The 57,671-nt window shown below is 71.9% G+C and carries 41 protein-coding genes and 1 riboswitch (1 of these 42 only partly in view); of the genes, 21 read left to right on the top strand and 20 right to left on the bottom strand.

All coding sequences use genetic code 11. From position 1 onward, the window contains the following. The 6 genes from AB0I21_RS22155 to AB0I21_RS22180 form a co-directional block, all read left to right on the top strand. On the top strand, positions 1–25 hold the end of the coding sequence (locus tag AB0I21_RS22155) for a hypothetical protein (RefSeq protein ID WP_360563706.1). It extends 794 nt beyond the left edge of the window; 25 of the gene's 819 nt are visible here — the last part of the coding sequence; its start codon lies off the left edge, out of view; the stop codon is at positions 23–25. A gap of 28 nt (positions 26–53) precedes the next feature. Continuing rightward, the gene (locus tag AB0I21_RS22160) at positions 54–1,532 is read left to right on the top strand and encodes a TerD family protein (RefSeq protein ID WP_360563708.1); all 1,479 of its coding nucleotides are present in this window, start codon (positions 54–56) and stop codon (positions 1,530–1,532) included. Between the two features lie 50 nt (positions 1,533–1,582). Further along, complete coding sequence (locus AB0I21_RS22165; protein WP_360563709.1) at positions 1,583–3,301, top strand: TerD family protein; 1,719 nt, start codon at positions 1,583–1,585, stop codon at positions 3,299–3,301. A 92-nt stretch (positions 3,302–3,393) separates the two neighbouring features. After that, positions 3,394–4,926, top strand: coding sequence for a TerD family protein (locus tag AB0I21_RS22170; protein ID WP_360563711.1), 1,533 nt, complete (start codon positions 3,394–3,396; stop codon positions 4,924–4,926). A gap of 62 nt (positions 4,927–4,988) precedes the next feature. Then, the gene (locus AB0I21_RS22175; protein ID WP_344504530.1) at positions 4,989–5,615 is read left to right on the top strand and encodes an AIM24 family protein; all 627 of its coding nucleotides are present in this window, start codon (positions 4,989–4,991) and stop codon (positions 5,613–5,615) included. A 10-nt stretch (positions 5,616–5,625) separates the two neighbouring features. Next, positions 5,626–6,405 carry an AIM24 family protein gene (locus AB0I21_RS22180; RefSeq protein WP_360563713.1) on the top strand — a complete coding sequence of 260 codons (780 nt, stop codon included), beginning with the start codon at positions 5,626–5,628 and terminating at the stop codon, positions 6,403–6,405. A gap of 672 nt (positions 6,406–7,077) precedes the next feature. Here the strand turns inward: AB0I21_RS22180 and AB0I21_RS22185 are convergent. After that, positions 7,078–8,106, bottom strand: a complete 1,029-nt coding sequence (locus tag AB0I21_RS22185; protein WP_360563714.1) for a LacI family DNA-binding transcriptional regulator — start codon at positions 8,104–8,106, stop codon at positions 7,078–7,080. A 196-nt stretch (positions 8,107–8,302) separates the two neighbouring features. Here AB0I21_RS22185 and AB0I21_RS22190 point away from each other — a divergent pair, with 196 nt between their 5' ends. The 3 genes from AB0I21_RS22190 (at position 8,303) to AB0I21_RS22200 (ending at position 11,344) form a co-directional block, all read left to right on the top strand. Further along, positions 8,303–9,367: a substrate-binding domain-containing protein gene (locus tag AB0I21_RS22190; protein ID WP_360563716.1), complete on the top strand. Its 1,065-nt coding sequence runs from the start codon at positions 8,303–8,305 to the stop codon at positions 9,365–9,367. Positions 9,368–9,521: 154 nt separating this feature from the next. Continuing rightward, on the top strand, positions 9,522–10,544 hold the full coding sequence (locus AB0I21_RS22195; protein ID WP_344504534.1) for an ABC transporter permease: 1,023 nt from the start codon (positions 9,522–9,524) through the stop codon (positions 10,542–10,544). After that, positions 10,541–11,344, top strand: coding sequence for an ATP-binding cassette domain-containing protein (locus AB0I21_RS22200; RefSeq protein ID WP_360563719.1), 804 nt, complete (start codon positions 10,541–10,543; stop codon positions 11,342–11,344). Before AB0I21_RS22195 ends, AB0I21_RS22200 begins: the two co-directional genes overlap by 4 nt. A 216-nt stretch (positions 11,345–11,560) precedes the next feature. On the opposite strand, the gene AB0I21_RS22205 is transcribed toward AB0I21_RS22200, so the two are convergent. After that, complete coding sequence (locus AB0I21_RS22205) at positions 11,561–12,304, bottom strand: hypothetical protein (protein ID WP_360563720.1); 744 nt, start codon at positions 12,302–12,304, stop codon at positions 11,561–11,563. A 202-nt stretch (positions 12,305–12,506) separates the two neighbouring features. Here AB0I21_RS22205 and AB0I21_RS22210 point away from each other — a divergent pair, with 202 nt between their 5' ends. Then, a complete protein-coding gene (locus AB0I21_RS22210; protein ID WP_360563722.1) occupies positions 12,507–14,495 on the top strand; it encodes an endo-1,4-beta-xylanase in 1,989 nt (662 codons plus the stop codon). Here the strand turns inward: AB0I21_RS22210 and AB0I21_RS22215 are convergent. Then, positions 14,487–15,188, bottom strand: a complete 702-nt coding sequence (locus AB0I21_RS22215; RefSeq protein WP_360563724.1) for a spermidine synthase — start codon at positions 15,186–15,188, stop codon at positions 14,487–14,489. The genes AB0I21_RS22210 and AB0I21_RS22215 overlap by 9 nt on opposite strands. Before the next feature lie 50 nt (positions 15,189–15,238). On the opposite strand from AB0I21_RS22215, the gene AB0I21_RS22220 reads away from it, so the two are divergent. Continuing rightward, entirely contained in the window at positions 15,239–15,469 is a 231-nt protein-coding gene (locus AB0I21_RS22220; RefSeq protein WP_344504540.1) for a DivIVA domain-containing protein, read from the top strand. 57 nt (positions 15,470–15,526) lie between these two features. Here the strand turns inward: AB0I21_RS22220 and AB0I21_RS22225 are convergent, their stop codons facing one another. Together AB0I21_RS22225 and AB0I21_RS22230 are read right to left on the bottom strand one after the other, a co-directional pair. After that, positions 15,527–16,672 (bottom strand): acyl-CoA desaturase, encoded by a 1,146-nt coding sequence (locus AB0I21_RS22225; protein ID WP_360563725.1) that lies wholly within the window; start codon positions 16,670–16,672, stop codon positions 15,527–15,529. A 103-nt stretch (positions 16,673–16,775) separates the two neighbouring features. After that, on the bottom strand, positions 16,776–17,831 hold the full coding sequence (locus AB0I21_RS22230) for a ferredoxin reductase (RefSeq protein ID WP_360563726.1): 1,056 nt from the start codon (positions 17,829–17,831) through the stop codon (positions 16,776–16,778). Positions 17,832–17,897: 66 nt separating this feature from the next. Between AB0I21_RS22230 and AB0I21_RS22235 the strand changes: the two genes are divergently transcribed. Next, entirely contained in the window at positions 17,898–19,097 is a 1,200-nt protein-coding gene (locus AB0I21_RS22235) for a helix-turn-helix domain-containing protein (RefSeq protein ID WP_360563728.1), read from the top strand. Between the two features lie 17 nt (positions 19,098–19,114). Here AB0I21_RS22235 and AB0I21_RS22240 read toward each other — a convergent pair whose 3' ends face one another. Continuing rightward, positions 19,115–20,164 carry a pectinesterase family protein gene (locus tag AB0I21_RS22240; RefSeq protein WP_360563730.1) on the bottom strand — a complete coding sequence of 350 codons (1,050 nt, stop codon included), beginning with the start codon at positions 20,162–20,164 and terminating at the stop codon, positions 19,115–19,117. 194 nt (positions 20,165–20,358) lie between these two features. Between AB0I21_RS22240 and AB0I21_RS22245 the strand changes: the two genes are divergently transcribed. Next, positions 20,359–21,228: an alpha/beta hydrolase gene (locus AB0I21_RS22245; protein WP_360563732.1), complete on the top strand. Its 870-nt coding sequence runs from the start codon at positions 20,359–20,361 to the stop codon at positions 21,226–21,228. Positions 21,229–21,310: 82 nt separating this feature from the next. Here the strand turns inward: AB0I21_RS22245 and AB0I21_RS22250 are convergent, their stop codons facing one another. Further along, positions 21,311–22,732: a ricin-type beta-trefoil lectin domain protein gene (locus AB0I21_RS22250; RefSeq protein WP_360563734.1), complete on the bottom strand. Its 1,422-nt coding sequence runs from the start codon at positions 22,730–22,732 to the stop codon at positions 21,311–21,313. Between the two features lie 116 nt (positions 22,733–22,848). After that, positions 22,849–24,276: a GGDEF domain-containing protein gene (locus AB0I21_RS22255; protein WP_360563736.1), complete on the bottom strand. Its 1,428-nt coding sequence runs from the start codon at positions 24,274–24,276 to the stop codon at positions 22,849–22,851. Positions 24,277–24,426: 150 nt separating this feature from the next. Between AB0I21_RS22255 and AB0I21_RS22260 the strand changes: the two genes are divergently transcribed. Together AB0I21_RS22260 and AB0I21_RS22265 are read left to right on the top strand one after the other, a co-directional pair. Further along, the gene (locus AB0I21_RS22260) at positions 24,427–26,841 is read left to right on the top strand and encodes a diguanylate cyclase (protein ID WP_360563738.1); all 2,415 of its coding nucleotides are present in this window, start codon (positions 24,427–24,429) and stop codon (positions 26,839–26,841) included. A 1,245-nt stretch (positions 26,842–28,086) separates the two neighbouring features. Then, a complete protein-coding gene (locus AB0I21_RS22265) occupies positions 28,087–30,744 on the top strand; it encodes a discoidin domain-containing protein (protein WP_360563740.1) in 2,658 nt (885 codons plus the stop codon). Between the two features lie 95 nt (positions 30,745–30,839). On the opposite strand, the gene AB0I21_RS22270 is transcribed toward AB0I21_RS22265, so the two are convergent. Next, positions 30,840–32,027, bottom strand: coding sequence for a polysaccharide lyase family 7 protein (locus tag AB0I21_RS22270; RefSeq protein ID WP_360563742.1), 1,188 nt, complete (start codon positions 32,025–32,027; stop codon positions 30,840–30,842). A gap of 336 nt (positions 32,028–32,363) precedes the next feature. Here AB0I21_RS22270 and AB0I21_RS22275 point away from each other — a divergent pair, with 336 nt between their 5' ends. Further along, complete coding sequence (locus tag AB0I21_RS22275) at positions 32,364–35,975, top strand: CARDB domain-containing protein (RefSeq protein WP_360563744.1); 3,612 nt, start codon at positions 32,364–32,366, stop codon at positions 35,973–35,975. A 951-nt stretch (positions 35,976–36,926) separates the two neighbouring features. Here the strand turns inward: AB0I21_RS22275 and AB0I21_RS22280 are convergent. After that, entirely contained in the window at positions 36,927–37,619 is a 693-nt protein-coding gene (locus AB0I21_RS22280) for a DUF3662 and FHA domain-containing protein (protein WP_360563745.1), read from the bottom strand. A 156-nt stretch (positions 37,620–37,775) separates the two neighbouring features. Between AB0I21_RS22280 and AB0I21_RS22285 the strand changes: the two genes are divergently transcribed. Continuing rightward, a complete protein-coding gene (locus tag AB0I21_RS22285; protein ID WP_360563747.1) occupies positions 37,776–39,203 on the top strand; it encodes a cellulase family glycosylhydrolase in 1,428 nt (475 codons plus the stop codon). Positions 39,204–39,282: 79 nt separating this feature from the next. On the opposite strand, the gene AB0I21_RS22290 is transcribed toward AB0I21_RS22285, so the two are convergent. From AB0I21_RS22290 to gcvT, 5 genes are all read right to left on the bottom strand, one after another. Further along, positions 39,283–40,392: an amidohydrolase family protein gene (locus tag AB0I21_RS22290; RefSeq protein ID WP_360563749.1), complete on the bottom strand. Its 1,110-nt coding sequence runs from the start codon at positions 40,390–40,392 to the stop codon at positions 39,283–39,285. A gap of 102 nt (positions 40,393–40,494) precedes the next feature. Then, on the bottom strand, positions 40,495–41,547 hold the full coding sequence (locus AB0I21_RS22295; RefSeq protein WP_360563751.1) for a lytic polysaccharide monooxygenase: 1,053 nt from the start codon (positions 41,545–41,547) through the stop codon (positions 40,495–40,497). Positions 41,548–42,473: 926 nt separating this feature from the next. Beyond that, positions 42,474–43,820 (bottom strand): L-serine ammonia-lyase, encoded by a 1,347-nt coding sequence (locus AB0I21_RS22300; RefSeq protein ID WP_360563752.1) that lies wholly within the window; start codon positions 43,818–43,820, stop codon positions 42,474–42,476. A 5-nt stretch (positions 43,821–43,825) separates the two neighbouring features. After that, positions 43,826–44,218 (bottom strand): glycine cleavage system H protein, encoded by a 393-nt coding sequence (locus AB0I21_RS22305; RefSeq protein WP_360563753.1) that lies wholly within the window; start codon positions 44,216–44,218, stop codon positions 43,826–43,828. 5 nt (positions 44,219–44,223) lie between these two features. Then, positions 44,224–45,285 (bottom strand): glycine cleavage system aminomethyltransferase GcvT, encoded by a 1,062-nt coding sequence (gene gcvT / locus AB0I21_RS22310; RefSeq protein ID WP_360563755.1) that lies wholly within the window; start codon positions 45,283–45,285, stop codon positions 44,224–44,226. A 157-nt stretch (positions 45,286–45,442) separates the two neighbouring features. Continuing rightward, positions 45,443–45,536, bottom strand: a riboswitch (glycine riboswitch). A 104-nt stretch (positions 45,537–45,640) separates the two neighbouring features. Between gcvT and AB0I21_RS22315 the strand changes: the two genes are divergently transcribed. Next, positions 45,641–46,543, top strand: a complete 903-nt coding sequence (locus AB0I21_RS22315; RefSeq protein ID WP_360563756.1) for a sigma-70 family RNA polymerase sigma factor — start codon at positions 45,641–45,643, stop codon at positions 46,541–46,543. Between the two features lie 692 nt (positions 46,544–47,235). Here AB0I21_RS22315 and AB0I21_RS22320 read toward each other — a convergent pair. Next, entirely contained in the window at positions 47,236–47,889 is a 654-nt protein-coding gene (locus AB0I21_RS22320; protein WP_360563785.1) for a methyltransferase domain-containing protein, read from the bottom strand. Positions 47,890–48,103: 214 nt separating this feature from the next. Between AB0I21_RS22320 and AB0I21_RS22325 the strand changes: the two genes are divergently transcribed. Continuing rightward, positions 48,104–49,960: a hypothetical protein gene (locus AB0I21_RS22325; protein ID WP_360563758.1), complete on the top strand. Its 1,857-nt coding sequence runs from the start codon at positions 48,104–48,106 to the stop codon at positions 49,958–49,960. Here AB0I21_RS22325 and AB0I21_RS22330 read toward each other — a convergent pair. The 3 genes from AB0I21_RS22330 to AB0I21_RS22340 form a co-directional block, all read right to left on the bottom strand. Continuing rightward, positions 49,957–51,297: a condensation domain-containing protein gene (locus AB0I21_RS22330; RefSeq protein ID WP_360563760.1), complete on the bottom strand. Its 1,341-nt coding sequence runs from the start codon at positions 51,295–51,297 to the stop codon at positions 49,957–49,959. The two genes, AB0I21_RS22325 and AB0I21_RS22330, sit on opposite strands and share 4 nt — an antisense overlap. A 114-nt stretch (positions 51,298–51,411) precedes the next feature. Next, positions 51,412–52,467: a hypothetical protein gene (locus AB0I21_RS22335; RefSeq protein WP_360563762.1), complete on the bottom strand. Its 1,056-nt coding sequence runs from the start codon at positions 52,465–52,467 to the stop codon at positions 51,412–51,414. Continuing rightward, the gene (locus AB0I21_RS22340) at positions 52,464–52,988 is read right to left on the bottom strand and encodes a sigma factor-like helix-turn-helix DNA-binding protein (protein WP_360563763.1); all 525 of its coding nucleotides are present in this window, start codon (positions 52,986–52,988) and stop codon (positions 52,464–52,466) included. The genes AB0I21_RS22335 and AB0I21_RS22340 overlap by 4 nt, the downstream gene beginning before the upstream one ends. Before the next feature lie 85 nt (positions 52,989–53,073). Here AB0I21_RS22340 and AB0I21_RS22345 point away from each other — a divergent pair, with 85 nt between their 5' ends. Both AB0I21_RS22345 and AB0I21_RS22350 read left to right on the top strand, forming a co-directional pair. Beyond that, positions 53,074–54,423 (top strand): hypothetical protein, encoded by a 1,350-nt coding sequence (locus AB0I21_RS22345; RefSeq protein WP_360563765.1) that lies wholly within the window; start codon positions 53,074–53,076, stop codon positions 54,421–54,423. Continuing rightward, positions 54,420–55,391 (top strand): DUF6569 family protein, encoded by a 972-nt coding sequence (locus AB0I21_RS22350; RefSeq protein WP_360563767.1) that lies wholly within the window; start codon positions 54,420–54,422, stop codon positions 55,389–55,391. The genes AB0I21_RS22345 and AB0I21_RS22350 overlap by 4 nt, the downstream gene beginning before the upstream one ends. A 305-nt stretch (positions 55,392–55,696) precedes the next feature. On the opposite strand, the gene AB0I21_RS22355 is transcribed toward AB0I21_RS22350, so the two are convergent. Continuing rightward, a complete protein-coding gene (locus AB0I21_RS22355) occupies positions 55,697–57,649 on the bottom strand; it encodes a hypothetical protein (RefSeq protein WP_360563769.1) in 1,953 nt (650 codons plus the stop codon). Between the last annotated feature and the right edge of the window lie 22 nt (positions 57,650–57,671).

Raw genomic sequence — 57,671 nt, forward strand, 5'->3', positions numbered from 1 at the left:
GCAGACCGGTGACGGTCGGCCTTGAGGGACATCTGACAAGAGGAGAACAGAGCATGGCCACCGTGCTGGTGAAGGGCCAGAACACCGCGCTGACCGCCAACGACGTGCGCGTCGTGGTGGAGGTCGGCGTCGCCACCGACCTGTCCGCGCTGCTGGTGACGGCGGCCGGCAAGGTGCGCACCGACGCCGACTTCGTCTTCTACAACCAGCCGCAGGGTCCCGGTGTCTCCGTCAGTGACACCGGCGGCGGCAAGTGGCAGGCGGCGGTCACCACCGGCGCGATCCCGGCCGACGTCGACAAGGTCCGCGTCGTGGTCAGCGTCGACGGCACCGGCCAGCGGTTCGGGCAGTTCGCCCCGCCGGTCGCCAAGGTGTACGACCAGGCCGGCGGCGAGCTCGTCCAGTACGTGATCACCGGGCTGGACACCGAGAGCATGGTCATCGCGCTGGAGATCTACCGCCGCGGCGCCGAGTGGAAGGTCCGGGCCGTCGGCCAGGGCTACGCCGGCGGCCTCGCCGACCTGGTCCGCGACCACGGCGTGTCGGTCGACGACGCGCCGGCGCCGGCCGCGACCCCGCAGTCCGCCCCGCCTGCCCCGCCCGCCCCGCAGTCCGCGCCGCCGGTGGCCCAGCCGCCCGCCACGCCGCCGCCGCCCGCCGCGCCGGTGTACACGATGCCCGCGCAGACGGCGCCCGCGCACGTCGCACCGCCGCAGGAGACGCCGGCGTACGGGCAGCAGACCCCGCAGCACAACCCGCCGCCGTACGGCCAGCAGCCCCCGGCCGCCCCGGCCTACGGTCAGCAGCCTCCCGCCGCCCCGTACGGCCAGCAGCCGCCGGCCGCCCCGGCCTTCGGTCAGCAGCCGCCGGCGTACGGGCAGCCGACCCAGCAGATGCCGCCGGTCGCGCCGCCGCAGCCCGCCGCCCCGCCGCAGGACGCCCCGGTCGGCGGCCCCGGCGGCCCCGTCAACCTCAGCAAGGGTCAGCGGGTGTCGCTGCGCAAGCAGGACGGCACGTCGCTCAGCCTGGTCCGGATGGGTCTCGGCTGGGACCCGCTGAAGAAGCGCGGCCTGTTCGGCAACCGCGAGGTCGAGATCGACCTGGACGCCTCGGCGATCCTGTTCGCCGACAAGCAGCCGGTGGACATCGCGTTCTTCAACCAGCTGCGCAGCAAGGACGGCTCCGTCCAGCACACCGGTGACAACCGCACCGGCGCCGGCGACGGCGACGACGAGTCGATCGTCGTGGACCTCAACCGCGTCCCCGCCCACGTCACCTCGATCATCTTCGTGGTCACGTCGTACGAGGGGCACACCTTCGCGCAGGTCGAGCAGGCCTTCTGTCGGCTGGTGGACGAGACGACCCGCGCGGAGCTCACCCGCTATACGCTCTCCGGCGGCACGCCGAGCACCGGCATGGTCATGGCCAAGCTGCACCGCGACGGCAACGCCTGGAAGATGACGGCGATCGGCGAGCCCCAGAACGCCAAGCAGCCGCTGGAGATGATCCCGCAGCTCGCCCGCTTCCTGTAGGGGCCCCGGCAGTCAGGAGTCAGGATCCGTCGGCATCAGGAGGGGGAACAATGACGCTGGTCTTCGTCAAGGGGCAGAACGCGCCCCTGGCGGCGCAGCAGGTCAGGATCATGGTCGACGCGAGCATCGCGGTCGACCTGTCGGCGTTGCTGCTCGCGGAGACGGGACGCGTCCGGACCGACGGTGACTTCGTCTTCTACAACCAGCCGGCGGCGCCGGGGCTGACGTGGCTGACCGGCGGCGCCGGCGGGGCGCAACGGGTCGAGATCGACCTGGCGAAGATCCCCACCGACGTCGACCGGGTCATCGCCGTCATCAGCCCCGACGACCGCACCATGACGTTCGGGTCCGGCCCGGCGCCGGTCGCCCGGCTCGTCGAGGCGACCGGCACGGAGCTGGGGACGTTCGCCATGCAGGGCCTCAGCGAGGAGCGGGCCGTCATCGCCTGGGAGCTGTACCGCCGGGCCGGCGCCTGGAAGGTCCGCGCCATCGGCCAGGGCTACTCCGGCGGCCTGGCCCAGCTGATCGCGGCGCACGGGGTGGACGTCGAGCAGGAGGAGCCGCCGCCGGCGCCGGTGACGTCGTCCCCGCACTTCCCGGGCACGTCGGGGCCGGTGACGTCGTCGCCGCACTTCCCCGGCACCGGCGCGGCCTCCGCCGCCGCCTCGCAGCAGCCGCTGCCTGAGGTCGGCGGCCCCCTGGAGGAGCGCCTCTACCAGCAGGTGTGGTCGATCTTCCAGGACGCGGCCCGGTCCACGTCGGCGCTGCGCTCCGCCGTCGGCTACGCGGAGCAGCGCCGCGACAACGAGGTCGGCGAGCTGCTCAACGACCCGCGGCTGCGTAACTCGCCGCAGACGGCCGCGGCCCGCGCCGAGGCCGACCGCCGCCACGACGAGCTCGTCCGCCGCGCCGAGACGGACCGCCGCCGCGACGTCGACCAGCTCGTCACCGAGCTCAGGAGCCTCGCGGGCACGCTCCCGGCGCCGATGGCCGCCTGGGACAGCCCGCGCTGGCGGGACTGGCGCCTGCCGGAGACGATGACCGCCGGCATCCGCGTCGGCGACGTGCACGTGCCGGAGTCGCCGGAGCTGCGGATCCCGCTGCTGTTCCGGCTGCCGCTGATGCGGGCGCTGTGGATCGACTCGACGGGCGCCGACCGGGCCACGGCCCAGGCGATGGCCCGCTCCGTCGTCGTGCGGCTCCTCGCCGCGCACCCGCCGGGCCAGCTCAGCGTGCAGGTGGCGGACCTCGCCGGCGGCGGCGCCGCGGGCCGCGCCTTCGACGGCGCCCACCTCGGCGGCGCGCCCGGCGGGGCGGCGTCGGTGCCGGTCGCCGCGACCCCGCAGGCGCTCAGCGACATGCTGGAGCACCTCGTCGAGCGGGTCGACCTGGTGCAGATGGCGATGCGCGCCGGCGCGATGGGCTCGCCCTACGAGAACATCGACGGCGGGCGGCGCCTGCTCGTGCTGCACGACTTCCCGTACGGTTTCGACGAGGCCACCTTCGCCCGACTGCAGTACCTGCTCAACGAGGGCCCCGAGGCCGGCGTGCACGTGCTGATGGTCGCCGACCCGGCGGACTCCTCGACGCTCGGCCCCATGGTCGGGGCGGTGTGGCGCTCGATGGCCCGGCTGCCGGTCCTGTCCGGCGACCACATGGGCGACCCGTGGGTGGGGCTGACCTGGACGTTCACGCCGGACGTGACCACGGGCAGCGCCGCCGTCGACGAGATCCTGGCCCGCCTCGCCCGTCAGGCGAACGGGCAGTGATTTCGTGATGAACCGGCCGTGTCCCGCGGGGGTTGTCCGGTGCCGCTATAAGTTGATCGCAGACGCGCTGTCGTTGTAGCCGAGGAGATCACGTGTCTCAGTCATTCACTCGGGGGCAGAAGAGCCCGATTTCGAACTTCACCACGGGAGATGATCTGTATGTAGGCATCCAGTTGAACTCTCCCGGGATCACGTGGGACATCTCGTGCTTCGGGCTGGATGCCGACGACAAGCTCGTGGACGACAACTACTTCATCTTCTTCAACCAGCCGAAGTCGCCCGAGGGGTCGATCCAGAAGCTGGGTCCGCAGTCCGGTGACACCGACTCGTTCCGGGCGACGCTCAACGCCGTGCCGGAGAAGGTCGCGAAGCTGTCGTTCTGCGCGGCGATCGAGACGTCCGGCACCGCCAGCCAGCTCCAGTCCGGCTACCTGCGCATCGTCGCGGGCGGCCAGGAGGTCATGCGGTACAGCTTCACCGGCGCCGACTTCGGCACCGAGCGGGCGATCATCATCGGCGACCTCTACCGCAAGGGTGTCTGGCGCGCCGCCGCCGTCGGGCAGGGCTTCGCCGGCGGTCTCGCCGACCTGATCCGCTCGTACGGTGGCAACGTCGACGACGAGCCCGCGCCGGCGCCTTCGGGTCCCGCGCCCGGCTTCGCGCCGCCGCCCGGTGGCCCCCCGCCGCAGCAGGGTTTCGCCCCGCCGCCCCCGCCGCCGACCCAGCAGTTCGCGCCGCCGCCCCCGCCGCCGCAGCAGCAGCAGTTCGCGACGCCGCCCCAGCAGCAGGGTTACCCGCCCCAGCAGCAGGGCTTCCCGCCGCAGCAGCCTGGGTACCCGCCGCAGCAGCCCGGCTTTCCGCCGCAGGGCCAGCCCGGTTACCCGCCCCAGCAGCAGGGCTATCCGCCGCAGCAGCAGGGCTTCCCGCCGCAGCAGGGCGAGCTGCTGCCGTCGCAGGCCCAGCGGGTCCAGCCCGGCGTCATGCACAGCATCCAGAAGTACAAGGAAGCGCCGACCACCGGCCGCTGGACGAAGCAGAACGGCAAGCTCGTCAAGGTCACCCTCGGCCCGGACGCCCACGCGCGGCGCGGGTCGATGGTCGCCTACCAGGGCAACGTCGAGTTCGAGTACAAGGGCTCCGGCGGCCTGAAGGCGATGTTCGAGGGCGCGATGACCGGCCAGGGCCTGAAGCTCATGACGCTGAAGGGCCAGGGCGAGGTGTTCCTCGCCGAGAACGCCAGCGACCTGCACATCGTCGAGCTGCAGGGTCAGGCGCTGTGCATCAACGCCAACAACGTGCTCGCCTTCGACTCGACCCTCCAGACCGAGGTCAAGCGGATCGAGAGCCCCGGCATCCCGGGTGGCGGCATGTTCCACCTGGAGGTCAGGGGCCAGGGCACCGTCGTGGTCATGACCAAGGGCACCCCGGTCACGCTGCAGTGCCAGGGTCCGACGTTCGGTGACATGAACGCCGTCGTCGCCTGGACCGCCGGCATGCGGGTCGCGGTGTCGACGCAGGTCCGGGTGTCCCGGCAGATCTACGCCGGCGCCAGCGGCGAGTCCGTCGCGCTCCAGTTCATGGGAATGCAGGGCCACTTCGTCGTGGTCCAGCCCTACGAGGTCTGAAAGGGGACGCTGTGCAGAGTCCGCTGCTCCAACACTATGGCCAGACGCAGGTCCGGGACCGGATGAGTCTTCACGGCAGCAAGATCGCCAAGATCATCATGGGGCCGGGTCAGGATCTCATGGCCCGCACCGGCTCGATGATCGCCTACGAGGGGCTCATCGACTTCAACCCCAACCCGCCGCAGCTGGGCCAGATGGCCCGCTCCTGGGCGACCGGCGAAGGCGTGCCGCTGATGACCGCCACCGGCCAGGGCGAGCTGTACCTCGCCGACTACGGCAAGGAGGTCGTCGTCGTGCAGCTCGCCGGCGAGGGCCTGTCCGTCAACGGCAAGAACATCCTCGCCTTCGACGCGACCCTCCAGTGGAGCATCGAGCGGGTCAAGGGCGTCAGCATGCTGTCCGGCATGGGCATGTTCAACGTGGTCATCCGCGGCAACGGCTGGGTCGCGCTGACCAGCAAGGGCACGCCGGTCGTCCTCGACACCCGCGAGGCGCCGACCTATGTGGACACCGACGCGCTCGTCGGCTTCACCGACGGGCTGAGCATCAGCCCCAAGCGCACCGCCCGCTTCGGCAGCCTCATCGGCCGTGGCTCCGGTGAGTCGTTCCAGCTCGGCTTCTCCGGGCAGGGTTTCGTGATGGTCCAGCCGAGCGAGGACGCGCGCCCCGCGGTCTCGGTCCGGGGCTGAGGAGGCCGACATGTATCAGAGTTCTCTGCTGGCCAACCAGGAAGTCCAGAGCAACGAGCGCTTCGCGCTGCAGAACGGCAAGATGCTCAAGGCCACCCTCGGCCAGGCGAGCGGCATGCGGGAGTTCTACGCCCGCAAGGGCGCGATGGTCGCTTACCAGGGCGGCGTGAACTTCGACGCGCAGTACCAGGGCTGGGGCTCGCACGTGGCCCGGCACTTCACCGGTGAGGGCCTGAACCTGATGAAGGTCTCCGGCAGCGGCACGGTGTTCCTGGCCAACCAGGCCCAGGACATCCACATCCTCGACCTCACCGGCGACGGCATCACCGTCGACGGCAACAACGTCCTCGCCTTCGAGACCCAGCTGCGCTGGGACATCGTCCGCATCGACTCGCAGGTGGAGATCGCCGGCGCCGGCGGCTACAACATCGACCTCGGCGGCAACGGCAAGGTGGCGGTCACCACGACCGGCGCGCCGCTGGTCATGCGGGTCACCCCGAACAACTACTACTTCGCCGACGCCGACGCGGTCATCGCCTGGAGCTCGAGCCTGCAGGTCAGCATGCAGGCGGCGGTCACGTCCTCGTCGGTGTGGCGCCCCCGCGGCAACACGGGCGAGAGCTGGCAGATGCAGTTCACCGGCGAAGGCTTCGTCGTGGTCCAGCCGGCCGAGCTCATGCCGCCCTACGACGCCCTCGCCGGCACCAACCTCGCCGGCCGCTTCGGCCTCGGCCAGCAGGGCGGCATGCAGGGCAACAACTTCTTCGGCGGCATGGGCGGCGGCCGCTGACCCGTCCGAACTGACGATCCGACCGGTCCCGGGTGGCACTCGCCGCCCGGGACCGCACTCGTCCGGCCCGCCACAATTGCCCGCCGCAGCGCTGGGCCACACACCGCGGACGTCGCCTCAACGAGGCCCGTCACCCCGCTCGCAGAACGACACCTCGGCGGCGCCGCCCCCACGTCCCCATCGCACTCCGCCTCCCGCACCGCACTGCGCCCCCTGGCCGTAGCCCCTCCGCGTCAGACGTTGGTCAATGCCCGGGTTCGCGGCTTTCGTGCATCGACGTTGCGTGGCTTTCCTGCGTCGTTTGTCTTCGGGTTCCCGAGGCCCTTCAACGCGGACATTGGTCAATGCCCGGGTGTGCGGCTTTTGTGTTCCGACGTTGCGTGGGTTGTCGGCGCTGCTCGTCTTCGGTTCGTAGGTCTGCTTTCGGTTCGCCCATCGCCTCGTCGGGCTCGAGGCGGACGTTGGTCAATGCCCGGGTTTGCGGCCTTTGCGCATCGACGTTGCGCGATCTACCCCGGTTTCAGAGATCCAAATGTATGTGGATCGCGCGGTGTCTATCGCGAAAAGGGGCGTTTCGGGGCATTGATCAATGTCGGTGTGTGTGGGAGAGAAGTAGTCGGTGTGTGCGGGGAAGGTGGGTGGGCTCCCGGAATCGGGTCGTGCCGGTGGTGTTCAGGTGGGTGGGGGAAGTTCGCCGGAGCCGCGGACGATCAGGCGGGTCTCGACCAGGTGTGTGGTGGGCTCCCAGTCCTCGCCGTCGAGGCGGCGGAACAGGATGTCGGCGGCGACCCGGCCCATCCGGTACGGGTCCTGCGACACCACCGTCACCGCCGGCTCCAGCAGGTCCGCCAGGGGGAAGTCGTCGAAGCCGACGACCGCGACCCGATGCTGCAGCCCTCGCGCGCGCAGGGCGCGGATCGCGCCGATCGTGATGAGGTTCTGCGCGCTGAAGCAGGCCGTCGGCGGGGTGGCGGAGTCCAGGAGCCGGCCGAACGCGGCCTCGGCCGCCTCGGTGGTGTGCAGGTCGTGCGCGATGTGCGCGGGGTCGGGCCGGATGCCGTGGTCGCTGAGGGCCTCCTTGTAGCCCTGGAAACGGCGCCGGGCGGTCGCGATCGTGTGCAGGTCGCCCAGGAAGGCGATGTCGCGGTGCCCGTGGGCGGCGAGGTGGCGGACCGCGTCGGCGGCGCCCGACTCGTTGTCGACGAGGACGGCGTCGGTGTGCAGGCCGACGGGTGGGCGGTCGACGAAGACGAGCGGCGTGCCGGTGGTGACCTCGCGGGTCAGGTACGCCTGGTTGTCGCTGGCCGGCACGATCAGCATCGCGTCGGCCTGGCGCATCGCGAACGCCCGTACCAGCGCGCGTTCGCGGGCGGGGTCCTCCTCGACGCTGCCGGCGAAGACCATCACGTCGCGGGCGTGCGCGACGTCCTCGAGCGCCCGGTACAGCGCCGAGGAGAACGGGTTGGAGACGTCCTCGAGGACGGCGGCGACGGCGGCGGTGCGGCCGCCCGCGCGGCGCAGGCTGCTCGCGGTGATGTTGGGCCGGTACTCCAGCTGCCTGATCGCCCGCTCGACGGCGCCCGCCTTCGACGGGCTGACGCCCGGCTCGCCGTTGACGACCCGCGACACCGTCTTCGGGCTGACCCCCGCCAGCTGCGCCACGTCGCGCAGCGTCGGGCGGGCACGGGCGGCGCTGTCCACGGCACTCCCTCGCGGCAAGATCGGCTGCACCATTATCGCCGGGCCCGCCAAGTGTCCCCGACGCAGGTCGGTTTGACAACGATGTCAAGTTGACGCCGTACAGCGCCAAGAGCATCAGCCTCGTCATATTGACAATCATGATGAGGTAGGTCGACACTCCTTGACATCGTTGTCAAAGCTGCCTTGAGGAGTTGACATGATGCAACGCAACCGTCCGGCGGCAGGGCTGCTCGCCGTCGCGCTGGTCGCCGCCGGGCTCACCGGCGCGTGCGGCGACGACAGCGGCGACGGCCAGGTGTCGGTCTCGCTGATCACGAAGAACTCGACCAACCCGTTCTTCGTCACCATGCAGGACGGCGCGAAACAGGCCGCCGCCGCCGAAGGCGTCAAGCTGACCGTCGCCGCGGGCAAGGCCGACGGCGACGAGGCCGGCCAGGTGCAGGCCATCGAGGACGCCATCGCCCGCGGCGACAAGGGCATCCTCATCACGCCGAACGGCCCGGGCGTCAACCCGGCGATCAAGAAGGCCCGCGACGCCGGCCTGTACGTCATCGCCCTCGACACCCCGCCGGACCCGGCGGACACCGTCGACATCACGTTCGCCACCGACAACTTCAAGGCCGGCGAGCTCATCGGCAAATGGACCGCCGCGCAGCTCGGCGGCAAGCCCGCCACGATCGCCATGCTCGACCTGTTCAACGACAAGATCGTCTCGGTGGACTACAACCGGGACCAGGGCTTCCTGACCGGCATGGGGATCGACGTCAAGGACAAGAAGCGCAACGGCGACGAGACGAAGACCGGCAGCTACTCCGGCGGCACGTACAGCATCGTGTGCAACGAGCCGACGGGCGGGGCGGAGGACGGTGGCCGTACCGCCATGGAACGCTGCCTGACGAAGAATCCCTCGGTCAACGTCGTCTACACCATCAACGAGCCGGCCGCCGTCGGCGCGCAGAAGGCGCTCAAGGCCGCGGGCACGCAGAACGTCCTCGTCGTCTCCATCGACGGCGGTTGCGACGGCGTCAAGCAGGTCAAGGACGGGCTCATCAACGCGACGTCGCAGCAGTACCCGACGAAGATGGCCGAGCTCGGCGTGAAGGCGATCAAGCAGATCGCCACCGGCGGCGAGAAGCCGAAGGTCACCGGCGGCCTCGACTTCTTCGACACCGGCGTCACCCTCGTCACGGACAAGCCGGCCGCCGGCGTGGAGAGCATCGACAGCACCGCCGCCACCAGCCGCTGCTGGGGCAAGTCATGACCGCGCTCGCTCGTGAGTTCTGCCGTCGCCGGTCGCTGCCGGGGCACCTCGTGACCGCGCTCGCTCGTGAGTTCTGCCGTCGCCGGTCGCTGCCGGGGTACGTCGTGACCGCGCTCGTGAGTCCTGCCGTCGCCGGTCGCCGCTGGGGTACGTCGTGACCGCGCTCGCGAGCACCGCCGCCGAGCAGTTCGCGCTGCGCCGCCGCTCGCCGATCCAGCGGGTCCAGCACGTGCTGCACTCGTACCCGGCGATCAGCCCGTTCCTGGTGCTCGTCCTCTCCTTCGCCGTGTTCTCGCTCATCAACCCGCGCTTCGCCCAGCCCAACGCGCTGTCGCTGGTGCTGCAGCAGGTCGCCGTCATCGGCGCCCTCGCCGTCGGGCAGACACTGGTCATCCTCACCGCAGGCATCGACCTCTCCGTCGGCGCCGTCACGATCCTCGCCATGATGCTGTCCGCGAAGCTCGCCTCGGACGGTGGCATCCCCGGCGTCCTCGCCGTGCTTGTCGGCATCGCCGTCGGTGTCGCCGCCGGCACCCTCAACGGCGCGCTCGTCACCCGGATCGGGCTGCCACCGTTCATCGTCACGCTCGGCACCCTCAGCGTCTTCACCGCGATCGGGCTGCTGTACTCGAAGGGCCAGAGCGTCCAGTCCGCCGACCTGCCGGCACTGCTCAACTGGACCGGGGAGACGTTCGCGATCGGCCGCTTCCGCATCACCGCCGGCGTGGTCCTCGTCGCCGTCCTGTACGTCGTGGTCGGCTTCGCACTCGCCAACACCGCGTGGGGCCGGCACGTGTACGCGGTCGGCGACGACAAGGAGGCCGCCCGGCTCGCCGGCATCCGCGTCGACCGGGTGCTGCTCAGCGTCTACGTCACGGCCGGCGCCATCTACGGCCTCACCGCCTGGATCCTCATCGGCCGCGCCGGCGCCGCCAGCCCCAACGCGATCACCGACGCCAACCTGGAAAGCATCACCGCCGTCGTCATCGGCGGCACCAGCCTCTTCGGCGGCCGTGGCGCCGTCCTCGGTACGCTGCTCGGCGCCCTCATCGTCGGCTTCTTCCGCAGCGGTCTGTCCCTCGCCGGCGTCGACGACCAGTACCGCGTCCTGGCCGTCGGCCTGCTCGTCCTGCTCGCCGTCGCAGTCGACCAGTGGATCAGGAGGGTCCGCGCATGACCGATCCCGTGCTCTCCGCGCGTGGCCTGGTGAAGACCTTCGGCCGGGTCGTCGGCCTCGACGGCGTCGACATCGACCTGTACCCGGGGGAGGTCCTCGCCGTCATCGGCGACAACGGCGCCGGCAAGTCCACGCTCATCAAGTGCCTCACCGGCGCCCTCGTCCCCGACGCCGGCACCCTGTCGCTGGACGGCCGGCCGGTGCACTTCAAACGACCGCAGGACGCCCGCGAGGCCGGCATCGAAACCGTCTACCAGACCCTCGCGGTCGCGCCGGCCCTCGACATCGCCAGCAACCTCTACCTCGGCCGGGAACGCCTGCGCCCCGGCCCGCTCGGCACCGTCCTGCGGATGCTCGACAAGAAGGGCATGCGCCGCGACGCCGCCCAGGCCCTCACCGACCTGGGCATCGGCACCCTGCAGAACATGACCCAGCCCGTCGAGACCCTCTCCGGCGGCCAGCGCCAGGCCGTCGCCGTAGCCCGCGCCGCCGCCTTCGGCAGCAAGGTCATCGTCCTGGACGAGCCGACCGCCGCCCTCGGCGTCCGCGAGTCCAACCAGGTCCTGAAGATGATCGGCGAGGTCCGCTCCCGCGGCCTGCCCGTCATCCTCATCAGCCACAACATGCCCCACGTCTTCGAGGTCGCCGACCGCATCCACATCCAGCGCCTCGGCCGCCGCGCCGGCCTCATCACCCCCCGCTCCCACACCATGTCGGAGGCGGTCGCCATCATGACCGGCGCCACCACCCTGACCGAAACCCCGGGCCGCCCCGACGGCGATAAGGCAGGTGCTGCGTGATCACCGTCGCCGTCCCTGAATCACGACGTGCCGTCCGGCGGGCCCTGCAGCGTGAACGTGCGGGCGTGCGTGGGGTGCGAGTGCGGGTGGTGCTGGTGGTGCCAGAGGTCACGGGCCCGGCGTGGTCCGCCGTACGTCGGGAAGACGTGGCGGGTGCCGGTATCGGTACCGCTCTAAATACCGTAGCAACGCCTTGCAAATCAGCGGCTGGGTGGGTTACGCACCGTCACTGTCGTCGGCGTGGTGGGGTGACACGGCGGGTGGGGTTGCGGCGGGTGACGGGGTGGTGACGGGGTCGAGCTCGTCGTAGCCGCTCTCGACGTCGTTGAAGCCCAGGTACAGCTCGTCGGCGTGATGCAGGTAGCTGTCGGCGGTAGGGGCGGTGGCGGCGGTCCACGTGAAGGTGGTCGGCTGGCCCGGCCGCAGCAGCGGCTCGCGCAGCGGCGGCAGCTGGGACTCGATCGCCGCCCAGTCGAGGGTGAGCCGGCACGGCGGGCCGGGGACGGGCGGCACGTCCCCGTCGAGGACCGCCTCGTCGAGGGCCTCCAGCGCGGTCGCGGCGGCCGGGTCCGTCGCCGCGCGGGCCTGCAGGTCCAGGAAGTGTGTGACGATGCGGACCGCGTCCAGGGACTCGATGTCGCCGGGGTCGGTGATCCGGTCGAACAGGTCCCACGGCTCGCCGTCGCGCTGGGAGTCCAGCAGCGCGGCGACCGTCGCGTCGTGCCGGGGGTCGCCGGTACGCAGGAACGGGTGCAGGTCGAACCCACCGGCGAGGGTGCCGTCCTGCACGACCCAGAGGTGCAGCACCGCCCCGTACCAGAGCGTCATGTACGCGAGATGGTCGTCGTCGTACCGGCGGTCGAACGCGGCCCGGAGCGCGGCGAGGTCGCGGCCGGCGTGGATGTCGCCCTGGCGGGCGCCGCCCGGGCCGACGGAGAACTCCAGCAGATAGCAGCTCACCCGTGCATCTTTCACCCGTCGCACCCGCGCCGACCTGCGGGGGCGGGGTGGGTCCGTTGTCCCGGGACATCGGCCCGTGCTGTCGTGAGCGGCCAGCGAAGCGGCTCGGGCCGCTCACCGGTGTTGCAGGTGTGGCTCAGGCCGGCGCCGGAGCGCAGCGGAGGTGACGGCGTGAGCGCCGCCGATGAAGGAGGCGACAGGCATGAGGCAACGACGGGTGCGCGCCGCGGGGATCGCGGCCGCCGTGGTGGCGCTGGTGGCCGGTGGGGTGAGCGTGCTGCCCGCGCTCGCCGCGGCCGGGCCGACCCTGGCCCAGGTGGCCACGGCGCGCGGGTTCTCGATCGGGACGGCCGCCGGGGTCAAGACCCTCGCGTCCAGCCAGTGGCGGTACGTCGCCGACACGCAGTTCAACTCGGTGACGATGGGCAACGAGGGCAAGTGGGACGCGACCGAGCCGGTGCAGGGCCAGTTCGACTTCGCGGCCGCAGACTTCATCGCCGACTACGCGCGCACGACCGGGAAGCGGCTGCGGGGGCACACGCTCGTCTGGCACAGCCAGCTGCCGGCGTGGGTGAGCGCCGACCGTACCGCCGCGGAACAGCGCCAGGTGCTCCTCGACCACGTGAGCGGGGTGGCCGGGCACTTCAAGAACACGGTCGCCCAGTGGGACGTCGTCAACGAGCCGTTCAACGAGGACGGCACGTTCCGTTCGTCCGTCTGGTACCAGCGGCTCGGTGAGGACTACATCGCCGACGCGCTCACCGCGGCGCGGGCGGCGGACCCGGCGGCGAAGCTGTACATCAACGACTACAACGTCGAGGGCGTCAACGCGAAGAGCACCGGCCTGTACAACCTCGTGCAGCGCCTCCAGGCCCGCGGCGTCCCGATCGACGGTGTCGGCCTGCAGGCGCACCTGATCGTCGGGCAGGTCCCGTCGACGCTGCGGCAGAACATCGAGCGGTTCACCGCGCTCGGCCTGAAGGTCGAGATCACGGAGCTCGACGTGCGGATCCCGCTGCCCGCCGACGCGTCGGAGCTCACCCAGCAGGCCGCGGACTACCGGGCGGTCGTCGGGGCGTGCGCCGCCGTCGCCGGGTGCACCGGGGTGACGACGTGGGGCGTCGGCGAGGCCGACTCGTGGGTGCCGGCGTTCTTCCCGGGGTACGGCGCCGCCCTCCTCTTCGACGAGCAGTGGCGGGCCCGGCCCGCGTACTCGGCGGTCGTCGAGGCACTCGGCGGCACCCCGAGCGTGCCGGAGCCGCCGGCGACGCCGAGCCTGGTGACGGTCGCGTCGTGGCCGTTCGAGACGGGCCTGGCCGGCTGGGGTTCGCGCGGTAGCGAGGTGACGACGGCCAGCACCGCGGCCGCGCACGGCGGCACCGGCAGCGTCCTGTCGTCGGGCCGGACCGCGACGTGGCAGGGCCCGACCCGCCCGGTCCTGGACCTGCTCACCCCCGGCAAGCTGTACACGGTCTCCGCGTGGGCGCGCACCGCGTCCGGGTCGGGCACCGCCAGGCTCAGCATGCAGCGGCAGAACGGCACCGCCACCCGCTACGAGAACGTCAGCGCCGACACGGCGATCAGCACCACGTGGACCCGGCTCTCCGGCGACTACCTGTTCCTGCCGGGCGCGACGGCGCTGTCGGTGTACCTGGAGACGACGGACACGACCGGCGACCTGTACCTCGACGACGTCACCATCCAGACCGAGGGCACCCCCACGTCGGCCTCACCGTCGGTCTCGGCCTCGGTGTCGCCGTCCGCGTCGAGGTCCCCGTCCGCTTCGGTCTCCCCGTCCGCGTCGAGGTCGCCGTCGAGGTCGCCGTCCGGGTCGCCGTCGGTGTCGCCCTCGTCGTCGGCGTCTTCCGGCGGTACAGGCTGCGCCGTGCACTACGCGAAGAACGACTGGGGCGGTGGGTTCGCCGGCGACGTCACGGTCACCAACACCGGCTCGACGGCCGTGACCGGGTGGACGCTGCGCTGGACGTTCGCCGGGAACCAGCAGGTGAGCCAGGCCTGGAGCACGGTGCTGACCCAGTCCGGCGCCGCGGTCACCGCCGTCAACGCCGCCTGGAACGGCACCATCCCCGCCGGGGCTTCGGCGAACTTCGGCTTCCTCGCCTCGTACACCGGCGGCAACACCGACCCGTCGGCGTTCACGCTCAACGGCACGGCGTGCACCCTACGGTGAGCTGACCGCGGTGTAGACGGTGTTCGCCGATGTGCGGCGCAGCAGCGGGTTGTCGAACGTGACGACCGATGCCCGTACGTCGGCGAACACCGCGGACAGGGTGGCCGTGAACGCCTCGTCCGGCGGGTCGTCGGACCAGAGCCCGAAGACGCCGCCGGGCCGCAGGTGCCCGGCGAGGCGGCGCAGCCCGGCGACGGTGTAGAAGCCGCCGTTGCCGGGGTGCAGCAGGTGCCGCGGGGAGTGGTCGATGTCGACGAGGACGGCGTCCGCCGGGCCGTAGCCCGCGTCGCCGTCGGTCAGGGCGAAGAAGTCGCCGTGGACGAACCGGCAGCGCGGGTCCTCGGTCAGCGCCTCCGACAGGGGCAGCAGCCCCCGCCGGTGCCAGCCGATGACGGCGTCGAGGTAGTCGACGACCACCAGGGACCGGACCCGCTGGTCCTGGAGCACGGCGTGGGCGGTGTACCCGAGGCCGAGCCCACCGACGACCACGTCGAGGGGGCCTTCGGGCAGCGCCGCGAGGCCCAGCCGGGCCAGCTCGACCTCCGCGACCGTGAACAGGCTCGACATGAGGTACTCCTCGCCGAGCTTCACCTCGTGCACCTCGACGCCGAGCGACGGTTCCCGCCGCCGGCGCAGGCTGACCTCGCCGATGGGGGTCTGCTGCCAGTCGAGTTCCTCGAACCGCCGTGTCATCGACGCACCCTAGCGTGGCGCCGGCGGGTCCCGCGGCGCAGACTGGGAACATGAGCGAATTTCCGGTCATCTTCCGCGGCTACGACCGGGCCCGTGTCGACGCGTTCGTGGCGTCCACGACAGCGGCGCTGGAGTCCGGCGACCCGACCCGGCGGGCCGAGGCGGCGGCCGCGGCGAACGCCGTCAGCTTCCCGTCCGCCTCGTGGCGCGGCTACGACAAGGCCGCCGTCGACCACTACCTGCGCCGCATCGGCAAGGGCCGCCCGGACGACCGCGCGTAACGCTGCTCCGAGACGCTGCTCCGAGACGCTGTCAAGAGGCGCTGCTAGGAGACGCTGCTAGGAGACGCCCACGGGCTCGCGTCGCCGTGTGGGCGCCGGCGGCTTCGGCGCGGTCCGGCGGTTCGGCAGCGCGAGCCGGAACACCTTCGCCCACGCGGAGGCGACCTGCTTCGGCAGCGGACCGCTCGTGTACGACAGGCCGTACCGCTGGAACAGGTCCTGGATCTTCGGGGCGATCTCCTGGTAGCGGTTGCTGGGCAGGTCCGGGAACAGGTGGTGCTCGATCTGGAACGACAGGTTGCCGGTCATGAGGTGCATCAGCCGCCCGCCGGAGATGTTCGCCGAGCCGAGCATCTGGCGCAGGTACCACTCGCCGCGGGTCTCGCCCTCGATCGACGACTTCTCGAACGTCTCGACGCCCTTCGGGAAGTGCCCGCACATGATGACGGAGTGCGTCCACAGGTTGCGGATCAGGTTCGCGACCGCGTTCGCCGCGATCGTGTGCAGGAACGACGGGCCCGACAGCAGCGGGTGCAGCACGTAGTCCTTCGCCACCTGGCGCCCGATCTTGCGCAGCACCTGCCGGACGCCGGCCTTGAACTGCGGGCTGCGACGGCGTTCCTTCGTCGACAGGTTCCGGCCGAGCTCCAGGTCGTACGCGGCGATGCCGTACTCGAAGAAGCACGCGTTGACGAAGTTCCACAGCGGCTGGCCCAGGTGGACCGGGTGCCACCGCTGGTCCTCGTCGACGCGCATGATCCCGTAGCCGAGGTCGTTGTCGCGGCCGATGACGTTCGTGTACGTGTGGTGCAGCTCGTTGTGGGAGTGTTTCCACTGCTCCGACGGCGACGCGTTGTCCCACTCCCACGTCGTCGAGTGGATCTTCGGGTCGCGCATCCAGTCCCACTGGCCGTGCATGACGTTGTGGCCGATCTCCATGTTCTCGAGGATCTTCGCCACCGACAGGCCGGCCGTGCCGACCAGCCACGCCGGCGGCAGGATCGAGAACAGCAGCACGCCGCGGCTGCCGAGCTCCAGCCAGCGCTGGACCTTGATGACCCGCCGGATGTACGCCGCGTCGCGCTCGCCCCGGCTGTTGATGACCTCGTCGCGGATCGCGTCGAGCTCGCGGCCGATCGCCTCGATGTCCTGCGGCGTCAGGTGGCCGACGGGGTTGACGGGCTTGCGCTGCAACGTGGTCACGTTCGGCGGGTCCTCTCAGCGGCGGGCCGGGGTGGGGTTCGTGATTCGGCCGGCGGGGTCGGCGGCGGTTTCGTGCTTCCAGCGGCAGGGGCCGGTGGCGGTTTCAGGCTTCGAGCCGGCAGGGTCCGGCGGCGGCGGAGATGCACGTCTGGACGAGGACGTTGTCGCCCTCGGCGGCGGTGGTGACCCGGCCGTCGCGCAGGTCCCTGACGGCGCCCTCGCGCAGCGGCAGCACGCAGCCGAAGCAGATGCCCATCCGGCAGCCGGACGGCATCAGGACCCCGGCGGCCTCGCCGGCCTCCAGCAGCGGCGTGCCCGGGCCGGCCTCGACGACCTTGCCGGACCGCTGGAACGTCACCGTGCCCCCGTCGCCGTCCGCGACGACGATCGCGGGCCGGAACCGCTCGACGCGGAGCTCCCGCTTGCCCGTCCAGTGCCGGGTGAGCTCGTCGAGCATGTCGTTAGGCCCGCAGGCCCACGTGTCGCGCTCCGCGAGGTCCGGGACGAGCGCCTCGAGCTCGGCGGGGCAGAGGCGGCCGTCGACGCGGGTGTGCCGCTCGACCAGCCTGACCCTGCCGTCGCGGGCGAGCCCCCGCAGCTCGTCGCCGAAGAGGACGTCGTGTCGTGTCGGCGCGGAGTGTACGAGTACCGCATCCGCCAGCCGGGTGGAGCGCAACATGCCCATCACCGGGGTGAGACCGCTGCCGGCCGTGACGAACAGGACCTTCGCCGCCGCGTCCGCACCGGTGAACTCGCCGGTGGGGCGCTCCAGGCCGAGCAGCATGCCGGGGCGGGCCCGGTCGATCAGGTGGCGGCTGACCGCACCGCCGGCGACCGCGGTCACCGTGACCGTCACCAGCCCGTCGGGCCGGTCGGGCGCGCTGGTCAGCGAGTACGCCCGCCACAGCCGCACCCCGTCGACGTCCACGCCGAGCCGCAGGTACTGCCCGGGCTCGTGCCGCCGCCAGCCGCGCCCCGGGCGCAGCGTGAGGGTGACCGCCCGCTCCGTCTCCCGGTGGACCGCGACGACCTTCGCCCGCAGCACGTCGGCGTTGCGCAGCGGCGCGATCACGTCGAGGTAGTCGGCCGGCACCAGTGGCGTCGTCAGGAGCTCGACGACCCGCCAGGCACCGGCGCGCAGGGCTTGAGCGGCGGCCATGGTTCCAGCATGAGGGGATGTTCAGGATAAAATCATGACCGGTCCGCGTGAATCGAGGCGTGATTCTTGTTCCCTGAAGACAAAACCAGCGCGCTCGGCGCCTTCCGGTTGCAGGCCGGCGTCACCGAGTCACTTCGCCACGCCCTGCCGGAGGTCGCCGGTCACGCCGTGGCCGCCATCGTCCAGGAGGTTCCCGCGTACGCCGGAGCCCTCACCGGCGAGATGGGCACGAAGATCGAGCTGGCGGTCCGCGCCGCGCTCGGCGGCTTCCTCAACCTCGCCTCCCGCAAGACCGGCCCCTCACCCATGGCCGCGTCCCTCGAGGGCGCGTACGCGCTCGGCCGGGGCGAGGCCCGCTCGGGTCGCAGCCTCGACGCGCTCCTCGCCGCCTACCGGGTCGGCGCCAGGGTCGCGTGGCGGGAGCTCGCCGCCGTCACCGTCGGCGCCGGCATGGCGGCACCGGACCTCGCGCGCTTCGCCGAGCTGACCTTCGCGTACATCGACGAGCTGTCCGCGGCGAGCGTCACCGGCCACTCCGACGAGCTCGCGACCTCCGGCCGCGCCCGCCGCCGCGCCCTGGACCGCCTCGCGCAGAGCCTCCTGGTGGGCGAGCCCGCCCAGGCCGTCGCCGCGGCCGCGACCGCCGCCGAGGCCGCCGACTGGACCGCGCCGCAGACCCTGACCGCGGTCCTGCTCCCGGACAGCGGCATCCGCGCTGCCCGGCCCGTCGTCGACCTGCTCGACCCGCGGACCCTGCAGACCACCGTCGAGCACCTCCGCGACACGTCGGTCCTGCTCGTCCCCGACGCCCACGGCGCCGCCCGCGGTCACCTGCTGCGCCTCGTCGCCCCGCACGGCGCCGTCACCGGCCCGCCCGTGCCGTGGTCCCTCGCCCGCCACTCGTTCGAGCGCGCCGTCCGCGTGTCCCGGCTCTTCCCGGGCGCCGCCCCCGTCGACACCGAGGAGCACCTGGTCGACCTCGTCGTCACCGCCGACCCCCGCGCCCTGGCCGACCTGCGCGAACAGGCCCTGGCCCCGCTGGCCGGCGAGCGCGAGTCCACCGTCACGAAGCTCGTCGAGACCCTGCGCAGCTGGCTGCTGCACCAGGGCCGCCGCGACGACGTGGCCGCCGACCTCTTCGTCCACCCGCAGACCGTCCGCTACCGCGTGGCCAAGCTCCGCGAGCTGTACGGCGACCGCCTCCGCGACCCCGAGTGGCTCCTCCTGCTGACCGTCGCCCTCGGCGCCCGCACCGTCACTCCCTGACACCCTCCAGCTGTGGGTCAGTGTTGCGGGTGCCAGTCGCCGAGGTAGGTGTCGACGGTGGCGGCGGCGGCCTGGGTCGGGGTCAGCTGGGGGCGGTCGGCGGTGATCGCGGCGCCGGGGCCGCGGTTGTGGAACTCGGCGTAGCGGGCGTCGCGCCAGGACCAGGTGCCGAAGTCGGTCCACGGGGCGGCGGCGATGTGCGCGCCGAGGGTCGAGTCGCGGATGACGGTCTGGGCGATCGCGGCCGGGTCGTTGCTCGGGTGCCACGGGCGGCCCAGGAAGACCGTGCCGGCGGGGGCGTCGCTGGTCAGCTTGCTGTCGACGATCAGGAAGCCGGACGGGTTGGCGATCGACGTGCTCGCGGCGGTCACGTAGCCGTTGTTGGTGGTCGAGCCGCGGTTCAGCGAGCGGATCTCGCAGCGGTCGAAGACGGCGGTGGCGCGGCCGAAGATGAAGTCGACGTCGCCCTCGACGTAGCACTTGCGCAGGTAGACGCGGCTGACGGTGGCGGCGTCGGGGGTGTTGACGTACAGGGTGTCCTGGTTGCCGAGGAAACGGACGTTGTCGAAGGCGACGCGGTCGGCGCGGGTGAGGACGGCGACGGCCTGCTTCGAGGTGATCTCGGGGTGGGCGGCCTCGTCGAAGTCGTTGGCGAAGGTCAGGTTGCGGGCGGAGAAGCCGGCGCCGGAGATGGTGACCGAGGCGCTGCCCGAGGTGCCCCACGTGCCGCCGTCCGGGCGAGGGGTGCCGTTGGCGCGGTCGTCGACGATCACCACCTGGGTGGGGTCGGCGCCCTGGCCGCGCAGCACGATGCCGGGCTTGTCGGCGGGGATGATCACCTGGCCGCGGTAGACGCCGGGCCTGACCTTGATGGTGAACGGGCCGGGGTTCCCGGACGGCACGGCGTCCACGGCGGCCTGGATGCTGGTGTGGTCGCCCGAGCCGTCGGCGGCGACCGTCAGGTGCGGGCCCGGCCACGCGCCGGCGGGTGACGCGGCGAGACCGGCGGTGGCGCTGCCGGCGACCGCGCCGAGCGCGGCGGTGAGCAAGGTTCGGCGGGAGGTCATCCATCGAGCTTTGCAAACGTTTGCTACCCCTGGCAAGACCCGAGACGCTCAGGAATGCGCTTTCATAACGGGTTTTCATGAAGGGCGGGCGCCGTCATAGCGCCGGAGGATGGTCCGTCGCGGGATTACCCGCCGGTAGCGGAGTGGCTCCAGACTGGCCTGGCATTTATCGATGCCAATATGAGGAGCCCGCCATGCACCACCTCAGACGGCTCGCCCTGGTCGTCGTCGCGGCGCTCGCCGTGACGTTCGGCGGCGGCCAGGTCACGCCCGCGCTCGCGGCCAACCCGTACGAGCGCGGCCCCGCACCCACCGTCGCCTCCATCGAGGCCACCCGCGGGTCGTTCGCCATCGGCCAGACCACGGTGGCGCGCGGCAGCGTCACCGGGTTCGGCGGCGGCACCATCTACTACCCGACCAGCACGACCGCCGGTACCTTCGGCGCCGTCGCGATCTCACCCGGCTACACCGCGTCGCAGTCCAGCGTCGCCTGGCTCGGCCCGCGCCTCGCCTCGCAGGGCTTCGTCATCATCACCATCGACACCCTGTCCACCCTGGACCAGCCGGCCAGTCGCGGCCGCCAGCTGCTCGCCGCGCTGGACTACCTGACCGGCAGCAGCTCCGTGCGCACGCGCATCGACGCGAGCCGGCTCGGCGTCATGGGCCACTCCATGGGTGGCGGTGGCAGCCTCGCCGCGGCCACGACCCGGCCCGCGCTGCAGGCCGCCATCCCGCTCACACCCTGGAACACCACGAAGACCTGGTCCACGGTGCAGGTCCCGACGCTCATCATCGGCGCCGAGAACGACAGCGTCGCGCCGGTCGCCTCGCACGCCGAGCCGTTCTACACGAGCCTGCCGGCGAGCCTCGACAAGGCGTACCTGGAGCTCAACAACGCCTCGCACTCGGCGCCCACGTCCAGCAACGTGACGGTCGCGAAGTACAGCATCTCCTGGCTCAAGCGGTTCGTCGACAACGACACCCGCTACGAGCAGTTCCTGTGCCCCAAGCCGTCCGGGTCGGCGATCGAGGAGTACCGCGACACCTGCCCGCACTCGGGCTGACGAATTCCGTCCGTCAGTACACAAGCAGGACCCGCCGGGAGGGGGGAAACATTCCCGGCGGGTCCGTCTTGTCACGGCGCCCCTACGGCAGCGTCACCCGCTGCGCGTTGGTCCCGTTGCAGTCCCAGATCTGCATCTGGGTTCCGTCGGTGGTACTGCCCGACGGGTCGTCCAGGCAGCGTCCCGACTGCGGGTTGCGCAGCGCCTGGCTGGCGGACACGTACGTCCACTGCTGCGCCCCGGTGCCGTTGCAGTCCCACAGCTGGACCTTGGTGCCGTTGGCGGTGCCGCTGGCGCTGACGTCGAGGCACTTGCCCAGCGCGCGGACGGTCCCGTCGCCGGGCAGGGTCCACTTCTGGGCGGCGGTGCCGTTGCACGTCCAGATCTGGACCTTGGTGCCGTTGGCGGTGGCGCCGGCGTTGACGTCCACGCACTTGCCCACGCCGGTGAGGGTGAGCGGCCCGCCCGTACCGCCGCCGCCTCCGCCACTGGAGATCAGGAAGCGGTTGTTGGCGGTGTTCCAGTGCGTCGCCAGGTAGGACCCGGCGGGCGGGTTGGTGTTGAAGTAGTCGTTCTTGTTGCAGTCCAGACGGTTGTCCTGGGCCTGGTCGGTGCAGACGATCCGCATGACCGTGCCGGGGCCGTCGTTGTAGCACATGATGTCGTAGTCGTCGGTGCAGTGGCCGTACGCGGTGTGGTTCGGCGACGAGCTCATCACCGCGCCCATCGCGTGGGTCAGCTCGTGCGCGGCCGGACCCGCCGACCAGCAGCCCGAGTCGACCCGGCTGAACGAGGCGCCGGAGTTGTTGGCGTTGTCCTGCCCCGGCCGGTCGTCGAGGGTGACGTACGCGACGCCGCACAGCGCGGTGGCGTCCACGTACATGAGGTACTTGCGGTCGGTGCGGTTGAAGCCGAGGGCCTTGATCGCGTTGACCGAGTTGCCGAAGTCGCTGAGCGCGCTGTTGGCGATCGCGACGTTCGTGACCGTGATGTTGCAGCTGCTGTCGGTGACGAACCGGACGTGCCGGGTCCCGCCGGTCTGCGCGGCGGAGGCGCTGTAGATGTCGTCGACCTGGGAGGACCAGGTGCGGATCGACGCGAGGTACTGGTTGTAGCGGTCGGCGTTGCCGGAGCCGCGCACGTACAGGACCTGCACGCGGTTGCCGGACACGCCGTCGCCGTCGCAGACGACGCTGAGCGGGTTGACCGCGAGCCCCGTCAGCGGCGGCACCGACTTGGACACGTCGAGGCCCTGGAACGGCGCGTCAGGGCCGTGCGTGCAGGCGCCCGGCACGGCCTTGACCTCGAGCAGGCCGGCGCAGCGGCCGGTGCCCGCCTTGAACCCGCCGTAGACGAGACCCCGGGCGGGGTCGTCGGCGGGCATCTTGAACGTCGCGGTTTCGCCGGCGCTGGCGACCGCGGTGTGGGCTCCGAGCCCCGCCGCGACCAGCACGAGTGCGGCGGCGGCGAGCAGGAGGCGGTGCGGATGGATGGAACGTCTCATGACTACTCCCGGTGGCGGCCGGTTCGTGACATCGTGACATCGATGTCACAGGTTTGTAGCCAGTGTCGTCCTCACTATCACTTAGGTCAATATGTGCGGATCTCCGGCCCGGGATCTCAGGAGGTCAGGGCCGCCGCGAGCCGCACCGTGCCGGTCTCATCGAGGTGCGTGACGCGCCCCTTGCCGGCGGTCTTCGCCGCGTACATCGCGACGTCCGCGTCGTGCAGCAGCTCGTCGATCCCGGCGTGCCCGCGCCGGCCCGCGACCCCGATGCTCGCCTGCGGCAGCAGCTGCGCCCCGGCGCTGCCGGTCGCTCCCAGCACCGCGTTCGGGACCGGCTCCTGGATCGCCGCGAGGAGCCGGCCGGCGACGTTCACGGCGTCGCCGGCGGCGTCCATGCCGTCCAGCACCACCGCGAACTCGTCGCCGCCGAGCCGGGCGGCCGTGTCGGCGCCGCGGATGCCGTCCCGGAGCCGCTGCGCGACCGCGACCAGGAGCTGGTCCCCGGCGGCGTGCCCGTAGGTGTCGTTGACCTGCTTGAACCCGTCCAGGTCGATGAGCAGCACCGCCACCGGGCCGCCCCGGCGGGCCCGGACGAGGGCGTGGCCGAGGTGCTCGCGCAGCAGCGACCGGTTCGCCAGCCCCGTGAGATTGTCGTGGAACGCCTGATAGTGCAGGTCGGCGGCGTGCTCGGCGTTGACCAGGCCGAGGGACGTCTGCGCGGCGAGGGTCGCGAGCGACGGGCGCACCTCGGCGGACCCGTTGCCGACCAGGAGGTCACCGAAGTGCTGCTTGTCGGAGCGCAGCGGGATCCGGACGCCGCCGCCCTCCGCCGCCGGCGGCACCGGGCCGGTCAGGAGCTCCACCGGTACAGGACCGGCGGCGGACACCACGAGGTCGTCGACGACGGTGACGGCCCACCCGCCGGGGATGCCGTCGAGCAGCTCGACCGCCGCCTCCGCGCTCAGCCGCAGGATCGTCTCCCGGTCCTGCGTGGTCGCGAGCGTCGAGCCGAGCCGGGCGAACACCCGCTCCCGGGCCGCGGCCCGCTCCTGGCGCCGGGTCGACTCCGCGACCGCCGCCGTGAACAGCGCGAGCGGCGGCACCCCGGGCGCCTGCTGGAGGAACTGCGCGACGTGCGACGGCTCCGTCAACGCCACCCCGGCGACCGCGGCGGCGAAGACGAGCACCGTGAACGCGAGCACGTGCCGCCACGTGCCGTACAGGCCGCGGAACGACACGAACACGAACAGCAGCCCCAGCGTCGCCACCCAGTCCCGCATGCCGAGACCGATCGCGAGCAGGGCGAGGGCCTCGAACGGGATCATCCACGCGGGGAACGTGCCCAGCCGGTACCGGCGCAACCACCACCCGGCGAGCGCGACCGCGGCCACCGCGGCGGCGACCCGCGCCGTGACCGGCCCCGTGCCGTGGCCCAGCACCCGGGGCAGCACGGTGACGAGATTGAAGACTCCGAAGCTCACGAAGAGCCAGCGGATCCGCTCGCCCAGCTGCTTCGGCGGCGCGAGCCGTCGGAGATTCATACCCCCGTCATCGGCAGATCCTCGGTCGACGTGAGCGGTGACGGACCGCTACCCTGTCCGCACGCGATACCGCTCAGCTCGGCACCACTCCGGCCGAACAAGACGTCGGCCGGGAAACACCGGCACAGGACGAGGCGGTGAGGTCAGGCGTTGGACGAGCCGGAGCGGCGCGCTGACACGCTGGCCGACGGTGTCCGTCGGCTGCTGCTGTTCTACGCCCCGCTCTTCGCCGTCGCCCTCGGCTGGGCCGTCGCCCGCGGGCTCGGCCTCAACGGCTTGACGATCCTCGGGTGGCTGCCCGGGGCGCTGTCCCTCGCCGTCGCCTCCTGGTTCCTGTTCCAGGCGTCCCGGCTCGACCGGCTCGCCCCCGCCGGCCGGCGCTTCTGGCGGCTCATGGGCATCGCCGCGCTGCTCATCGCGCCCGCCACGAAACCCCTGACCGAGGCGAGCCTCGGCGGCCGCAAGTCCGGCCCCGTCCTCACCGGCGCCGTGCTGCTGCTCAGCATCGCGCTGCTGCTGGTGCTGTGGGGGCTGCTCCGGCTGCCGACCCGCAGCCGAAGTCGCGGCGACTGGCTGCGCCTCGGCCTCGACGCCGCGACCGTCCTGGTGTGCTCGGCGACGTTCCTGTGGCAGTTCGTGCTCGAGCCGATCTCCGACGCCCGCGCCGACCTGCCACGCGCCCTGGGGCTGCTGGTGCTGAGCCTGCTGTGCCTGCTCGCCGTCCTCGCCGTCGTGAAGCTCATCCTCGTCGGCACCGACGCCGTCGACATGCTCGCGCTGCAGTCCCTCGCCGGCGTCGTCGTGCTCGGCGCGGTCGGGTCCGCGCTCGTGCCCGTGCTGCAGAACGACCGGCTCGCCGGCGTCTCCGACATCATCACCACCGCCGAGGGCACGATGGTCGGCCTCGCCGGGGTCGTGCAGCTGCGCCGCGTCCGGCCGGCGACCGTGGTGCGCCGGCGGCGCCGCCCGTACAGCATCCTGCCCTACTTCGCGGTCGTCGGCGTCTACCTGCTGCTCGTCGCGAACAGCGGCGACGGCCCCGTCCTCGCCGGCGCGGTCGCCGCGACCGCCACCGTCGTGCTGCGGCAGCTGCTCGCCTTCCGGGACAACGACGCGCTGCTCGGCACGGTCCGCGAGCACCAGCGGCTCCTGCACGAGCAGGCGACCCACGACGCGCTCACCGGCCTGCCGAACCGGGCCCTGTTCAACGACACCCTCGACGCGGCCTTCCACGGCGCCGCGATCCTGGTCGACCTCGACGACTTCAAGACCGTCAACGACACCCTCGGCCACCACGTCGGCGACGGCCTGCTCGTCGAGGTCGGCCGCCGGCTGCGCGCCGCCGTGCGCCCCGGCGACCTCGTGGCCCGCCTCGGCGGCGACGAGTTCGCGGTCCTGCTGCCACTCGCCGACGAGGCCGCCGCCGGTGAGGTCGCCGAACGGATCCTGGCCGAGCTCGCCAACCCCGTCACGACACACGGCCACCTGCTGACCGTGAACGCCAGCGTCGGCGTCGCGCAGCGCCCCGCTTCCGACGACCCCCAGCTGCTGCTCCGCCACGCGGACATCGCCATGTACGCCGCGAAACAGGCCGGCAAGGGACGGTTCGCCCGGTACAGCCCGTCGCTGGCAGGTCTGCTCGCCACCCCGGCCCAGCGCGCCGACGAGCTCCGCGCCGCGATCAACGCGGGCCGCGTCGAGCTCACCCACGAGCCGATCGCCCGCCTCACCGACGGCGCCGAGGTCGAACGCCGCCTCAGCGCCCGCTGGCCCTCCGTCGACGTCGCCGACCTGACCGTGCCCCTCGTCCGCTGGCTGCTCACCGAGGCGTGCCGCGTGACACCCCCGGGCCGCCCGTTCACCGTCGACGTGAGCCGCTCGGCGCTGCTCGCCCCCGGCTTCCCGCACGACGTCGCCGGCATCCTGGCCGCCGCGTCCGTCGCCCCCGCCAGCCTCACCCTGGCCGTGCCGGCCGCTCTCGCGGGCGAAGACACCGGCGAGGGTACGGGGGTGCGCGGCGCGCTGCAGGAGCTCCGCGCGATCGGCGTCGGCCTGGCCCTGGACCACACCGGCACCGCACACGCCCGCCTCGACCTGCTGGTGTCGCTGCCGTTCACACGCCTGGTGCTGGACGCCGCCCTGTTCCCGACTGCCGGCCCAGTCCCCGCGACCGCCCCCTTCTCCCCGTCCCCGGACGGCCACTTCTCCGCGAACGCCCCTTTCCCCGCGGACGGCCGCTTCGCTGCGAATGCCCCCTTTCCCGCAGACGGCCGCTTTTCCACAGACACTCCCTTCTCCGCGGACGGCCGCTTCGTCGCTGATGCTCCCTTTCGAGCAGATCACCCCTTTTCTCCGGGTAGCCCCTTCTCCGTGGACGACCTCGACCGCCGCCGCGATGCCCTCGTCGACGCCGTTGCCCGACTGGTCGCTGCAACGGGCGTAGAGACGGTGATCAGTGGCGTCAGCGACCCTGGCCAGGTGGCGCGCCTACGGCACCTCGGGTTCACACTCGGCTCGGGCCCAGCCGTCACCGCGGTCGGCGACCTCCGCCTCTCGAGCCACTGACGCAGGGGCCTCGCGCCGGCAGTCGAGCCCGTGCGGCGAGCGAGGGGCACGCCCGTTGCGGCGACCAGACGGGCCACCGAAGCCACTCGGGCGCGGGCCTGAACCGCCCGAGCCCGGCCTGGCACCTGCCGCGCCCGCCCGTGTCCGGAACTGCCGGCCTCGCCCGTGTCCGGAGACCCCCGAGCCCCACCCGCGTCTGGAAACTGCCGCGCCTGCTCGAGTCCGGCCAGCCTGCCCGCTGCCGCTGTCACCCGAGCCGCCGGCCTGAAACCACCCAGGTCACTGCCTCGAAGTCACCCGTGCGCAGAGGAAGTCACCCGTGCGCAGAGTGCGAGCCAACTGGGCCGGCCTGAAGTCGCTCAAGCCCGGCCTGAAGTCACCCGAGCCGCTGATCGAGGCCACAGCTCAGGCTGCTGGCTCGACGCCCTTCCAGGGCCGCCGACCCGCGGAACATCCCGGCGCCTGCCGGAAGTCTCCGCGCCATCGATCCGGAGCTCTCCCGGGCTGCTGGCCCGACCACTCCGCAACCCTCCCGAGCCGCCGACCTGACCGCGGGCCTGACCCGACCGTGAGCCCGACCCGACCGCGGGCCTGACCCGACCGCGGGCGTGACCCGACCGCGGGCGTGACCCGACCGCGGGCGTGAGCCCGACCTAGCCGTGGGCCCGACTTGACCGCGGGGTCGCGATGTCGCGCGCGCGTGGTCGCGCGGGCGTCGCGGGCGCGGGCGTTGCGGGCGACCGGGCGGCTGGTGGTGCGGGGGAGGCCTTGCTGCAAGCTGCTGCGACCACCCCATGGCGGAGGACGGCCGGAGGTTCTCGGTGGCGGCGTTCCTTCTTCAACACCGTAACGCATGCCTGCAAATCGTGATTACGGCGAGGAATGAGCCCCGTGCGGAACGTAGTGAGCCGGCACGGGCGCTGCGAGCGGGCATGAAAGGTCACCGGCAGTCACGAGAGAGCGCTCTCCAGTGATCGGCGCAGCGGGCGGGAGGGGAAGAGGCAGGTCGGAGGGCGTCACGCTTCGTACGGATCGAAAAATAAGTGCGGCGCGGAGCGGCTGGCCTCTTGACAGGGCCGCCCGATCGGGCAACCCTCGTCCTTGGAGAGCGCTCTCCCACCCCGACTCCGGAGCCGCCGTTCACGGTGCCGGAGTGACACACCCCCCGGATGGCCGGACCGAGCACCACCGTACCCCTACGGTGGCGCTGCCGGCTGCCGCCCGCCCTGAAACCGGGAGCAATTGATGCTGACCGCCGCACGACCGGCGCGCCGCCGCCGCCGGAATCTGATCATCGCGTCCGCCGCCGCCATGCTCATGCTGGCGACGTACGCGGTGACCACGACCTTGACGGCCTCCGCGGCCGACACCCTCCTCTCGCAAGGCAAGACCGCGCTGTCGTCGTCCGACGAGAACGGCGGCACCCCCGCCTCCGCCGCGTTCGACGGCAACACGACCGGCACCCGCTGGTCGTCGGCCGCGTCCGACCCGCAGTGGCTGCGTGTCGACCTGGGGCAGACCGCGACGATCACGCAGATCAAGCTGTACTGGGAGACCGCGTACGCGACGGCGTTCAAGCTGCAGACCTCACCGGACGGCAACACCTGGACCGACATCAAGTCGGTGACCGGGGCGACCGGCGGCGCGCAGACCTACGACGTCACCGGCTCCGGCCGGTACGTGCGGATGTACGGCACCGCCCGCGCCACCGGCTACGGCTACTCGCTGTGGGAGTTCCAGGTCTACGGATCGTTCGGCGGCACCAACCCCGGCACCTGCAACACGACGGCCAACGCCGCGCAGGGCAAGCCCGCCACGGCGTCGAGCGCCGAGAACGCGGGCGCCAACGCCGCCGGCGCGGCCGTGGACGGCAACACCGGCACCCGCTGGTCCAGCCAGTTCAGCGACCCGCAGTGGCTGGCCGTCGACCTCGGCAGCAGCCAGTCGATCTGCCAGGTGACGATCAACTGGGAGGCCGCGTACGGCAAGGACTTCCAGATCCAGACGTCGCCGGACGGCAACACGTACACCACGATCAAGACCGTGACCGGCGGCACCGGCGGCATCCAGACCCTCGACGTGACCGGCACCGGTCGCTTCGTCCGGGTGTACGGCACCGCCCGCGCGACCGGCTACGGCTACTCGATCTGGGAGTTCATCGTCCGGACCGGCACCGGCCCGACGTCGAACACGCCGTCGCAGCCGACGTCCCCGTCCCCGTCGACGACCCCGTCGACGTCCACCGGCCCGATCCAGGGCGGCGGCGACCTCGGCGCCAACGTGATCGTCTTCGACCCGTCGCAGTCCAGCGCGACGATCCAGGCGAAGCTCGACCAGGTCTTCACGCAGCAGGAGACCGCGCAGTTCGGTCCCGGCCGCATCCAGTTCCTGTTCAAGCCCGGCACGTACAGCGGCCTCAACGCCCAGATCGGTTTCTACACCTCGATCAACGGCCTCGGCCAGAACCCGCAGGACGTCCGGATCAACGGTGACATCACCGTCGACGCCGGCTGGTTCGGGGGCAACGCGACGCAGAACTTCTGGCGTTCGGCGGAGAACCTGTCCGTGTACCCGGTCAACGGCATCGACCGGTGGGCCGTCGCGCAGGCCGCCCCGTTCCGCCGCATGGACATCCACGGCGGCATGACCCTCGCGTCGCCGAACTGCGGCTGGGCGTCCGGCGGCTACATCGCCGACTCCCGCGTCACGGGCAACATCAACCCCTGCTCGCAGCAGCAGTGGTTCACCCGTGACAGCACGATCGGCAGCTGGAACGGCTCGGTCTGGAACATGGTGTTCTCCGGCGTGCAGGGCGCCCCGGCGAACAGCTTCCCGAACCCGCCGTACACCACGATCAACCAGAGCCCGATCACGCAGGAGAAGCCGTACCTGTACATGGACGCCTCCGGCGCGTACCGGGTGTTCGTGCCGTCGCTGCGCACCAACAGCAGCGGCGCCACCTGGATCAACGGCCAGACCCCGGGCACCTCGCTCGCGCTGACCCAGTTCTACGTCGCCAAGCCGGGCGTCACGGCCGCGACCCTCAACGCCGCCGTCGCGCAGGGCCTCAACCTGCTCTTCACCCCCGGCGTGTACCACCTGAACAGCACCGTCAACATCAACCGCGCCAACACCGTGGTCCTCGGCCTCGGGTACGCCACGATCGTCGCGGACAACGGCGCCCTGCCGATGGCCATCGGCGACGTCGACGGGGTCAAGATCGCCAGCCTGCTCTTCGACGCCGGCCCGACGAACTCCCCGGCGCTGCTGCAGGTCGGCCCGAACGGCGCCAGCGGCAACCACGCCACCGCCCCGAACCTCATCTCCGACGTGTTCCTGCGCGTCGGCGGCGCGGGCGCGGCCAAGGCGAGCGCGGCCCTGATCGTCAACAACAACAACACGATCATCGACCACATCTGGGCGTGGCGCGCGGACCACGGCGACGGCGCGGGCTGGACCTCCAACCCGTCGGACAACGGCCTCATCGTCAACGGCCAGAACGTCCTCGCCTACGGCCTGTTCGTCGAGCACTTCAACAAGTACAACGTGGTCTGGAACGGCAACGGCGGCCGCACGATCTTCTTCCAGAACGAGCTGCCGTACGACCCGCCGTCGGCCGCCGCCTGGTCCCACGACGGGATCGTCGGCTACGCCGCCTACAAGGTCGGCAACAACGTCACCAGCCACGAGGGCTGGGGCATGGGCAGCTACTGCGTGTTCACCACGGACTCGTCGATCGCCGCCTACCACTCGTTCGAAGTGCCCAACACCCCGAACGTGAAGTTCCACAACATCATGACCGTGTCCCTGGGCAAGGGCTCCATCACCCACGTCATCAACGACACGGGCGCCCCCGCCCTCCCGTCGGCGGTGACCCCGTCCAACGTGATCAGCTACCCCTGATCACCATCTGAGAGCAGCAGGACCCACACAGCACACCGAGGGCCGGTCTCCCGAACGGGGAGGCCGGCCCTCGGCCGTTGCGGCACGCCGACAGATCAGGCGTGTGAGACGGTCAGGGCGTAGAACTTGACCTTCGCGCCGTTGGTGGTGCTGTCGGAGGAGGACTGGTTGTAGGAGCCGGCCTTGAAGTACATGCCGTACTGGTTGAACGACGACGGGATCGGGTAGCTGGTGGTGCTGGCGTTGACGGTCAGGTTGATCCGGTTGCCGCCGGAGATGGCGATGACGTAGGACCACTTGACGCCGAGCGGGACGTTGCCGACGAGGTGCAGGGTCTGGCCGCCGTCGGGGGAGTTCTCGGTGCCGAGGTAGATGTCGCCGTTGGGGCGGTAGTACAGCTCCAGCAGCGGCTTCGTCGACGGGCCGCCGGTGCCGAGGTGGACCTGGCCGACGCAGACGTTCTTCGTCACGTTCGGGATGCGCAGGGTCGCGCTCATGCGGTGTGACCCGGCGAGGCGCCAATCCGCGGCGGTGCCGTTCGCGTTCATCTCGCGCAGCTCGGAGCGGGCGTAGTTGGAGTTCGGGGTGGTGACGCCCTTCTCCGGGGCCCAGAAGGTCATCGAGCCGTCGTTCTTGTCGGTGAAGAAGTACGCCGGGTTCGTGTACCCGTTCGGGCCGCGCAGCTGCGACGACGGGATGGTCGTGGGCGCGCCTGGGGAGCCGACGGGCAGCTGCAGCTGCCAGATCGACAGGTCGAAGTTGCCGCCGGGCGCGACCGCGGGGTTCAGGCCGCCGGAGGGCGGCGGCACGGTGCCGCGGGGCAGGGTCCACGTCTGGTTGGCGGCGCCGGTGCACGTCCAGATCTGCAGCCGGGTGCCGTTCGCCGAGCTCTGCCCGGTCGCGTCGAGACACTTGCCGGAGCCGGTGTTGACCAGGGTGCCGTTGGAGGCGGTCCACTGCTGCGCCCCGGTGCCGTTGCAGTCGTACAGCTGGATGAGCGCGCCGTTCGTGGTCGACGCGGCGGTCACGTCGAGGCACTTGCCGAGCGCCTTGACGGTCGTGCCGTCGACGGTCCAGGTCTGGGCGGCGGTGCCGTTGCAGTCGTAGAGCTGGACCGCGGTGCCGTTGGCGGGGCTGGCCGCGGCCACGTCGACGCACTTGCCGCCGAGTCCCGTGATGGGTCCCGCGGTGGCGGCGTTGGCGTCGGTACCGCCGAGCGTCACGGCGACGGCCGCGGTGGTCGCCACCAGGAGGGCGGCGCCGGCGAGGGTGGGTCTCTTCATGGGGGTGTCCCTTGCGGAAGCGGGGGATGGGGATTAGGCAAAGTGGTTAACAATAAACACTCCTATCAATGCCTTGTCAACGAACCCGGGTCGCGCATGTTGACGAACCGTCAGCCATCTGAAATCTTGGATGCCCAGCGACGCAAGAAATTTGCATAACCCGTCAAGATTTTGTGTGCCGCTGTGCAAGCCGCGTAGCAGTCGACCGCCACCGCCTGCTCCGTACACCTCACCGTCCGTCCCCGCCGCCGCGACCAGACAAGCTCCGACAGCCCGCTGGACGTCCTCCCGCGGGCTCGGTGCGTCGCGCCCCCCGCCCCGAGAGGCCAAGACGTCATGAGAACTCGAAAGACCAGGTGGCGGCTCTTTGCCGCGGTCCTGGCGACCGCGGTCATCGCCGCCACGATGCCCCCGGCCGCGCAGGCCGCCGGCGGGCCCAACCTCGCCCTCGGCAAGTCCGTGCAGGCCAGCAGCTCCAACGGCCCGTACGGCACCGGCAACGTCAACGACAACAACGCCGGGTCGTACTGGGAGAGCACCAACAACGTGTTCCCGCAGTGGATCCAGGTCGACCTGGGCGCCAACACGGCCATCGACCAGGTGGTGCTGAAGCTGCCCTCGAACTGGGGCACCCGCACGCAGACCCTGGCCGTGCAGGGCAGCGTCAACGGCACCGCGTTCAACGACCTGTCGGCGTCGGCCGGGCGGGTGTTCAACCAGTCCGCGCAGAACGTGGTGACCATCAACTTCACCGCGGCCAGCGTCCGGTACGTGCGGGTCACCGTCTCCGCCAACACCGGCTGGCCCGCCGCGCAGCTGTCGGAGTTCGAGATCTACGGCGCCGCGGGCACCGTCCAGCCGCCGACCGCACCCGGCAACCTCGCCTACACCCAGCCCGCGTCGGGCCAGATCCGGCTCACGTGGACCGCGTCGACCTCGGCGGCGGGCATCGCCAGCTACCAGGTATTCGCCAACGGCGCGCTGCGGGCGACCGTCGGCGGCAACGTCCTGGTGTACACCGACACGCAGCCGGACACGGCGACGGTCGAGTACTACGTGAAGGCGACCGACCCGGCGGGTAACACGTCGGCGGAGAGCAACCACGTCACCCGGACCGGGACCACCCCGCCGAACGGCACGAACCTGGCCCAGGGCAAGGCGATCGAGGCCAACTCCTCGGTGTTCTCGTTCGTGGCGACCAACGCCAACGACGGCAACGTCGGCTCCTACTGGGAGTCCAACGGCCTCCCCGGCATCCTGACGGTGAAGCTCGGCTCCAACGCCGACATCAGCTCGGTCGTCGTGAAGCTCAACCCCGACACCGCGTGGGGCCCGCGCACCCAGGCGATCCAGGTCCTCGGCCGGGAGCAGTCCGCGACCGGGTTCACGTCGCTGAAGGCCCGCGCCGACTACGGCTTCAGCCCGACCGGCAACCAGAACACGGTGTCGATCCCCGTCAGCGGCCGCGTCGCCGACCTGCAGCTGCAGATCTTCACCAACAACGGCGCTCCCGGTGGCCAGGTCGCCGAGCTCCAGGTCATCGGCACCCCGGCGCCGAACCCGGACCTCGTCGTCACCGCCCTCACGTGGTCGCCGTCGGCCCCGACCGAGGTCACCCCGGTCACGGTCTCCGCGACGGTGCGCAACGCCGGCACCGCCGCTTCCGCCGCCACCACGGTCAACGTCAACGTCGGCGGGGCCTCCGCCGGGACCGCCGCCGTCGGTGCGCTCGCCGCCGGCGCGTCCACGACCGTCACCGTCAACGCCGGCACCCGCGCCATGGGCAGCTACCCGGTGTCCGCGACCGTCGACCCCGCGAACACGGTCGCCGAGCAGAACGAGTCCAACAACGCGTTCACCGCCTCGTCGCAGCTCGTCGTCGCCCAGGCACCCGGCCCCGACCTGCAGGTGCTGAGCGTGTCGTCGAACCCGGCGAACCCCGCGGTCGGCGCGGCCGTCAGCTTCACCGTCGCCGTCAACAACCGCGGTACCACCGCGTCCGGCGTCAACACGGTCACCCGCGTCACCGTCGGCGGCACCACGCTCAACGGCACCACGGGCTCGATCGCGGCCGGCGCCACCGCCAACGTCGCGATCAGCGGCACCTGGACCGCGACCAGCGGCGGCGCGACCATCACCGCGACCGCCGACGCCACCGGCGTGCTCACCGAGACCAACGAGAGCAACAACACCTTCACGCAGTCGATCGTCGTCGGGCGGGGCGCGGCGGTGCCGTACACCTCGTACGAGGCGGAGGCCGGCACCTACCAGGGCACCCTGGTGACCGCCGACTCGCTGCGCACGTTCGGGCACACCAACTTCGGCACCGAGTCCTCGGGCCGCGCGTCGGTGCGCCTCAACAGCCAGGGCAACTACGTCGAGATCACCTCGACCAACCAGGCGAACTCGATCGTCGTGCGCAACTCCGTCCCGGACTCCGCCTCCGGCGGCGGTCAGGACTACACGATCAGCCTGTACGCCAACAACGTCTTCGTCCAGAAGATCACGCTGTCCTCGAAGTACAGCTGGCTGTACGGCACGACGGACGACACCGAGTCGCTGTCGAACTCGCCGCAGGCCAACGCCCGCCGCCTGTTCGACGAGTCGCACGCGCTGCTGGCGTCGTCCTACCCGCCCGGCACCAAGTTCAAGCTGCAGCGCGACGCCGGTGACACCGCGTCCTTCTACTACATCGACCTGATCGACCTGGAGCAGGTCGCGCCGGCGCTCAGCCAGCCCGCCGGGTGCACGTCGATCACCACGTATGGTGCGGTCCCCAACGACGGCATCGACGACTCCGCCGCCATCCAGCGCGCCGTCAACGACGACATGAACGGCGTCATCAGCTGCGTCTGGATCCCGGCCGGCCAGTGGCGGCAGGAGCAGAAGATCCTGTCCGTCGACCCGACCCGCGGCCAGTACAACCAGAAGGGCATCCGCAACGTCACCATCCGCGGCGCCGGCATGTGGCACTCGCAGCTCTACACGCTCACCGAGCCGCAGAACGTCGTCGGCAACATCAACCACCCCCACGAGGGCAACGTCGGCTTCGACATCGACGACAACACGCAGATCTCCGATCTCGCGATCTTCGGCGGTACGACCAACCGCGCCAACCGCGGTCACGGGCTGAACGGCCGGTTCGGGAAGAACACGAAGATCAGCAACGTGTGGATCGAGCACGTCAACGTCGGCGCGTGGGTCGGCCGCGACTACAGCGACACCCCCGCCTACTGGAACCCGGGCGACGGCCTCGAGTTCACCGGGATGCGCATCCGCGACACGTTCGCCGACGGCATCAACTTCTCCAACGGCACGAAGAACTCCCGCGTGTTCAACTCCTCGTTCCGTACCACCGGCGACGACTCGCTCGCCGTCTGGGCCAACCCGCGGGTGAAGGACGCGGCCGTCGACATCGCCCACGACAACCACTTCACCAACAACACCGTCCAGCTGCCGTGGCGCGCCAACGGCATCGCCATCTACGGCGGCTACGGCAACGGCATCGAGAACAACCTCGTCTCCGACACCATGAACTACCCCGGCATCATGCTGGCGACCGACCACTCCCCGCAGCCCTTCAGCGGCACCACGGTCATCGCCAACAACGGCCTCTACCGGTGCGGCGGCGTCTTCTGGAACGAGGACCAGGAGTTCGGCGCGATCACGCTCTTCCCGTCGTCGCTCGACATCGTCGGCGTCACCATCCGCGACACCGACATCTTCGACTCCACGTACGACGGCATCCAGTTCAAGAACGGCGGCGGCAACATGCCGAACGTCGCGATCACCAACGTGCGCATCGACAAGTCCAACAACGGCGCAGGCATCCTCGCCATGTCCGGCGCGCGCGGCAACGCCAACCTGACGAACGTGACCATCACCAACTCCGCCGACGGCAACATCGTCAAGGAGCCCGGCTCGCAGTTCGTCATCAACGGCGGCTGATCATCCGCTAGATCGACGCGGGTCCGTCCTCAGGGGCGGGCCCGCGTTGCGTTGTGTGCTCCTCAGGCGCGGCCCGCGTCGCGTCGCGTCGACAGATGCGGGCCCGCGTCGCGTCGCGTCGGCTCGGCACCCTCCCGGACGCCGTCACCGGCGGTTCCGCACCGTTTCCGGCGACCTCATCACGCGGTTGTGGGCGTGGATGAGGGCGGAGGCCATGGTCGGTGAGCGTTGGGTGAGTGGGACTGCAGGCGACGACCGTCGAGGAGGTTCGCCTCCGCGAGTTCCTCGACCTCGACCGCACCCACGCCCCACGCCCGCGTCGCGCCACGCACCCACGCCCGCGCCACGCACCCACGCACCCACGCCCGCGTCGCGCCACGCACCCACGCCCGCGCCACGCACCCACGCACCCACGCCCGCGTCGCGCCACGCACCCACGCCCCACGCCCGCGTTGCGCCACACACCCACGCCCCACGCCCGCGTTGCGCCACACACCCACGCCCCTCGACCCGCCCAGGCCCGCGTCGCGCCACGCACCCACGCCCACGCCACGCACCCACGCCCCCGGTCGTGCCGCGCACCACGATCCCGTCGTGCCGCGCACCCGCGACGCATCGCGTCGCGCACCACCATCCCGTCGTGCCACGCAGCCGTGACGCGTCGTGCCGCGCACCCACGATGCGCGCGTTGGCGGGCCAGGCGCGGGCCAGGCGCGGGCCAGGCGCGGGCCAGGCGCGCGGGGGCAGGTGCGCGTGTCACCGCGCGAGACAGGCGCGCGCGTCACAGGCAGGCTCCGGTGAGCTCCGCCGTGGCTGCGGGAAGCCGCCAACCCGAATCGACGAGGGGTGGGGCGGCGCCGGGGCGTTCCTCTTGTCAGCGACCCTAGCACCACGCTGCAAATCGTCGGCGTGTCGTGTGATGGATCAATGACGGGAGGTGAAAGGAGCTGGTCAGGACGGAGGGTGCTCGACGCGGACGGAGAGGCGGGTCGTGCCGATGACGATCTCGTCGCCGGGGTTGACGGTGGCGGTGGTGACCTTCTGGCCGTTGACGCGGGAGCCGTTGGCGGAGCCCAGGTCGGTCAGGGTGAGCCGGTTGCCGTCGAAGTCGAGGCGGGCGTGCTGGCGGGAGGCGCCCGTGTCGGCGAGGCGCAGGTCGGCCTGGTCGCCGCGGCCGATGACGGTGCTGCCGCGCTGGACGGCGTGGGCGAAGCCGTCGTCGGTGACGAGGCGGACGCCGCTGTCGGGGCCGCGGCGGGTGCGCTGGTCCGCGCCGGTGTAGACCTGGGCGTCGACGCGGAAGAGGCCGGTCTCCAGGTTCTCGCCGCGGGACACCTCGACGAGGATGTCGCCGTAGACGGCCCAGCCCTGCTCGCCGATGTACTCGGCCTGCGACTGGGCGAGCTCGCGGGCGAGGGCGGCGGCGTACGCGGCCAGGCGCTCGTGGTCGGCGGGGGACAGGACGATCACGTAGCGGTTCGGGACCAGGATGCGGCCGCCGGGGATGCTGGTCTTCCCGGCGTTCGCCTCGGTCTGCATCGCGTTGAGGATCTCCACCGGGTGGACGACGCCTTTGAACACCTTGGCGAAGGCGCCCTCGACCAGGCCCTCGAGACGCTTCTCAAACCGCTGCAGTCCGCTCACGCCTCAACGGTAGCGGGCATGAACGTTTCACGACCGTCGTGGTGCCGACAAGCCCGGAGCCAAGGGCGCTGAGCTGGGAAAAGGACCAGGTCAGGGGTGTCCCGGGACATCGGTGTAACTGGCGTCACCCGGAAGGAGCACCCAGGATCGCCGGTCATGAAGGTCTTGCACAAACGTGGACTCCTCGCGGTGGGCGCCGCCACCGCCCTCGCGGTCACCGGGATCATCGTCCTGCCCGCCGTCAACGCGTCCGCGGCCAGCGGCTGCCGTGTCGCGTACACGGTGAACCAGTGGCCGGGCGGGTTCACCGGCAACATCACGATCACCAACCTCGGCGACGCCGTGAACGGCTGGACGCTCGGCTTCGCGTTCCCCGACGCGGGGCAGAAGGTCGGGCAGGGCTGGTCGGCGACGTTCAGCCAGAGCGGCACCGCGGTCACCGCCCGCAGCCTGGACTACAACGGCAGCCTGGCGACCGGCGCGTCGACGAGCATCGGCTTCAACGGTACGTGGACCGCCGCCAACCCGACGCCGGCGACGTTCACGCTCAACGGCGTGACCTGCACCGGCGGGGTCACGAACAGCCCGACGCCGTCGAAGTCGCCGTCGAGCAGCCCGTCGGTGAGCACCAGCCCGAGCACGCCGCCGCAGGGTGGCACGCCGCTCGCGGCCAACGGGCAGCTGCACGTCTGCGGCGTCAACCTCTGCAACCAGAACAACAAGGCGATCCAGCTGCGGGGCATGAGCACCCACGGCATCCAGTGGTTCGCCTCCTGCGTCACCAACGCGTCCGTGGCCGCGCTTGCCGACGACTGGAAGGCCGACCTGCTGCGGATCGCGATGTACGTGCAGGAGCAGGGCTACGAGACGAACCCGGCCGGGTTCACCAACCAGGTCAACCAGTACGTCGACCTGGCCGAGTCCAAGGGCATGTACGCGATCATCGACTTCCACACGCTGACGCCGGGTGACCCGAACTACAACCTGGACCGGGCCAAGACGTTCTTCGCCTCGGTCGCGCAGCGCAACGCGAACAAGAAGAACGTCATCTACGAGATCGCCAACGAGCCCAACAACGTGTCGTGGCAGGGGATCAAGTCCTACGCGGAGCAGGTCATCCCGGTCATCCGGGCGGCCGACCCCGACGCGGTCGTGATCGTCGGCACCCGCGGCTGGTCGTCGCTCGGCGTGTCCGACGGCACCGACGAGAACGAGATCGTCGCCAACCCGGTGAACGCGCAGAACATCATGTACACGTTCCACTTCTACGCCGCGTCGCACCTGGACAACTACCGCAACGTGGTGTCCCGGGCGGCCGGCCGGCTGCCGCTCTTCGTGACCGAGTTCGGCACGGTCACCTACACCGGCGGCGGCAACGTCGACCTCAACAGCAGCACCGCGTGGCTCGACCTGCTCGACTCGAAGAAGATCAGCTACGCGAACTGGACGTACTCGGACGCGAACGAGAGCAGCGCCGCGTTCAAGCCGGGCACCTGCTCGGCGGGCAGCTGGACGAACCCGAACCAGCTGACCACCTCCGGCGCCTTCCTCCGCGGCCGGATCCGCACCGCCGACAACTTCTGATCCACCCGCGAAACAGGGGGCGGGACGCACACGCGTCCCGCCCCCGACGCACGTCAGAGACGCACGTCAGAGACGCACGTCAGACCAGCAGGGTGAAGTCCCGCTTCACCACGCGGCCGTCCACCAGCACCGTGCGCACGTCCGACGCGGTCACGCACGAGACGACCGCGCCCGCCCGGTCGCCGGGCAGGTGGCCGAGGCCGTCCAGGAGGAGCAGGTCGGCGCGTCCGCCCGCTTCGACGGTACCGACGACGCCGGCGAGACCCACGGCCCTGGCGCCGTCGAGTGTCGCCGCGAGCAGCAGGTCCCCGGCCGGCGGCACCGACGCGGAACCCGTCGCCAGCCGGGCCGTGCGCAGCGTGTCCCGCAGCGGCTCGAACAGGTCCGGCGGGTTGTTGATGACGACGTCGGCCCCGAACGCCGGCCGCGCACCCGCGGAGGCCAGCCGCCCGTACGCGGACCCGCCGTGCCCCATCACCGCCTCCACGGTCGGCGTCACCACGACGGCCGTGCCCGACCCGGCGAGCAGCTTTGCGTCGTCGGCGGTGACCGCGTTGAGGTGCACGAGCTGCAGGTGCGGGCCGAGCAGCCCTTCGTCGTGCAGCCGCCGCACGCACGGGCCGGCGACGTGCGCCGCGACCATCACGCCGAGGTCCCGGCCCCGCCTGACCTCGGCGGCGGCGGTGTCCCAGTCGCCGTACTCGGGGCCGAGGATCGACAGCGCGCCCGTGACCCGGCCGGTGGCGCGCCCGAGCGAGGCGGGGTCGCAGAACCCGACCACGGCGCGGATGCCGGACGTCTCGAACGCCTCGACCACCGCGTCGGTGTGCTCGGGGGAGTGGGTCGCGTTGCTGTAGTCGAAGACCGTGGTGACGCCCGCGTTGAGCGCCGCGCGGGCGCCGAGGAGCGTCGCCCGGCCGGCGTCGGCGGGGGACATCGCGGCCAGAGCCGCGCCGAGCACGTCCACGAAGTACCGGGACATGGGCATGTCGGCGCCGGAGCCGCGCAGCGGCGCCTGCCACACGTGCCGGTGCGCGTCGACGAACCCCGCGGTCACGGTGAGCCCCGTCGCGTCGATGACCTCACACGACGGATCGGCCTGGGCGGCCAGCGAAGGACCGACGGCCGTGATCACGCCGCCGGTGCAGAGGACGTCGGTGCCCGGCAACTCCGGACCGTTGCCGGGCACGACGTGAGCGTTCTGAATGAGCACCTGACGATGCACGTACACCTCCGAGAAAAGCTTTCGTGAAAGCTATCTTGAAAGTTGTGTGCGAGGCAAGGCGCGGGGTCAGGTGGCGGTGCAGGTCACCGCCGGCGCCGAGTTGGTGCTGTTCCAGGAGCCGTTGAAGCCGAAGCTCGTGGACTGCCCGGCGCCCAGCTTGCCGTTGTAGCTCACGTTCGTGGCCGTCGAGACGGCCCCGCTGGACGTGATCGCCGCGTTCCAGAACGAGGTGATCGTCTGGCCGTTGGCCCAGGTCAGGCGGACCGTCCAGCCGTTGGTCCCGGCCGCGCCGGCGGTGACGGTCACGTTGGCGCCGAAGCCGCCGCTCCACTCGCTGGTCTTGGCGTAGCTCGCCGAGCAGCCGCCCGGCGGCACCGAGACCGACGCCGACGGTGACGTCGACGGCGACCGCGAGGCCGACGGCGACGTGGAGGGCGACCGCGACGGCGACGCGCTGTTCGAAGGCCCGGGCCCACCGGTGAAGATCACGTCACTGCAGAAGTAGTACGACTGGTCCAGGTGGCTGGCCTGCCAGATCGTGTACATGACGTGCCGGCCGGTCCGGCTCCCGGCGTTGACCTGCGCCTGGTACTGCGGCGCCGGCGCGTACCGTCCGGTGCTGTTGACCAGCTCGAGGCTCGCCCACGTCAGCGGCTGCGTGGTCGGGTCGAACCCCTGCTTGGTGATGTAGATGCGCAGGTAGTCGGCGCCGTGCTGGGCGGCGTCGGTGAGGGTCAGCGTGAAGTTGTTCGGCTTCGTCGCGGCGACCCACGCCCCGACGGTGTCCATGGAGGCGTACCGGCCGTTCTGCGTACGCCCACCGCTGCACAGCTGACCGTCGGGGATGGCGGCCTGGTGGTTGCCGGCGACGCCCTCGCGGTAGAGGCCGTTCCAGTTCCACATCGTGTCCGGGTTGGTCTGCCAGGCCTGGGCGCACATCGGGTCGGTCTGGGACATGTTCGGGTTCTGGAAGTCGCTGCCCCACCTGGCCCAGCAGCCGTAGTTGCGCGACGGCGGGTCGGTGACCGAGCCGTGCGCGGCGGCGGGACTCTGCGCGACGACGACCGCGGCCACCGCGGCGGCCAGGGTGGCGACCGCGCCGATGGCGAACGGTCTCATACGGGCTGAAAGTTGCACTGGGAACTCCGTCACGTCGATGCGAGTTGCATGCATGGCGACGCCTGCGGCGCAGCTCAGATGCTGTCCGCGGCGCTGTGCGGCTCCCACCCACATGATACCCGGGCCATGGATCACCGTGAATGGACAGGTCTCCGATCGCCCATGCGCGACTCTCCGTGCACCGACGGGACCGCCAACGTCGACGCCACCGCGCGTGGCCCTCCACGCACCGGCGGGGACCCGCACCAACCGCGCGACGCCGCCCGTCATGGGCGCACAAACTCCACCGGATCACGGAACCCGCGATGTTCGCCGCTCCCACGGAGCCCGGAGTTCATCGCCCTCGCGACGCCTGTCATTCCACAGCGGCCGAACGCTCCCGCTGCCCCGCGGCCCGCCCCGCTCTGGGTCACGCACCTCTCTGCGCTGCATCGCTCTTCGTTGCGCGCCCGCACAGACGTTGGTCAATGCCATGGTTCGCGGCATCGCGGCATCAATCCAATAGACGTTGCGCGATCCACTCCTCAAGCGATCCCTGAAACCGGGGCGGATCGCGCAGCGTCGATCGCGACAGGGGCTATTCAGGGCATTGACCAACGTCGGTGGGAGGGTTGCGCGGCGCGCCAGCCCGAACAGTTGGGGCGGCGGGGCGGGGACGCGTAGCGGGGCGAGCGGGCAAGGCGGGGCGAGGGGCAAGGACAGAGGGAGGATGCGTAGGCAGCGCGAGGGGCAAGGACAGAGCGAAAGAGGTGCAGGCAGAACGAGGGCAACGACAGGCGAGAACACGAGGAGGGGCCGGGATGGTGCGCGCACGCGCAATTCCAGCCACGCGCGCCGCGCGGGCTGTGCGCCGCTCGCGGCGCATTGGGGTGCGGGTGAGAATCCCCGCCGGGCCCCGCCGCGTCAGCGGTGGGGGGAATTCCAGCTCAGCACTCGATGACGGTGACGGCCAGGCCGCCGCGGGCGGTTTCCTTGTACTTCACCGACATGTCGCGGCCGGTGTCGCGCATGGTGCGGATCGCCTTGTCGAGGGTGACCTTGTGGCTGCCGTCGCCGTTCAGGGCGAGGCGGGCGGCGTTGATGGCCTTCACGCTGGCGATGGCGTTGCGTTCGATGCAGGGGATCTGGACGAGGCCGCCCACCGGGTCGCAGGTGAGGCCCAGGTTGTGCTCCAGGCCGATCTCGGCCGCGTTCTCCACCTGGGCGGGGGTGCCGCCGAGGACCTCGCACAGGCCGGCGGCGGCCATCGCGCACGCCGAGCCCACCTCGCCCTGGCAGCCCACCTCCGCGCCGGAGATGGAGGCGTTGCCCTTGATGAGGATGCCGATGGCGGCGGCGGTGAGGAGGAAGCGGGCGACGCCGTCGTCGGTGGCGCCGGGGACGAAGCGCGTGTAGTAGTGCAGGACGGCGGGGATGATGCCGGCGGCGCCGTTGGTCGGGGCGGTGACGATGCGGCCACCGGAGGCGTTCTCCTCGTTGACGGCGAGGGCGTAGAGGTTCACCCAGTCGAGGACCTTCAGCGGGTCGGCGCCGTCGGCGGAGGCCTTCAGGTCGCGGTACAGTGCCGGCGCCCGCCGCGGCACGCGCAGCCCGCCGGGCAGGACGCCGTCGCGGGAGCAGCCCCGGTCGACGCACGCCTGCATGACGGACCACAGATGCAGCAGCCCGGCCCGGGTCTCGGCGTCGGGGCGCCAGGCGCGTTCGTTGGCGTACATGACGGCGCTCACCGGCAGGTCCAGCGAAGCGCACAGGGCCAGCAGCTCGCCGCCGGTCGCGAACGGGTGCGGCAGCCGCGTGGTGTCGGGCACGATGCCGGTGTCGCCGACCACGAAGCCGCCGCCGACGGAGAAGTACGTGCGTTCGAGCAGCGGCGCGCCGTCGGCGGAGTGGGCGGCGAACCGCATGCCGTTCGGGTGCTCGGGCAGCGACTTGCGCCGGTGTAGGACGACGTCGTCGTCGACGGAGAACGTGACGGCACGGCCGGTGGCGAGGCGGAGCAGGCCGGTGCGGCGGACGTCGTCGACGCGTTCGTCGGCGGTGTCGGTGTCGACGGTCGCCGGGTCCTCCCCGAGCAGGCCGAGGACGACGGCCTTCGCGGAGCCGTGGCCGTGGCCGGTGGCGCCGAGCGAACCGAACAGCTCCGCCCGCACCCGGGCGACCGGCAGCCCGTCCAGCGTCGACGCGAAGCGGCGGGCGGCGCGCATCGGGCCGACGGTGTGCGACGACGACGGGCCGATGCCGACGGAGTACAGGTCGAACGCGCTCAGCGCCACCGGGCTCACCCGACCAGGGCGGCGTAGGCGGCGGCGTCGAGCAGCTCGGGGGCGGCGCCCGTGAGGCGGAGCGTGAAGAGCCAGCCGCGCCGGTACGGGTCGTCGTTGACCGCTCCCGGCTCGGTGGCGATGAGCGGGTTGACCGAGACGACGACGCCGTCGGCGGGCGCGACGAGGTCGCTGACGGACTTCGTCGACTCGATCTCCCCGCACGGCTCGCCGGCGGTGACCAGCGTGCCGACCTCGGGCAGCTGCACGTAGACGATGTCGCCGAGCGCGGACGCGGCGAACGCGGTGATGCCGACGACGCCGTCGGAGAACCACTCGTGGTCACGCGTGTAGGACAGGTGCGACGGGATCGCGGACATGGCGCTCTTTTCCGGCTGGTTCGACGACATGACGTTCACTTCGGCGGAGCGACGTAGAAGGGCAGTTGCACGACTGTGGCGTCGACGCTGGCGCCGCGGACGTCGACGGCGAGCCGGGTGCCGGGCTCGGCGAGGGCGGGCGGCACGTATGCCATCGCGACGGGATGGCCGAGGGTCGGCGACAGCGCGCCGCTGGTGACGGTGCCGGCGACCGCGCCGGTCGCCGGGTCGAGCACCTGGTAACCGGCCCGCGGCGCCCGCCGGGAACCGGTGACGAGGCCGGCCAGGACCTCGACCGGCGCCGAGTCGCGCTGGCGGCGCAGGGCGGCGGCACCGACGAAGTCGCGTTTGGAGAAGTCGACGAGGCGGGCGAGGCCGGCCTGCAACGGGGTCCGCCGGACGGACAGCTCGTGCCCGTACAGCGCCATCCCCGCCTCGAGGCGCAGCGTGTCGCGGCAGGCCAGCCCCGCCGGCGTCGGGCCGCGGTCGAGCAGCGCCCGCCACACGGCGACGGCGTCACCGGGGCGGCAGTAGACCTCGAAGCCGTCCTCGCCGGTGTACCCGGTCCGCGCCAGCAGCACGTCCCGCCCGGCGACGGAGAAGGGGCGGATCGCGTAGTACCGCAGCGGCCCCGGGTCGAGGATCGACGCCGCCGAAGGCCCCTGCACGGCGATCAGCGCCCAGTCGGCGGACGTGTCGCGGACGGTGACGTGGAAACCGTCGGCGTGCTCGCGGAGCATCGCGAAGACGACGGCGGTGTTGGCGGCGTTCGCGACCACCAGGTAGCGCCGGTCCGCGAGGCGGTAGACGACGAGGTCGTCGAGGACCCCGCCGGTGTCGTGGCACAGCATCGTGTACCGGGCGCGCCCGACCTCGATCGCCGACAGCCTGCCGACGAGCGCGTAGTCGAGGAACCGGTCCGCCTCGGCGCCGGTGACCTCGAGCTGGCCCATGTGCGACAGGTCGAACAACCCGGCGGCGCGGCGCACCGCGTGGTGCTCGGCGAGGTCCCCCTGGTAGCGCAGCGGCATGCGCCAGCCGGCGAAGGAGGTGAAGGTGGCGCCGAGATCGCGGTGCACGTCGAAGAGCGGTGTCACGGAGGCTCCCTGGGTCCGGATGCCGTCGCGGACGGCACCCCTGCTGGGTGACCTCCCCGCTCTGTCATCGGAGCCTGAGAGCTTCGCCGCCCGCGACGAGCGGGACGGTTTGCACCGTGGGCGCAGGACACGGATCGTCCTGACTTTCCAGAGTCGCCTGACCACGGCGGTACCGATGCCTGAGAGATTCTGGGGAGAACATTGCTCCTTCGGCGCCTCGGACTGACCGAGGACTCTCCCGTCGCGGGTCGTGCAGCGCGATATGCGGTTGTGGTCAGGACCGTAAGTCCCGCCGCACCGCCCCGTCAAGCCCGGAAAAGTGTTGTGACACGAGACCGAAGGGGTCCGCCTGAGGGTGAACGAACAGACGGGAACGACAGCGGCACAGTCCGACGAGGTCCTCGTGGCGGCGGCCCGCGACGGTGACCGGGCCGCCGTGGAGGCCCTCGCCGCGCGCTACCTGCCGCTGGTCCACTCCGTCGTCGGCCGCGGCGCCGACCGGGACCTCGACGTCGACGACATCGTCCAGGACGCGATGGTCCGTGTCGTGACGGGGGTTTCGACGGTACGGCAGGCCGGGCGCTTCCGGTCGTGGGTGGTGACGATCGCCCTGCGGCAGCTCGCCGACGCCCGCGCGGAGGCCCGCCGGGCCAGGCTGACCCGCGGCGAGGACCAGCCGGACGGCCTGCCCGACACCGCCGACCCGGCGGCGGACTTCGTCGGCCTCGCCGTCCTGCGGCAGGTCCTGGACGTCGAGCAGCGGGGGATCGCGGAGGCGGCCCGCTGGCTGGACCCGGCGCACCGCACGGTCCTGTCGCTGTGGTGGCTGGAGGCCGGCGGTCACCTGACCCGCGCCGAGGTCGCCGACGCCCTCGACCTGCCGGCCGCGCACGCCGGGGTGCGGGTGCAGCGGATGCGCGAGCAGCTCGACGTGGCCCCGCTCGGTGGTCCGCGCCCTGGACGCGTCGCCCGGCTGCTGCCCGGCGCTGCGCGAGGTGGTGTCCGGCTGGGACGGCGAGCCGGACCCGTTGTGGCGCAAGCGGATCGCCCGGCACGTCCGCGACTGTCCACAGTGCACGGATCGGTCCCGCCGGCTCCCGGCGGCGGAGGGCCTCCTCGCCGGCCTGCCGCTCCCGGTGCCCCCACCGAAGGCGACCACCGGTGGATGGGCGCTCAAGGCCTTCGCACTGGCCGGCGGCGCCGCGGCCCTGGCGCTCGCGCTCGTGATCGGCGTGACGGTGTGGCGGCAGCCGGATGAGCCGCGGCGGGAGGTGCCGGCCGCCCGCGACCGCCCAGGCGCCCGCACCGTCGTCGCCCGCCGCCTCCCCGGCCGCACCGTCCCCGTCCGTGCCGCCGTTCTTCGCCGTCTCCCGCGTCGAGGTCCTTCGTGGCCGCACCGCTGTTGGACAGGAAGCCGAACGGGTCCTTGAGGGTGGTGTCGTCGAAGATCCAGACGGACCGGTCGCCGTACCGGGTGCTCTGCCCGTTGTCGCGCCCCGCCACCCGCTGCTGCTTGGATCGAGTGGCTGGCCTGCTCTGAGGGAAGCGGTTGGATGGGGCGGGAAAAGCGGCGCAGGCAGGACGGCGGTGTGCGTCGCGTGGTGTGACGACCTGGCTGAAGAGGGCTGCGTCCGGAGACCTCGCCGCGTCCGGCTGTCCGGACGCGGTCTTGTCAGGGCGGTGTGTGGGTCGCCGGCGCCCGGGGGTTCTGATGGGCCTGCGGTCGGGCTTCTTTCGCCGGGGGCGCCGCGGGTTTGTGCACCGTGTGAAGCCCCGGCGCCGGAGTGCCGGGGGTGTGGTCGCGGACATGGTGGTTCCGGGTGGCGGCGCGAAAGTTTCCCGGCTGACGCCTGGCCGAGCGGCGGGGCAGGTGGACCTTACGGAGAGGTGCCTGACCGACACCGCCGGCGACGCTGGGTGGCCGGGGTCCGGGTGGTGGTGGCGAAACTTTCAGGCGGGGCGGCGGGCGATCGCGATCACGGACTGGCCGAACGGTGGGGTGACGAAGCGTTCGGCGAAGCGGGTCATCGGGGCGACCGTCGAGTCGTAGAACTTGACCATCATGCCGGGGCCGGGCTTCTGGCGCAGGAGGCAGGTGGAGACGTAGTAGCCGATCAGGCCGAGCGAGTTGGCGTAGTGCAGCTTCTCGATCTCCAGGTCGGCGGCGAGCAGCACCTCACGCATGGTCTTCTTGGTGTACCGGCGGACGTGGCCGGTCGCGATGTCGGCGGGGCCCATCGCGAAGGGGAACGCCGGCACCACGATGATCACGTGGCCGCCGGGGCGGACCAGGGAGCGCATGGTGCGCAGGGCGCCCAGGTGGTCCTCGATGTGCTCCAGGACGTTGTACGACACGGCGGCGCTGTGCTCGGCGGTGACGTCGCTGGGCAGCATGAGCTCGCGGATCGACACCTCGCGGTCGGCCGAGAAGCGCTCCTTGAGCGCGAGCAGCCGGTCCGGGTCGGCCTCCGTGACCGTCATGCGCGGAGCGTGCTCCAGCCACTCCGCCGCATAGTCGCCCAGGCCCGCGCTGACCTCGATCGGGTCGTCGCCCAGGTACGGCGTCGCGAACGCGACGAACCACTTGCGGTGGTTCTTCGCCATCGCGAGGCCCTCGAGCACCTCGGACTGGATGAGCTGGTCACCGAGGATCTCCGAACTGCGATCCCGATCGCCTCCAGGCGGCACGGCGTTCTCCTCGGTAGCTCGGCGATCCAACGGTCTGATCATGTTATCCGGAATTGGCGTAGTTTATCGGCGTCGATGCCGGGAGGCCAGTGCGTGCGTCACGGGCCCCTGGACAGCTATGGTCTCACCCGTGAAAACAGGCGGAAAGAACGCGCTTGTCGTCGTGAGCTACGTGGTCTTCTCCGTCGTGCTCTTCCACCATCTGTGGGCGGCACCCCAGACCCGGATGCTGGCCGACAACAACCAGGACCAGGTCTTCTTCGAGTGGGTGCTCACGCACGCCGCGCGGCTGTTCACCCACGGTGACACCCCGTTCTTCACCGACCAGCTCAACGCGCCGCTGGGCGTGAACCTGATGGCCAACACGTCCATCCTGGGCCTCGCCCTGCCGCTCGCCCCGATCACGCTGCTGTTCGGTGCGCCGGTCACGTTCGCCGTCATCAGCACGATCGCGCCGGCCGGCACCGCCATCGCCTGGTTCTTCATGCTGCTGCGCTGCGGCGTGGTCCGGACCCGGACGGCAGCCTACCTGGGAGCGCTCTTCTGCGGTTTCGGCCCCGCGATGATCTCGCAGACGACCGGCCACCCCAACATCGCCGGCCAGTTCATGATCCCCCTGATCCTGTGGGCCGTGTTCCGGATGCGCGAGCCCGGCGACACGGTCCGCAAGGGTCTCGTGCTCGCCGCGCTCGTCGTGTACCAGTGCTTCATCAACGAAGAGGTCCTGTTCCTCGCGGCGTTCGCGTTGCTGGTGTTCCTGCTGGTGTTCCTGCGGCCCAGCGAGATGCTCCCGGCCGCGCGGGCGGCACTGCCGGCGCTCGGCGTCACCGCCCTCGCCGCGGGGCTCGTCATGGCGTACCCGCTCTGGCACCAGTTCACCGGCCCGCAGGCGTACCACGGGCTGCCCGACTTCGTGCACGGCTTCAGCGCCGACCTCTACGGGTTCTCGAACTTCAGCCGCCGCTCCATCCTCGGTGACATCCCGCGCATCGAGAAGCTCGGCGGCCCGACGGAGGAGAACACGTTCTTCGGCTGGCCGCTGCTGCTGCTCCTGCCCGCCGCCGCGGCCTCCCTCTGGCGGCACCGGGGCGCCCGGGCGCTGTTCGTCACCGCGGTCGTGTTCTCGCTGCTGTCGCTCGGCCCGGTCGTGCGGTACAAGGGCGAGGAGACCACCTGGCACGGCCCGTGGCGCTTCCTGGTCGACCTGCCGCTGTTCGACTCGGTGGTGCCGACCCGGGTCGCGCTCGTCGTGACCCCGCTCGTGGGTGTGCTGCTGGCGATCCTCGTCGACCGGTTCGTGGTGCCGCCACCGGTCACCCGGCCGGAGCCGGTCGAGGAGGCCGCGTTCGCCTCGGAGGCGCCGGCCACGGACGCCGTCGCGGACACCGACGGCACGGACGACGGCAAGGCCGGCGACAAGGCACGGGACACGTTCCAGGACGACGACGAGGAGCCGCTGCCGTACGCGGGCCGCTGGCTGTGGGCCGCCGCCCTCGCGATGGCGCTGCTGCCGCTCGTACCGACGCCGCAGCCGACGAACGACCGGCCGCTGGCGCCGGTGTTCTTCAGCAGCGGCATGTGGCGCGAGCACGTGCCGGACCAGGCCACCGTCGTCGTCATCCCCGGCGGCTGGTGGGAGGGCCTCGACGCGATGCGCTGGGCCGTCGACTCGGACATCGACTTCAAGATCGCCGGTGGCTACTTCCTCGCCCCCGACCCGAACGACCCCGAGCACAAGGCCATGTTCGGCCCGACGTACCCGCCGACGTGGAGCCTGCTGGGCCAGGTCGGCAACGACGGCGTCGTGCCCCAGCTCGGCCCCGAGCACGTCGCCCAGGCCCGCACCGACCTCGCGTACTGGAAGGCGGACCGCATCATCCTCGCCGACAGCCACGGCAACAGCGACGCCGTGCGCCAGACCGCCGACCAGCTCTTCGGCCCTGGCGAGCACATCGCCGACGTGTGGGTCTGGAAGGTGCAGCACTAGGCGCCGAGCGCCTGGGTGACGATCAGCTCCTCGATGCCGTAGAGGAACGTGGTCATGTCGTCGCGGGGCATGAGGGCGCTGTCGGCGGTCATGGCCAGCTCCAGGGCGCCGGGGGCGTCCTGGGCGTCCAGGGCGAACGACACGCCCCGGCGCGGCTCGTGCTCCACCGGCCAGGTGAGCGTGGTGCGGGTGAGGGCCTCGCGCAGCGGTGCCGGCGCGGGGGCGGCGAAGCCCAGCGCCGGCATCAGCCCCCGCTGGTCGTTGACGAAGCACGAGTGGTCGCAGGTGCTGTCGAGGGCGGCGACGTCACGGTCGAGGGCGAGCTTGTCGTAGTACGCGTGGCGTTGCGCGGACATGGCGGCGCCGAACGTGCGGCGCACGAGGTCCGGGAACGCGACCCGGGTGCCGGTGAGGTGGAACAGCCCTTCCTGGGCGATCGTGGTGATCCCGTCCGCCATGCCCGGCAGGAACCGGTTGTTGACGACGACCTGGAAGACGGCCTCGTCGACACCGGTGATCCGGGTGGCGGAGGTGGCGGCCGCGGCGAGGACGACCGAGGCGGGGGTGACGGACAGGTCCGCAGCGACCCGGTCCAGCGCCAGGCCGAGCGCGGGGGAGTTGAGCACCGCGTTCGGGAACGTGGCCGCCGGCGCGGTGCCGGCCCGGGCCGGGAACATGCTCGCCGGGCCGCTGCCGAGCTTCGACAGCCACGAGCGGCGGGCGGCGGCGTCGCGCCGGCGGCCCCGGTCGGAGGTCTGGAACGCCGCCTCCTCAAGGGGCTGCAGCAGGTCCCGTCGCGGCAGCGTCCCGTGTACGAGCGCCGCGAAGTCCGCGAGGAGGTTGCGCAGACCCCACCCGTCGGAGGCGGTGTGCGACAGGAAGAACACCACGTAGCGGATACCGCCGCCGGCGTGGACGACGCCGACCCGCAGCGGCCACTCGCGGGTCGCGTCGAACGGGACGGCGAGCAGCTCGTCGCGCAGCGCGTACGCGGCCTCGGTGACCGCCTCCCCGGCGGCGAACCGGGTCACGAGCGGGATGCCGCCCGAGGCGTGCACGACCTGGTCGAGGTGGCCGTCGTCGGCCGAGCGCAGCCGCGTCCGCAGCGACTCGTGCAGCAGCACCAGCGACCGCACCGCGGCCTCGACGCGGTCCGCGGGGACCGGCGACGGCAGCGGCATGCCGCCGGAGACGTTGTACCGTGCGGCGTCGGTGCCGAGGTTGCGCACCACGTCCCAGATCGCCTGCTGTCCCCACGTGGCCGGCCCCGACCCGGCCCGCCCGCCGGTGAACGTGACCTCCGACCGCCGGTCCGCCTGGATCTCCACCACTGCCATGCCGCACTCCCACCGTGTAGCCCGCCGAAGACCCGAGTCTTGTGCACCGCGGCGGCCGTGTCGACGGCGCCGCGAAGCTGTATATGCAGGGGTCCGTACGGTTCCCGGGCCCGCTCACAGGCAGTACGTGCGGACCTTGACGACCGGCAGCCCCAGCGGGCCGGCGACGCTCCTGGCGTCCTGCTCGGTGGCGAAGTACACGACCGTGTAGCTGGTCGCCGGCAGGCCGCCGAGCACCGCCGCGGACCCCACGTCGCAGCCGGTCGGCACGACCGAGGCGCGATATCCGAGCCGGCCGAGGTCGCCGGCCTTCTCGGTGACCGGTCCGCCCTCGACGTCGGCGACCACCGCCCACGCCTCGCCGCCGTTCACCGGCTTCACGGCGCGCACCGTCGACGGCGGCGGGGCGCAGGTCGCCTTGTACGGGCACATCCGGCCGACGAGCTCCTGGGTCAGGAGCGTCTCCCACCTGTCGGCGCCGAGGCCGTCGAGCACGGCGATCGCGGTGCCAACCCGGACCACCACGAACCTGTACGGCTCCCCGGTGTGCTCACCGGCCCCGTCCCGCGGCAGCGCCACGGTGACGGTCAGCGCCTCGGCGCCCAGCGGCGGGCTCGCCACGGGCTGCAGCACCTCCGCGTCCCCGAAGCCGCTGCACTGCCGCATCCGCGGGCGGAGGTCCCGCATGACGGCCTTGGCGGCGTCCTCGTCGGCGTACACGTACAGGGACTGGGTGGCCTGGACCCGCTGCGCCTCCTTCCCGAAGAACAGCGCGAGGGACCGGCGGGCGACGGGGGTGCCGAGGCACCCCGCGTTGTAGTCGTGGTTGTCGATGGCCTGCTCGGCGCCCGCGTTGCCCGTGTCGCCCACGCCGCCCGCCTCGCCCACCAGGAAGCCCGGCGGGACGCGTTCGGGGCGGTTGCCGGTCGGGGTCGGCGCCGCCGGTACCGACGCCGAAACCGCAGGCAGGATCGGCGCGGTCGGCCGGTCGGGGTCGTGCAGGACCGACCACCCGCCGGTGAGGACCGCGAGGACGGTCAGTCCGGCGACCGCCCCGCGCCCCGCGCGGCGGCGCCGCCCCAGGGTGGCGATCCGAGCCGCCGGCGGCGCGACCGCGGCCGCGTCGACGTGCTGCCGGAGCTTCGAGAACGCGTCGTCGACGCCGGTCATGGTTGCCTCACATCCTGCGAATCGGCGGCCGGATCGACGGCCGGGTCGGCAACGGTCAGCATCGGGGCGAGGGCCTGCCGGCCGCGGGCCAGGCGCGCCTTCACCGTGTTCTCGGGCGCGCCCTCCATCCGGGCGATCTCCGCGACCGCGAACCCGCCGAGGTGGTACAGCACGAGGGCGCGGCGCTGCGGCTCGGGCAGCCGGCGCAGCGCGGCCACGAGGTCCAGCGTCGCCGGGTCCGGCTCGGGCACCGGCGCCGGCGGGCCGTGCCGGGTCCAGCCCGCGAACGCGGTCCGGGCCCGCCGCCACCTGCTGATGACCAGGTTGTGCCCGACCCGGCCGATCCAGGCCCGCGGGTCGTCGTACGCGCTGATCCGCCGCCACCGCGACCAGGCCCGCACGTACACCTCCTGCGCCACGTCCTGCGCCTCGCCGAGGTCGCCCGTGTACGCGACGAGCTGCGCGACGAGCCCCCGGTAGGTGTCCCGGTAGAACTCCGCGAACGTGTCGGCGTCTGCCATGCCCAGGAACACGCCGCCGGCGGGCGCCCGGTTGCATACGGAAATGCATTCGTTCCAGTGATTTTCCGCGTGCCACCGTACGGGCATGAACGACTTCGTGCGGCACCTCCAGCGGCACGACACGGCGCTGCGGGTCCCGCGCGCCGGAGCCGTGCTGTTCGACGACGAGGCGGTGCACGCCTCGGCGTACCTTGCCGACCCGCAGCGGTACGCGCTGACCGCCCTCACCCCGGGGATCCTCGCCCCGCAGCGGGCCCGTCTGCTGCTGCAGCTGCTCCTCGCCTCCCGGGCCGGGCTCGGCGACGCCGTCCGCGACACCCTCGCCCGGGTGACCCGCGTGCTGGCGCTCGGGCTGGCGCCCGCCGACGTGCTGACCGTCCTGCTCGCCGTCCGGCGCCGCCGCGCCAACCACAAGCACGTCACCCGGACCGCGTTCACCGTCCTGCTCGAGCACCCGCGGGCCGCCGAGATCGTGGCCGCGCGGCGGGCCGTCGTGCAGGACTGCTTCGAGCACGCCCTCGGCCGCGGCACCGCCCGTGCCGTGCTCGACGCGGTGCGCCGTGGCGCCGCGCCGCGGCACCGCCTGCTGCGGTCCGTGCCGTCCGCCGGGGCCGTCGCGTCGCTGGTGCCGCTGGTGTACGAGCACCGCGCCGGCACCGTGCTCGTGCCGCTCCCGGCGACGGGTGGCGGTCTCGACCTGCGCACTGATCGGCCGGCGACCGTGACCGCCACCAACCGGGGCGACCTGGCGGCGACGCTCGTACACCTGCTGCGCGGCGGGCCGAGCGACGACCTGCGGCCGGCGGTCGAGCGCTACACCGACGCGGCCGTCGCCGGGCTGCCGCGCTACGAGGGCACGGTCGCGCTGGTGCTGGACGACTCGGCGTCGATGCGCGGGTACGGGGAGCGCGAGTGGGCCGTGGCGTCGCAGGTCGCCGCGCTGCGGCTGGTCCTGCAGCGGGTCTGCGCGCGGCTCGTGGTGGTGCCGGTCGGTCGTTCCTTGTCGGGGCTTTCGTCGGGCGTCTCGTCGGGCTTTGTGCCGGGCGGGTTCGGTGGGGCTACCGATCTTGCCACCGGGGTGCTGGACGCGTTGTCCGGTGCGGATGTGCCGGACGTCGTCGTGGTCGCCTCCGACGGGTACGAGAACCTGTACCCGGGCGACCTGGCGTGGGTCACCGCGGCGCTGCCGGGCGCCGGGGTGCGCACGCCGGTCGTGTTCTGCCAGGCCACGTACGGCCCCGCCGACGACCTGACGCTGCGCCGGCCCGCACCCGCACTGCCGCAGCTGCCGTTCTGGCACACCGATGACCTGGCGCCGCTCGTACTGTGGCTGCTGTCCCATGTGGACGGTGCCGCCGCGGACCGGTGGATCGTCGCGGAGCTGCGCCGCCGTCTGTCGGTCTTCGAGTCTGTCGTGGAAGGAGGCCCGTCATGAACCTGCCGGTCCCGGCCGGGGTGGACACCACCGGCTACCGGCTCGGCCCGCCGCAGCGGGCGGGCGCGCTGACCATGGTGCCGGTCTTCGGGCCGTCCTACCCGGGTATCGCGCCGCCGCGCAGCGGGCTGAAGCTCAGCCGGGTCGTCACGTACGGCCAGGTCGAGCTGACCAACCCATCGCCTTCCGGGGTGGCCATCGTGCCGCTGCACGTCGGCTACATCCAGGACGCGGCGCAGAACCACGCCCTGTGCCGGTCGGCGTTCATCGCGGCCGGGCAGACGCTGCGCTTCGACGACGCGTGCTGCGTGCAGGAAAGCCAGGGCGGTTACCTGTCCGAGCGCGACCAGTGGTTCTTCATCCTGCCGGTCGAGCTGCGCGCGGCGGCGCTGGGGCTGCGGGGGACCAACCAGTACAGCAAGCTGTGGGCCGACATCGCGCGGTTCAACGGCCGGCACGGCCTGCCCGCCCGCGGTCACCTCGAGCAGGTGCTGACCCGCAAGCGTGCGGTGCTCACCCAGTACCAGAGCCGCCTGGAGCTGCTGGACGGCCAGCTCGGCGCCCTCTTCTTCGTCGGCGACACCCTCGCCGGCGTGGAGATCGCGCCGGACCCCGTCTACTTCGCGGAGGTCTGGATGGCGCTGGTCTGCTTCGCCTACGGCCCGGCCGCGTGGTTCGCCTCCGCCTCCGCTGCTGCTGCTGCTGCCGCTGCTGCTGGTCCTGGCGCCGTTTGCGAGGCCGGCTCGCTGGACGACATCCGGGCCGCACTGCACCGGCGCCGGCGGTCCGTGGCGGAGGAGGTGAGCGACTGGCTGTCGCGCGCCGCATGGCAGCCGGACTCGGTCATCGAGGACGAGCGCTACCTTGACCTGCGACTGTCCACTGTGTCCGGCCCAGCCGCCGCCGGCCAGGTCGTGACGGACGGCTCCCGTCTCGTGTACGCGTCACTGTTCGCCACGGCCCTGTAATTCGATTGGCGCCACGACGCGGATCCGGTTGAATCACAGGTGTTGCGGGACTGCGTCAGGCCTCGCCGACAGGCCCCCCGATTCCAAGTCGGGGCACAAGTCGCTGAGAGAGCGGCCTATTTATGTCGGCACGGCGCTGGCCACACGCACCGCACCGCCTCCCAGGCGCCACCCCCGGACCTCCGGGGGTGGCGCCTTCCGGCTTTCCCCACCCCACGACTTCTGCCGCGGCCCGGAGCTGCGGGATGGCTGCTCCGGGCCGGTGGTTGGAACGACGGGTCGGGCATGGGGCCGACCGCAGGGTCCTAGCGGGTGGCGTCCGACTGGTCGCGGGCGTCGCGCTGGGTGGGGACCGGGTGGTCCGAGGAGTGGCGGGCGTAGCCGTTGCCGGCGGTGGGGCGGTCGGCGTCGTGTGCCTCGTGCGCGGCGGACCTCGGCTCGAACAGGCTGCGTGGCCTGGTCTCGCCGCGGCCGTTGGGGGCGAGCGGGGCGTGCTCGCCGGAGCGGCTGTCGCCGTCGGTGTCGCTCTCGGCGCCGTTGCCGTTGAGGCCGCCGTTGCCGTTGAGGCCGGCGGTGACGCCGTTGGGGGTGCCGAGCGACGCGTGCTCGCCGGATGCGCTGTCGTCGGCCGGGTCGGCGTCGTCGGCCTCGGTGTCCTGGGACGCGGGGTCGGCGCCGTTCGCGGGGATCCCGGCGAGCGGGCGGCCGGCGAGGGGGTGGCCCGTGCCGGTGATGGGCTGGCCGGTGAGCGGGTGGACCGCGACGGGCTGGCCGGTCAGCGGGTTCACGGCGACCGGCTGGGTCGCCGGCTGGCCGGCCACGGGCTGTGGCTGACCGGAAGGCTGGCCGGAGGCGGGCTGCGGCGAGGGTCCGGCCGACGGCTGGCCGCCGCCCGGCTCCTGCTCGGCCAGGCGCTGCTGCTCGGCGAGGCGCTGCTGGTCGGCGGCGCGTTCCGCGGGGGTGCGGACCGGGATCTTCGCGTACTCGCCGGTCTCGCCGCCCGCGGCGGCGGCCATGACGGCGGCGGCTGCCAGGTCGGCGACCCGCTTCGCCTCGCGCTGGACGCGGGCGCGGACCTCCTTGGCGTGCCGCTCCGCGCCCTCGGCGGCCGAGCGGGCCTCCTCGAGGCGGGCCATCTCCTCGGCCAGGTCCTGGCGGGTCTCCTGCAGACGCTGCTGGAACTGCTGGACCTCACGCTCGGTGGTCGCACCCTCGCGGCGGGTCTGGGCGAGGCGCTGCTGGTTGGTCTCGAGCTCGGCCTGCAGCTGGGACAGCGCCTGCCGGCGGGCCTGGATCTCGCGCTGGACGGTGGCGAGCTGGTGCTGGGCGGCGGTGTTCTGCTCGTCGCCGCGGCGGCGCAGCTCGGCGACGTGCTGCTCGGCCTCGGCCTTGACGGCGGCGCACTGCTCGTCGACGCCGGTCCGCTGGCGCACCAGCTCCTCCTCGACCGCCTCACGGTGCTCGGCGATCTCCTTCTCGGTCGTCTCGCGGTGCTCGGCGATCTCCTTCTCGGCCTGCGCCTTCCACTGGGCCAGCTCCTGCTGGGTCTGCTTGCGGGCGGCCTCGATCTCCTGCTGGATCTTGAGGTGGGCCGCCTCCAGGAGGGCCTTCGCCTGGGCCTGGGTGTGCTTGATCTGGGCGGCGCTCTGCTCGTTGATCCTGGCGGCCTCCTGCTCGGCGCGCTGCTGCGCGGCCTCACTGTTGGCCCGCAGCCGCTCGGCGACCTCACGGATCTCGGCGAGCTCGGCCTGCGCGGCCGCGCGGCGCTCCTCGTATGCCTGCTGCTCCTCGGTGCGGCGCTGCGCCAGCTCGTCCTCGAGGTCCTGGAGGGTCTTCGCGGCCAGCTCACGGGCGTCGGCGAGGACCTTCTCGGCCTCGGCCTGGTGCTTCGCGGCCCGCTCCTGGGTGGTGCTGGTGATCTGGTTGGCCTGCTTCTCGGCGAGCGCGAGGATGTCGTCGACCATCGGCCCGAGGTGCCGGAACGAGGCCTTGTCGACGTGCGCCGGCCGGTCCTTGACCTCGTTCAGCTCCTGCTGGAGCTGCTGGCGCTGCGCCTGCATCGACCGCAGCCGGGTGTCGAGGTCCTGCCGGTCGGCCTCGATCCGCCGGCGCTCCTGCGCGAGCTGGGCCAGCTCGCGGTCCCGCTTTGCGAGGTACTGGTCGACCTGTCCCTGGTCATACCCACGAAGCGCGACCTTGAAGGCCGGCCGCGCGCCGGAATCCTCGCGAGCCGTCGCCAGCTCTCCGCCCTGGGACATGTGCCAACCCTCCATACCATCG

It is taken from the genome of Dactylosporangium sp. NPDC050588 (assembly GCF_040654975.1).
In the GTDB taxonomy this organism is placed as follows: domain Bacteria; phylum Actinomycetota; class Actinomycetes; order Mycobacteriales; family Micromonosporaceae; genus Dactylosporangium; species Dactylosporangium maewongense.

What these genes read in the sequence shown, in the direction of transcription:
- AB0I21_RS22190 (WP_360563716.1), top strand. Translation starts at nt 8,303, where the DNA reads ATGATGCAACGCAACCGTCCGGCGGCAGGGCTGCTCGCCGTCGCGCTG.
- AB0I21_RS22175 (WP_344504530.1), top strand. Translation starts at nt 4,989, where the DNA reads ATGAGTCTTCACGGCAGCAAGATCGCCAAGATCATCATGGGGCCGGGT.
- AB0I21_RS22270 (WP_360563742.1), bottom strand. Translation starts at nt 32,027, where the DNA reads ATGAAGAGACCCACCCTCGCCGGCGCCGCCCTCCTGGTGGCGACCACC.
- AB0I21_RS22320 (WP_360563785.1), bottom strand. Translation starts at nt 47,889, where the DNA reads ATGGCGAAGAACCACCGCAAGTGGTTCGTCGCGTTCGCGACGCCGTAC.
- AB0I21_RS22285 (WP_360563747.1), top strand. Translation starts at nt 37,776, where the DNA reads ATGAAGGTCTTGCACAAACGTGGACTCCTCGCGGTGGGCGCCGCCACC.
- AB0I21_RS22275 (WP_360563744.1), top strand. Translation starts at nt 32,364, where the DNA reads ATGAGAACTCGAAAGACCAGGTGGCGGCTCTTTGCCGCGGTCCTGGCG.
- AB0I21_RS22345 (WP_360563765.1), top strand. Translation starts at nt 53,074, where the DNA reads ATGAACGACTTCGTGCGGCACCTCCAGCGGCACGACACGGCGCTGCGG.
- AB0I21_RS22160 (WP_360563708.1), top strand. Translation starts at nt 54, where the DNA reads ATGGCCACCGTGCTGGTGAAGGGCCAGAACACCGCGCTGACCGCCAAC.
- AB0I21_RS22245 (WP_360563732.1), top strand. Translation starts at nt 20,359, where the DNA reads ATGCACCACCTCAGACGGCTCGCCCTGGTCGTCGTCGCGGCGCTCGCC.
- AB0I21_RS22350 (WP_360563767.1), top strand. Translation starts at nt 54,420, where the DNA reads ATGAACCTGCCGGTCCCGGCCGGGGTGGACACCACCGGCTACCGGCTC.
- AB0I21_RS22220 (WP_344504540.1), top strand. Translation starts at nt 15,239, where the DNA reads ATGAGCGAATTTCCGGTCATCTTCCGCGGCTACGACCGGGCCCGTGTC.
- AB0I21_RS22330 (WP_360563760.1), bottom strand. Translation starts at nt 51,297, where the DNA reads ATGGCAGTGGTGGAGATCCAGGCGGACCGGCGGTCGGAGGTCACGTTC.
- AB0I21_RS22305 (WP_360563753.1), bottom strand. Translation starts at nt 44,218, where the DNA reads ATGTCGTCGAACCAGCCGGAAAAGAGCGCCATGTCCGCGATCCCGTCG.
- AB0I21_RS22165 (WP_360563709.1), top strand. Translation starts at nt 1,583, where the DNA reads ATGACGCTGGTCTTCGTCAAGGGGCAGAACGCGCCCCTGGCGGCGCAG.
- AB0I21_RS22335 (WP_360563762.1), bottom strand. Translation starts at nt 52,467, where the DNA reads ATGACCGGCGTCGACGACGCGTTCTCGAAGCTCCGGCAGCACGTCGAC.
- AB0I21_RS22295 (WP_360563751.1), bottom strand. Translation starts at nt 41,547, where the DNA reads ATGAGACCGTTCGCCATCGGCGCGGTCGCCACCCTGGCCGCCGCGGTG.
- AB0I21_RS22200 (WP_360563719.1), top strand. Translation starts at nt 10,541, where the DNA reads ATGACCGATCCCGTGCTCTCCGCGCGTGGCCTGGTGAAGACCTTCGGC.
- AB0I21_RS22250 (WP_360563734.1), bottom strand. Translation starts at nt 22,732, where the DNA reads ATGAGACGTTCCATCCATCCGCACCGCCTCCTGCTCGCCGCCGCCGCA.
- AB0I21_RS22265 (WP_360563740.1), top strand. Translation starts at nt 28,087, where the DNA reads ATGCTGACCGCCGCACGACCGGCGCGCCGCCGCCGCCGGAATCTGATC.
- AB0I21_RS22240 (WP_360563730.1), bottom strand. Translation starts at nt 20,164, where the DNA reads ATGACCTCCCGCCGAACCTTGCTCACCGCCGCGCTCGGCGCGGTCGCC.
- AB0I21_RS22215 (WP_360563724.1), bottom strand. Translation starts at nt 15,188, where the DNA reads ATGACACGGCGGTTCGAGGAACTCGACTGGCAGCAGACCCCCATCGGC.
- AB0I21_RS22180 (WP_360563713.1), top strand. Translation starts at nt 5,626, where the DNA reads ATGTATCAGAGTTCTCTGCTGGCCAACCAGGAAGTCCAGAGCAACGAG.
- AB0I21_RS22340 (WP_360563763.1), bottom strand. Translation starts at nt 52,988, where the DNA reads ATGGCAGACGCCGACACGTTCGCGGAGTTCTACCGGGACACCTACCGG.
- AB0I21_RS22210 (WP_360563722.1), top strand. Translation starts at nt 12,507, where the DNA reads ATGAGGCAACGACGGGTGCGCGCCGCGGGGATCGCGGCCGCCGTGGTG.
- AB0I21_RS22230 (WP_360563726.1), bottom strand. Translation starts at nt 17,831, where the DNA reads ATGGCCGCCGCTCAAGCCCTGCGCGCCGGTGCCTGGCGGGTCGTCGAG.
- AB0I21_RS22355 (WP_360563769.1), bottom strand. Translation starts at nt 57,649, where the DNA reads ATGTCCCAGGGCGGAGAGCTGGCGACGGCTCGCGAGGATTCCGGCGCG.
- AB0I21_RS22255 (WP_360563736.1), bottom strand. Translation starts at nt 24,276, where the DNA reads ATGAATCTCCGACGGCTCGCGCCGCCGAAGCAGCTGGGCGAGCGGATC.